The sequence below is a fragment of the Flavobacterium mesophilum genome, assembly GCF_039581405.1.
Taxonomy (GTDB): Bacteria; Bacteroidota; Bacteroidia; order Flavobacteriales; family Flavobacteriaceae; genus Flavobacterium.
Genome location: NZ_JBCPXZ010000001.1, coordinates 288358 through 346028, shown reverse-complemented (window position 1 = coordinate 346028; position 57671 = coordinate 288358). Strand labels below are relative to the sequence as shown.

39 protein-coding genes (1 of these 39 running past the window's edge) are annotated in these 57671 nt (G+C 35.0%); 16 read left to right on the top strand and 23 right to left on the bottom strand.

Annotation, left to right across the window (positions count from 1 at the left end; translation table 11 throughout):
• Window positions 1-35: 35 nt before the first annotated feature.
• The 5 genes from AAYQ19_RS01335 to AAYQ19_RS01315 all read left to right on the top strand — a co-directional run bounded on the left by AAYQ19_RS01335 (window position 36) and on the right by AAYQ19_RS01315 (window position 6655).
• Entirely contained in the window at window positions 36-1250 is a 1215-nt protein-coding gene (locus AAYQ19_RS01335; protein WP_343533054.1) for a hybrid sensor histidine kinase/response regulator, read from the top strand.
• 16 nt (window positions 1251-1266) lie between these two features.
• On the top strand, window positions 1267-4839 hold the full coding sequence (locus tag AAYQ19_RS01330; protein ID WP_343533052.1) for a response regulator: 3573 nt from the start codon (window positions 1267-1269) through the stop codon (window positions 4837-4839).
• Window positions 4840-4905: 66 nt separating this feature from the next.
• Window positions 4906-5271, top strand: coding sequence for a response regulator (locus tag AAYQ19_RS01325; RefSeq protein ID WP_343533050.1), 366 nt, complete (start codon window positions 4906-4908; stop codon window positions 5269-5271).
• Window positions 5272-5279: 8 nt separating this feature from the next.
• Window positions 5280-6089 (top strand): CheR family methyltransferase, encoded by an 810-nt coding sequence (locus AAYQ19_RS01320; RefSeq protein WP_343533048.1) that lies wholly within the window; start codon window positions 5280-5282, stop codon window positions 6087-6089.
• A complete protein-coding gene (locus AAYQ19_RS01315; protein ID WP_343533046.1) occupies window positions 6071-6655 on the top strand; it encodes a chemotaxis protein CheB in 585 nt (194 codons plus the stop codon). The genes AAYQ19_RS01320 and AAYQ19_RS01315 overlap by 19 nt, the downstream gene beginning before the upstream one ends.
• Window positions 6656-6660: 5 nt before the next feature.
• Here the strand turns inward: AAYQ19_RS01315 and AAYQ19_RS01310 are convergent, their stop codons facing one another.
• Complete coding sequence (locus AAYQ19_RS01310; protein WP_343533044.1) at window positions 6661-7437, bottom strand: porin family protein; 777 nt, start codon at window positions 7435-7437, stop codon at window positions 6661-6663.
• A gap of 16 nt (window positions 7438-7453) precedes the next feature.
• Window positions 7454-8575, bottom strand: coding sequence for a hypothetical protein (locus AAYQ19_RS01305; RefSeq protein WP_343533042.1), 1122 nt, complete (start codon window positions 8573-8575; stop codon window positions 7454-7456).
• Window positions 8576-8871: 296 nt separating this feature from the next.
• On the opposite strand from AAYQ19_RS01305, the gene AAYQ19_RS01300 reads away from it, so the two are divergent.
• From AAYQ19_RS01300 to AAYQ19_RS01280, 5 genes are all read left to right on the top strand, one after another.
• On the top strand, window positions 8872-9195 hold the full coding sequence (locus AAYQ19_RS01300; RefSeq protein WP_343533040.1) for a DUF6660 family protein: 324 nt from the start codon (window positions 8872-8874) through the stop codon (window positions 9193-9195).
• Window positions 9196-9304: 109 nt separating this feature from the next.
• Window positions 9305-12445 carry an efflux RND transporter permease subunit gene (locus AAYQ19_RS01295; protein ID WP_343533038.1) on the top strand — a complete coding sequence of 1047 codons (3141 nt, stop codon included), beginning with the start codon at window positions 9305-9307 and terminating at the stop codon, window positions 12443-12445.
• A 237-nt stretch (window positions 12446-12682) separates the two neighbouring features.
• The gene (locus AAYQ19_RS01290; RefSeq protein WP_343533036.1) at window positions 12683-13924 is read left to right on the top strand and encodes a TolC family protein; all 1242 of its coding nucleotides are present in this window, start codon (window positions 12683-12685) and stop codon (window positions 13922-13924) included.
• A 2-nt stretch (window positions 13925-13926) separates the two neighbouring features.
• The gene (locus AAYQ19_RS01285; protein WP_343533034.1) at window positions 13927-15195 is read left to right on the top strand and encodes an efflux RND transporter periplasmic adaptor subunit; all 1269 of its coding nucleotides are present in this window, start codon (window positions 13927-13929) and stop codon (window positions 15193-15195) included.
• A gap of 453 nt (window positions 15196-15648) precedes the next feature.
• On the top strand, window positions 15649-17649 hold the full coding sequence (locus tag AAYQ19_RS01280; protein ID WP_343533033.1) for a heavy metal translocating P-type ATPase: 2001 nt from the start codon (window positions 15649-15651) through the stop codon (window positions 17647-17649).
• A gap of 28 nt (window positions 17650-17677) precedes the next feature.
• On the opposite strand, the gene AAYQ19_RS01275 is transcribed toward AAYQ19_RS01280, so the two are convergent.
• The 16 genes from AAYQ19_RS01275 to AAYQ19_RS01200 all read right to left on the bottom strand — a co-directional run bounded on the left by AAYQ19_RS01275 (window position 17678) and on the right by AAYQ19_RS01200 (window position 39975).
• Window positions 17678-19285 (bottom strand): hypothetical protein, encoded by a 1608-nt coding sequence (locus AAYQ19_RS01275; protein ID WP_343533032.1) that lies wholly within the window; start codon window positions 19283-19285, stop codon window positions 17678-17680.
• Between the two features lie 116 nt (window positions 19286-19401).
• Window positions 19402-20667, bottom strand: a complete 1266-nt coding sequence (locus AAYQ19_RS01270) for a DUF6624 domain-containing protein (RefSeq protein ID WP_343533030.1) — start codon at window positions 20665-20667, stop codon at window positions 19402-19404.
• Between the two features lie 82 nt (window positions 20668-20749).
• Window positions 20750-21400 (bottom strand): VOC family protein, encoded by a 651-nt coding sequence (locus AAYQ19_RS01265; RefSeq protein WP_343533028.1) that lies wholly within the window; start codon window positions 21398-21400, stop codon window positions 20750-20752.
• Between the two features lie 266 nt (window positions 21401-21666).
• The gene (locus AAYQ19_RS01260; protein ID WP_343533026.1) at window positions 21667-23121 is read right to left on the bottom strand and encodes a sulfatase family protein; all 1455 of its coding nucleotides are present in this window, start codon (window positions 23119-23121) and stop codon (window positions 21667-21669) included.
• 173 nt (window positions 23122-23294) lie between these two features.
• Window positions 23295-24437 carry a cytochrome-c peroxidase gene (locus tag AAYQ19_RS01255; RefSeq protein WP_343533024.1) on the bottom strand — a complete coding sequence of 381 codons (1143 nt, stop codon included), beginning with the start codon at window positions 24435-24437 and terminating at the stop codon, window positions 23295-23297.
• A 76-nt stretch (window positions 24438-24513) separates the two neighbouring features.
• Complete coding sequence (locus AAYQ19_RS01250; RefSeq protein WP_343533022.1) at window positions 24514-25980, bottom strand: hypothetical protein; 1467 nt, start codon at window positions 25978-25980, stop codon at window positions 24514-24516.
• Entirely contained in the window at window positions 25967-27427 is a 1461-nt protein-coding gene (locus tag AAYQ19_RS01245) for a RagB/SusD family nutrient uptake outer membrane protein (RefSeq protein WP_343533020.1), read from the bottom strand. Before AAYQ19_RS01245 ends, AAYQ19_RS01250 begins: the two co-directional genes overlap by 14 nt.
• Before the next feature lie 4 nt (window positions 27428-27431).
• On the bottom strand, window positions 27432-30788 hold the full coding sequence (locus AAYQ19_RS01240) for a SusC/RagA family TonB-linked outer membrane protein (protein ID WP_343533018.1): 3357 nt from the start codon (window positions 30786-30788) through the stop codon (window positions 27432-27434).
• A gap of 10 nt (window positions 30789-30798) precedes the next feature.
• Window positions 30799-31899 carry a FecR family protein gene (locus tag AAYQ19_RS01235; RefSeq protein ID WP_343533016.1) on the bottom strand — a complete coding sequence of 367 codons (1101 nt, stop codon included), beginning with the start codon at window positions 31897-31899 and terminating at the stop codon, window positions 30799-30801.
• A gap of 67 nt (window positions 31900-31966) precedes the next feature.
• Window positions 31967-32566, bottom strand: coding sequence for an RNA polymerase sigma-70 factor (locus tag AAYQ19_RS01230; RefSeq protein WP_343533014.1), 600 nt, complete (start codon window positions 32564-32566; stop codon window positions 31967-31969).
• A gap of 435 nt (window positions 32567-33001) precedes the next feature.
• Entirely contained in the window at window positions 33002-34345 is a 1344-nt protein-coding gene (locus AAYQ19_RS01225; RefSeq protein ID WP_343533012.1) for a DUF3526 domain-containing protein, read from the bottom strand.
• Window positions 34346-34347: 2 nt separating this feature from the next.
• Complete coding sequence (locus AAYQ19_RS01220; protein WP_343533010.1) at window positions 34348-35799, bottom strand: ABC transporter permease; 1452 nt, start codon at window positions 35797-35799, stop codon at window positions 34348-34350.
• Between the two features lie 5 nt (window positions 35800-35804).
• Complete coding sequence (locus AAYQ19_RS01215; protein ID WP_343533008.1) at window positions 35805-38099, bottom strand: TonB-dependent siderophore receptor; 2295 nt, start codon at window positions 38097-38099, stop codon at window positions 35805-35807.
• Between the two features lie 29 nt (window positions 38100-38128).
• Complete coding sequence (locus AAYQ19_RS01210; RefSeq protein WP_343533006.1) at window positions 38129-38824, bottom strand: ABC transporter ATP-binding protein; 696 nt, start codon at window positions 38822-38824, stop codon at window positions 38129-38131.
• 237 nt (window positions 38825-39061) lie between these two features.
• The gene (locus AAYQ19_RS01205; protein ID WP_343533005.1) at window positions 39062-39412 is read right to left on the bottom strand and encodes a hypothetical protein; all 351 of its coding nucleotides are present in this window, start codon (window positions 39410-39412) and stop codon (window positions 39062-39064) included.
• A 128-nt stretch (window positions 39413-39540) separates the two neighbouring features.
• Window positions 39541-39975 (bottom strand): DUF1810 domain-containing protein, encoded by a 435-nt coding sequence (locus AAYQ19_RS01200; protein WP_343533003.1) that lies wholly within the window; start codon window positions 39973-39975, stop codon window positions 39541-39543.
• Between the two features lie 412 nt (window positions 39976-40387).
• On the opposite strand from AAYQ19_RS01200, the gene AAYQ19_RS01195 reads away from it, so the two are divergent.
• Window positions 40388-41137, top strand: coding sequence for a 4-hydroxy-tetrahydrodipicolinate reductase (locus AAYQ19_RS01195; RefSeq protein WP_343533001.1), 750 nt, complete (start codon window positions 40388-40390; stop codon window positions 41135-41137).
• Between the two features lie 165 nt (window positions 41138-41302).
• Here AAYQ19_RS01195 and AAYQ19_RS01190 read toward each other — a convergent pair whose 3' ends face one another.
• The 3 genes from AAYQ19_RS01190 to AAYQ19_RS01180 form a co-directional block, all read right to left on the bottom strand.
• On the bottom strand, window positions 41303-42049 hold the full coding sequence (locus AAYQ19_RS01190) for a succinate dehydrogenase/fumarate reductase iron-sulfur subunit (RefSeq protein WP_343532999.1): 747 nt from the start codon (window positions 42047-42049) through the stop codon (window positions 41303-41305).
• A gap of 212 nt (window positions 42050-42261) precedes the next feature.
• Window positions 42262-44169, bottom strand: a complete 1908-nt coding sequence (locus tag AAYQ19_RS01185) for a fumarate reductase/succinate dehydrogenase flavoprotein subunit (protein WP_343532997.1) — start codon at window positions 44167-44169, stop codon at window positions 42262-42264.
• A gap of 274 nt (window positions 44170-44443) precedes the next feature.
• Entirely contained in the window at window positions 44444-44806 is a 363-nt protein-coding gene (locus AAYQ19_RS01180; protein WP_343532995.1) for a winged helix-turn-helix transcriptional regulator, read from the bottom strand.
• Between the two features lie 116 nt (window positions 44807-44922).
• Here AAYQ19_RS01180 and AAYQ19_RS01175 point away from each other — a divergent pair, with 116 nt between their 5' ends.
• Window positions 44923-45534 carry an FMN-dependent NADH-azoreductase gene (locus AAYQ19_RS01175; RefSeq protein WP_343532993.1) on the top strand — a complete coding sequence of 204 codons (612 nt, stop codon included), beginning with the start codon at window positions 44923-44925 and terminating at the stop codon, window positions 45532-45534.
• Window positions 45535-45598: 64 nt separating this feature from the next.
• On the opposite strand, the gene AAYQ19_RS01170 is transcribed toward AAYQ19_RS01175, so the two are convergent.
• Together AAYQ19_RS01170 and AAYQ19_RS01165 are read right to left on the bottom strand one after the other, a co-directional pair.
• Window positions 45599-46879 carry an acetyl-CoA C-acetyltransferase gene (locus AAYQ19_RS01170; protein WP_343532991.1) on the bottom strand — a complete coding sequence of 427 codons (1281 nt, stop codon included), beginning with the start codon at window positions 46877-46879 and terminating at the stop codon, window positions 45599-45601.
• Between the two features lie 212 nt (window positions 46880-47091).
• Window positions 47092-51042 (bottom strand): hybrid sensor histidine kinase/response regulator transcription factor, encoded by a 3951-nt coding sequence (locus AAYQ19_RS01165; protein WP_343532989.1) that lies wholly within the window; start codon window positions 51040-51042, stop codon window positions 47092-47094.
• A 390-nt stretch (window positions 51043-51432) separates the two neighbouring features.
• Here AAYQ19_RS01165 and AAYQ19_RS01160 point away from each other — a divergent pair, with 390 nt between their 5' ends.
• The 4 genes from AAYQ19_RS01160 to AAYQ19_RS01145 form a co-directional block, all read left to right on the top strand.
• A complete protein-coding gene (locus tag AAYQ19_RS01160; RefSeq protein ID WP_343532987.1) occupies window positions 51433-54438 on the top strand; it encodes a SusC/RagA family TonB-linked outer membrane protein in 3006 nt (1001 codons plus the stop codon).
• 18 nt (window positions 54439-54456) lie between these two features.
• Window positions 54457-55980, top strand: coding sequence for a RagB/SusD family nutrient uptake outer membrane protein (locus tag AAYQ19_RS01155; protein WP_343532985.1), 1524 nt, complete (start codon window positions 54457-54459; stop codon window positions 55978-55980).
• Between the two features lie 84 nt (window positions 55981-56064).
• On the top strand, window positions 56065-57237 hold the full coding sequence (locus AAYQ19_RS01150) for a cellulase family glycosylhydrolase (protein ID WP_343532983.1): 1173 nt from the start codon (window positions 56065-56067) through the stop codon (window positions 57235-57237).
• Window positions 57238-57382: 145 nt separating this feature from the next.
• Window positions 57383-57671 carry the start of a glycoside hydrolase family 43 protein gene (locus AAYQ19_RS01145; protein WP_343532981.1) on the top strand. It continues 752 nt past the right edge of the window, so 289 of the gene's 1041 nt are visible here — the first part of the coding sequence; it begins with the start codon at window positions 57383-57385; its stop codon lies off the right edge, out of view.

Here is a 57671-nt window from a genome sequence, read left to right as displayed (position 1 = left end):
CATTTAATTCATAACTTTTTATTCCCCCGCAAAGAATGGTATTAATTGTAGACGATATAAAGGCAAATATCATTGCCTTAAAGAAAACTTTGGAGCTGCATAATATTGATGTCGATTCTGCCGAATCTGGGGAAGAAGCACTGAGGAAGATTTTAAAAACAAATTATTGCCTCATTATTATGGATGTCCAAATGCCGGGCCTTGATGGCTTTGAGGTAGTGAAAATCCTTTCGGGAAATAAACGAACAAAAGATATTCCGGTTATATTTCTTTCGGCTTTAAATATCGAGAAAAAATACATTTTTAAAGGCTACGAAACTGGCGCCGTGGAATATATCACAAAGCCTGTAGATACTGATTTGCTGATGCTGAAGGTAAAAACCTTCATCAAGATTTATGAACAGCAAAATGAATTAAAAGGCATCAAGGATCTTCTTTCCAAAGAAATAAAAATCAGAAAAGAAGCGCAGGACAATCTCGAAATCAAAATTGCTGAACGAACTAAAGAATTGGTTTTAAAAAACGAAGAATTGGAGCTGAAAAACCATGAATTGCAGCAATTTGCCTGGGTAGTTTCGCATGATTTGAACGAGCCAATTCGAAAGATTCAAATCTTTATTAAAATCATAAAAGATCTTTATTTAACTACCGATGCGAAAGCAATTGATTACGTAGATCGAACAATAAAATCGGCTGAAAGAATGCAGACTTTAATTACTGATCTTTTGGCATATTCTCGATTGTCAGCTCAAGTTAAACCTGAAACTACTGATTTAAATGTTGTTTTACAAGAAGTATTATCCGATTTTGATTATTTGATTGACCGAAAAAATGCAATAGTAAAAACTTCGGAACTTCCAACAATTGACAGTATTCCGAGCCAATTGCGTCAGGTTTTTCAAAATCTTATCGGGAATGCTATTAAGTTTTCGGGTGGAAATGAACCACCATTGATTGAAATTACTTCAGAATTAATAGTCGAAAAATCTTTTGATAGTCCTACTTCTCCAGATGGCAAGTTTTGCAGAATCACGGTAAAAGACAACGGAATTGGATTTGACGAAATTTACCTGGACCGCATATTCATCATTTTCCAAAGTCTGAATGACCGCCAAACTTATGAAGGAACAGGAATTGGATTGGCGATTGCCAAAAAAATCATCGAAAAACATAACGGATTAATCACTGCGAAAAGCAAGGTAGGCAAGGGTGCGAGTTTTATAATTGTACTTCCTTTAAAATACGAGTAAAATATAAATTATATCTATGAAGAATAACTTTAAAAGAAATCTGCTAATCAGTTCTTTAGTTTCATTGTTAGTGCTTACAATAAGTTCTGTGGCTTCATTTATCAGCATCAAAAGTTTGCTGAATAGCAATTTTTGGGTGAATCATACACAAGAAGTAATTTATAACTTAAATGAAGGTTCTGCAATCATTACAGAGGCGCAAACCAGTATGCGTGGCTATCTAATTACAGGTGATGAGCAATTTGTTGAAAGATATCGCGATTCTGAATCCAGATCGAATAGTTATTTTGAAAAAGTAGAAGAACAAACTATTGACAATCCTTCACAGCAAAAGCACTTGGAAGAATTAAAAGTTCTTCGCGAGAATTTTTTCAAATACCTAAATAATCAGATTGTTAAAAAACGTTTGAACAAGGAAATATTGGTTTTTGATTTGAATGAAGGCAGGCAAATGATGAATCAAATGCGTGCATTGATTAAAAAGATTGAAACTACGGAGCAAGGACTTTTAGCAGAACGAAACGCAAATTCAGAGCGTTATGGAACCTACAGTTTAGTCTTGATTATCGTTGCTTTTTTGATTGCACTTATTATTTCGATTGTTTTCTTGTTCCGAATTTTGAAAGATTACAATGAGCGTTCTGCCTTACAACAAGAATTGGAGAAAAAAGATTTTGAAACCGCTCAAAGAATCGAAGCCATCAGTACGATTGCCAATAATATTTCAAATGGAAACTATGACATTCGCGTAGACGATACAAAAGCTGATGCACTTGGAAGTGTAGGCGAATCGTTAAATACGATGGGGGTTAATCTTAAAAGTTCGTTTGATTTGCTGTCACAAAAAGAATGGCTTCAAACAGGTATTGCCGAATTAAATAATACCATGCTTGGCGATAAAGCATTGGAAAAATTGGCAAAAGATGTTATCGAATTTTTATGCAATTATACCAACAGCAGTGCAGGAGTACTATATGTGATTGATGGAGAGGAACTTTTAGCTGCTGGTGGTTACAGCTATATACCGAGCAAAAACAGAGAACGCATAAGAAAAGGAGATGGCCTTATTGGACAAGCAATTTCGTCTCGCCAAATTTTGGAATTAAAGACTTTAACTTCAGACGATATCCAAATTAATTATGCGTTAGGGCAAATTAAGCCAACGCATATTGTGGCTTTGCCTTTGTTGGATAATAAAATTGAAGGTGCAATTGAGTTAGCGAGCATTTATGGATTTTCTGAACTGCATTTGGAGTTTTTAAGACTTGTTGCTAGTAATATCGGAATTGCGATCAGATCGACTCAAAATAGACGACGCGTAATGGAGTTGCTTGAAGAAACAAAATCGCAATCTGAAGAATTGCAGCAACAACATACCGAATTAGAAGCGATTAATGCTGAATTAGAAGCGCAAACGGAGAAATTACAAGCTTCTGAAGAAGAATTAAGAGTACAGCAAGAAGAATTGGAACAAACCAATGAAGAATTGTCGGAAAGAAGTGTTTTATTGGAAGAAAAAAACAATGAAATTCAGAAAAAATCTGAAGCTTTAGAGCTTACTACGCGTTATAAATCTGAGTTTTTGGCCAATATGTCGCATGAATTGAGAACGCCTTTAAATTCAATTCTTCTTTTAAGCCGTTTACTGTCTGAGAACAACAATAAAAGTATGAACAATGAAGAAGTTGAGTTTGCAAAAGTGATTCAGAGTTCAGGAAACAGTTTGTTGGGCTTGATTGATGAAATTCTAGATTTATCAAAAATAGAAGCTGGAAAAATGGAATTGGAATTCCTAGATGTTTCTACGAAAGAAATAACAGATACGCTTTGGAATTTATTCAACTTGGTTGCCAAAGAAAAAGGAATCGAATTCGAGATTATTTCGAAAGAAGCACCAATTGTCATCAAAACAGACAAAATGCGTTTGGAACAAATTCTGAAAAACCTGATTTCAAATGCTATTAAATTTACAGAAAAAGGAAAAGTTAGTCTTGAAATAAAAGTCGATACAGATGATGAAAAAATCATTTGTTTCATTGTAAAAGATACCGGAATTGGTATTCCGTTGGAAAAACAGCCACTTGTTTTTGAAGCGTTCCAACAAGCTGACGGATCGACAAAACGCAAATATGGCGGTACCGGTTTAGGATTGTCAATCAGTCGAGAATTAGCAAAATTATTAAAAGGCGAAATTGTACTTCATAGTAAAGTCAACGAAGGTAGTTCGTTTACCTTATGTCTTCCCGTTTTTGGCTCTGCTTATAACAAAGTGAATGTAGAGAAAATTCCACCAACTGATTTTACAGAAATTGAGCCTGAGCAAGAACAAGTTGTTGCCACAAAAAAATATATTAGCCCAGTAATTCCTGATGAAATTGAAGATGATCGTAATGCGGTAAAAGAAGGCGACAAAGTAATTTTAATTATTGAAGATGATGTCAATTTTGCCAAATCACTCTTGACTTTTGCTCATAAAAAAGGATATAAAGCCGTAGTTGCGGTTCGAGGAGATCATGCTTTGAATTTTGCATTATTGTATAAGCCAGTCGGAATTTTGTTGGATATTGAACTTCCTGTAAAAAGTGGATGGGAAGTTTTAGAAGAACTGAAAAACAATTTAGAGACGAAACATATTCCCGTGCATATTATGTCTTCGCATAAATTGAAACAAGAAAGTTTGTTGAAAGGCGCAGTAGACTTTTTAGACAAACCTGTTGCTTTTGATAAGATTCCAGAAGTGTTTTTGAGAATCGAACATATCATCAATAAAGAAGCGCAAAAAGTTTTGATTATTGAAGACAATCCAAAACACGCAAAAGCATTGGCTTTTTTCTTAGAAACGTATAATATTAATTCGGAAATAAAAAGTGAAGTTTCTGAGGGAATCCAAGCGTTAAATAAAACAGAAGTAGATTGTGTAATTCTCGATATGGGAATTCCAGACAAACAAGCGTACCAAATTTTGGATGGTGTAAAGAAAAATCCAGGTTTGGAAAAATTGCCAGTAATTGTGTTTACAGGAAAAAGCTTGTCGCTTAAAGAAGAGGTGAAAATTAAAAAATATGCCGATTCTATTATCGTAAAAACAGCGCATTCGTATCAAAGAATGCTTGATGAGGTTTCGCTTTTCTTGCATTTAGTAGAAGATAAAAAAGAAGGGAAAAACAAGAATGAAGGCCATAAAAAGCTAAATTTACTGAACAACATTCTGCATGAGAAAAAAGTGTTGATTGTTGACGATGATGTGCGTAATATTTATTCATTAACAAAAGCTTTGGAAGTTTTTAAAATGAATATAATTACAGCTTTTGACGGGAAAGAAGCGATCAAGATTTTGAATGAAAACGCTGATACAGATATTGTTTTATTGGATATGATGATGCCAAATATGGACGGATACGAAACTGCCGAAAAGATAAGAGCAAATCCTAAATTCCTTAATTTGCCATTGATTGCTGTTACAGCAAAGGCAATGACGGGAGACAGAGAAAAATGCATCAAAGCAGGAGCATCAGATTATATTACAAAACCTGTAGATGTGGATCAATTATTATCGTTATTGCGTGTTTGGTTATATGACAAGGTTTAAAATTAACGATTTCAATAAAGACCTAACAGATTTTTAAAACCTGTTAGGTCTAATAAATAATATCAAATGAGCAAAAAAAGACTTTTGATTATAGATGATGATTCTAGAAATATTTTTGCGTTAGAGAACACTTTACGAGCCAAATCATTTGATTGTCTGTCTTGTTTAAGTGCTGAAGATGCTTTAAAAATTTTAGAATCAGACGAAAATATTGATGCTGTTTTAATTGATATGATGATGCCTGAAATGGACGGCTATGAAGCGATTCCGTTGATAAAAGCAATTCCATCTAGGAAATCTACTTTTGTCGTCGCGGTGACCGCTCAAGCAATGAATGGAGATAAAGAAAAATGTTTAGAAGCTGGGGCAGATGACTATATTTCAAAACCGGTTGATGTTGATAAGTTACTGCTTGTTTTGAGCAAAATTTGAATAAAAATATGATTGAGGATATTGAGCTAGAAACACTTATCAATGAGGTTTACGAATATTATGGATTTGATTTTGGAAGTTATTCGCGTGCTTCGCTGAAAAGACGGGTAAACCGAATTTTTCAGTTGGATGGATTTACAGATTTCACTGAATTTCTTTCAAAGGTTCGTTCAGATTCAGAATATTACAAGAGAATGGTTGATGAAATTACGGTAAATGTTACTGAGATGTTTCGCGATCCGTCATTTTATAATGTGCTCAGAAAAGAAATTCTGCCATTATTGGGTACAAAACCTTTTATCCGTTTATGGCACGCTGGCTGTTCTACAGGCGAAGAAGTATATTCTATGGCCATCATGCTCAAAGAAGCCGGACTTTTGCATAAATCCTTAATTTATGCAACCGACATTAATGCAACAGTTTTAGAAACTGCAAAAAAAGGAATTTTCCCGCTCAGAATGATGAAAGAATACTCTCAAAACTATCGTGATGCCGGCGGTCAGGAAGATTTTTCAAATTATTATACAGCCAATTACGGAATTGCAAAGTTTAATGAAGAGCTGGCAGAAAAAATGGTCTTTTCACAGCATAATCTCGTTTCAGATACTTCCTTCAATGAATTTGATATGATTTTGTGCCGTAATGTTTTGATTTATTTTGATGCTGATTTGCAAAAACGTGTCATCAATCTTTTTGATGAAAGTCTAGCCGTTCTCGGATTTTTGGCTTTAGGCACAAAAGAAACCATAAAATATTCTATAGCTCCAGGCAAGTACAAACAATTGGATAAAGATAAAATATGGAGGAAATTAAAATAATATCAGATTGTAAAGTGGTTATTATTGGCGGCTCTGCGGGAAGTTTGAACGCTTTGATGCAGATTTTGCCCGAATTGATAAAACTCAACGATTTTGCGCTTGTAATTGTGTTGCATCGAAAAAGTACCGATGATCAAACTTTAGAAGATTTAATAAGCCTGAAATCAAATATAGAAGTAAAACCAGTTGAGGACAAAGTGCCATTGTTACCCGGATTTATTTACATCGCGCCATCCAATTATCATTTATTGTTCGAAAAAGAAGAAATTCTGGCTTTAGATACATCAGAGAAAATTAATTACAGCCGTCCAAGTATTGATGTTTCTTTTGAATCGGCTGCAGAAATTTATGGATCTTCCTTAGTCGGAATTTTATTGTCAGGCTCAAATGCTGATGGAACCGAAGGCTTGAAAGCCATAAAAGCATCGGGCGGTATTATCGCGGTTCAAAATCCGCTTTCTGCCGAAATGCCTTTCATGCCTAATAATGCCATATTATATACTAGTCCTGATTTCATTTTGCATACGCAAGAAATCCTTCATTTTATTGCTTCGATAAATTCTTAAAGAATTTAATTTTTAGGTTTTGGAGCCTCTTCTTCTGGTAAAATTACACGATTTAGTTCTTCAGCTTCTTTGGCTCTTTTTTGCGCTGCTTTTCCTTTTCCAATAGGAATTCCTGCCGTAATATACCAAGATCTGTTGAATTGATTATTTGGACCGTCGCCTTTCATTACGGTAACTAAGCCGTAATAATATTGCACGGTAAAATTAAGTCCGTTTCCAACATTCAAATGATAGCCAAGACCTGCTGCAAGCCCAGCATCAATAACATGAATTTGATCGCGGATGTTCTTTTTGTAAACCACATCGTTGTCATCAATTTCATTTTTAAATTCATCAAAAGCTTTAGCCAACAGTCCAAATTGAGGTCCGGCTTTTACATAAATATTATTTTTGAATTGATACTTGATTAGAATGGGAACATTGAAATAACGAATTTCACGATTCACACTTCCGCCTACAAAAGTATTGTCAAGGGTTTCGTTGTTTAAAGAATAAACCGGAATGCTTTGCGCTCCCATAGGCGATTTTACAATAACTCCAGTATTGATCATCCATGCTGGATTTTTTCTTGATCGAAGATCAAAATAAAAACCAAGATTAAAACCTGGATTTGTTGCAGAAGATTCCATATTTGAAATCGTAGAGAAATTCACACCTCCCTCTAATCCAAATTCTAAAAACTCTGAGTTGAGCTTATCTCCAAAAATCAAGGAAATCAATACTTGAGATTGCGCCGATGTAATACAAAAGAAAGTGATGACGATGAATAAACTTTTTTTCATATAAAAAGGGGATGAATTATAGTCCAAAACGGTACTGCAAACTAGCTAAAACTTGAGTACGAGTACCTAAGAAACCACATTCTGCGCGAAACATAAAATGTTTGTTGTATTGATATTGCGAACCGATGATAAAGTTCCACATGTCTTTTGGTCTTTTTTGAAGCGAATACTGTACAGATGAATCTGCACCTCTCGCTAGAGCATTATCAAGAGTTCCTAAAATATTACCAGCACTTTCTAAAGCACGATTTGCTGTATTATGTTTTGCAATATTAGACGGTTGTTTTTGCTCAGCTGGAGTCAAACCGTCCCACCAATTGTCAACTTTTGTTTGGTTTTCTTGTACTTTTGCTAAACCGGCGTCAACCTTAGCTTGCGCATCATCTAAATTGATGAAATCAGAAAGTGGAAGATCTCCATTTGTGTCGCCCGCAATATGAACTCTAAATCCACCAACCCAAACGGCAATATTTTCATCTTGTTTGTTAAATTTAAACGTCTTTCCTAATCTTGGGCCAAATACATAAGAAAATGCAGGTTTGTCTAGCGAGCTAATGTCTGTCCATGCCATGTTCATATCTAGCGCAAGCCAGCCTCCTCCAATACCAATTGTAGGCGTCATACCTAGACCAAATGTGGTAGCATCAAAATTTGCTTGCGTATGGAATGAAGTAATTTGCGACCAGTTGTTGTCTGCATCAGGAATCCAAATTTCGGCATTTATTTTAGTTGCTGTATTTGCTTTTCCAAAAATTCCGTAAATATTTAAAAAGGGAAGAAGCCAAATGTCTGGTCTGATGGTTAAAGCAGTAGCTTCTACTGATGATTTATCAAATCTTACAATTTCATCTAGATTGTATTTTGGGCCGTTGTTAAATCCCACTTCAAGGTTATTGATTACAATTTCAGATTCTTGCCAAAACCAGTTTACAGATAAACCTGCTGAGTAAGGGAGTTTATATCCTTTTTGTGCTACTTTTTCACCCCAAATAGGAAGTGCATATGGATATTCTTCTGTTTTAAGACTGTCTTTAAGCTTTTCGTTACTTTTTCCGACAACTTTATCGGTATAAACTTGCCCGAAAATCTGCATGCTAAATAATAGTAAAAAGGCTGATATTAGTGTATTACATTTCATTGATTAGAGTGTTTTAAAATTAATTAAACTGCGAAAAATAAATATGTACTAATGTGTATGGAAATCTTTTTATCTTATCTGCTTATAGTGTAGGTTTTTGTAATTAAGAATTGGGCTTAAATAGATGTTAATTTATGTTAAAGTTAACGAAATTTTCTTACCACAAACAATATTTTTCCAGAAAGTGTTAATTAAGCTAAAAATAATTTTATCGTTAGTCATTCAGCGTTGATTTTTTTACATTTGTCACTATCAGTAATTTATCTTGTTTGAAAAATAAATAGTACTTTTATAGTATGAAATGGATTGCAGTATTTTTGTCAATATACTTGATGGCACTTTCAAATTTGCCTTGCGCAGATATGGAAGTGAATAGTGCTTTGCATAAGACTGCTCAGTTTTCATCTGAAGCAAATCATTCTCATGATAAGGATAACGATTTGTGCTCTCCATTTTGTGCGTGCAATTGTTGTGGCGCGCAGGTTTTAAGTTACTTATCTGCTACCGTTTTTGAATTCCCTAAAACGTACCATCAAATTTCAATTCCGTTACCAAGTTATAATTCTGTTTTTATTTCCGATTTCTACGGAAGTATTTGGCAACCCCCTCAAATAGCATAATGATTATGCCTGTTCGATAAAAGATCGAAAACAGGCGAGAGAGTTGTGGACTTTCCACACATTTACAGACAATTTAATTGTCTAATTTCTCACGTCATTATAGATTCAAATGTTAGATAAAATCATTCAGTTTAGTATACGAAACAAATTCGTCATACTATTATTTACCCTTGTGCTTATTGCCTGGGGAAGCTATTCGCTTAAAAAATTACCGTTGGACGCATTGCCGGATGTAACCAACAATCAAGTTCAGATTATTACCACTGCACCAACATTAGCAAGTCAGGAAGTCGAACAATTAATTACGTATCCACTAGAGAGAGCCGTTAAAACAGTTCCAAATGTGATAGAACTTCGTAGTATTTCCCGTTTCGGGTTATCAGTTGTAACCGTTGTTTTCGAAGATGATGTTGATATTTATTGGGCACGTGAACAGATATTCCAACGCTTAAAAGAAGCCGAAGAAAACATTCCAGATTACGTAAACACGCCAGAATTAGCTCCGATTTCAACCGGCTTGGGAGAAATTTACCAGTATGATGTTTATGCTAAAAAAGGCTACGAAAATAAATATACGGCAGTTGAATTGCGAACCATTCAAGATTGGATTATTATTCCCCAATTACAAGGCGTTCGCGGTGTTGCCGAGGTAAGCGCTTGGGGAGGAAAATTAAAGCAATATGAAATCGCAGTAAACCCCAATATGCTCAATAGTTTGGGTGTAACCATTACCGAAATTTTTGACGCTTTAGCAAAAAACAATCAAAATACAGGAGGAGCTTACATTGAAAAAGATCAATATACCTATTTCATTCGTGGAGTCGGAATGGCAAAAGGCGTAAAAGATCTTGAAAATGTTGTGGTGAAAAACCGAAACGGTTCGCCAGTCTTGGTTCGGAATGTAGCGCAAGTTCGCGAAGGCGTTGCATTGCGTTACGGAGCATCAACAAAAGATGGTAAAGGAGAAATCGTTTCTGGAATGGTTTTAATGCTGAAAGGAGAAAACTCTAGCGCAGTTGTAAATCGCGTACATGAAAAAATGGCTCAGATTAATAAAAGTCTTCCAGAAGGTGTTGTTGCCGAAGCTTTTATCGATAGAGGAAAATTGGTTGACAATTCTATTAAAACCGTCGCTAAGAATTTACTAGAAGGCGCTCTAATCGTGATTTTTGTTTTGATTTTATTCTTAGGAAATCTTCGTGCAGGATTAATAGTAGCTTCGGTTATTCCCTTAGCAATGTTGTTTGCTGTTATTCTGATGAATGCCTTTGGCGTAAGCGGCAATTTAATGAGTCTTGGCGCCATAGATTTCGGAATTATAGTCGACGGCGCCGTCATAATTGTCGAGGCTACGATGCATCATCTGCAGAAATTCAAGAATAAAAAAGAATTAACGCAGCAAGAAATGGATGAAGAAGTCTATAACTCGGCTTCAAAAATCAGAAATAGCGCTGCTTTTGGTGAAATTATCATCTTAATCGTATATCTGCCAATTCTAGCTTTAATCGGAACCGAAGGAAAAATGTTTAAGCCAATGGCCATGACGGTTGGTTTTGCGATTATCGGTGCCTTTATTCTTTCGTTGACGTATATTCCAATGATGAGTGCTTTGTTTCTTTCGAAGAAAACTGAACACAAAGAAAATTTCAGCGATCGAATGATTACTTGGCTGGAAAGTCATTATACGCCTTTATTGAAAAAAGCTTTAGAATTTAAAAGAGTCGTGCTTTCTATTGCAGTTGGATTATTCGCTTTAGCATTTTTTATTTTCCAAAATATGGGAGGCGAATTTATCCCAACAATTGAAGAAGGCGATTTGGCAATAAATGCGACAATCATGACGGGAAGTTCGCTTACGCAGATGGTTGAAACCACAACGAAATATGAACAAATTTTGAAAGCTAAATTTCCAGAAATTAAAACGATCGTAACCAAAATAGGGAGCGGTGAAATCCCAACTGATCCGATGCCTATTGAAAGTGGCGATTTGATTATTGTTCTAAAAGATAAAAAAGAATGGAAAGGGAAGTATCATAATTGGGAAGAAATTGCCAATGCGATGAAAAAGGAAATGGAAATTATTCCGGGCGCGAATATTGAAATCTCTCAGCCCATCCAAATGCGTTTTAACGAATTAATGACAGGAAGCCGATCGGATATTGCCATTAAGATATTTGGCGATGATTTGGAAATTCTAGACGCCAAAGCAACAGAATTAATTTCGAAAATAAAAGGAATCGAAGGAATCGGAGATTTAAAAGCCGATAAAGTAACAGGTTTGCCACAAATCACAATAAAATACGATTATGATAAAATTGCCCTTTACGGATTGAATATTTCAGATATCAACCAAATCATTCGTTCTTCTTTTGCGGGTGAAGTTGCCGGAAAGATTTACGACGAAAGCAAAAGATTTGATGTTGTGGTAAGAATGGACGAAAATAATCGTGGCGATATAACCGATGTGAGCAATTTGTTTATTCCACTTCCAAATGGTCAGCAAGTACCGCTTTCTCAAGTTGCTTCAGTCGAATACGAACAAGGTCCTGTGCAGGTCATCCGCGAAGACGGAAAACGAAGAATTACTGTTGGTTTAAATGTTCGCGGAAGAGATATTAAAAGTGTTGTCGAAGAAATTCAGGCAAAACTGGATAAAAGTTTTAAACTTCCTGCGGGCTATTACGTAACGTACGGCGGACAATTCGAAAACTTGATTGAAGCTTCACAAAGACTTTCTGTTGCGTTGCCAATTGCTTTGGGACTGATTTTAGTTTTACTGTATTTCACTTTCAAAAGTGTCAAACAAGCATTGTTGATTTTTACAGCAATTCCGTTATCAGCTATCGGAGGCGTTTTTGCGCTTTCGCTGAGAGGAATGCCGTTTAGTATTTCGGCAGGAATTGGTTTTATCGCCTTATTCGGAATTGCAGTTTTAAACGGAATTGTACTGATTTCGTATTTCAACCAATTAAAATCAGAAGGTATTTCAGATGCATTCCAGAGAATTATTATCGGAACTAAAACTCGTTTGCGACCAGTTTTGATGACCGCAGCTGTAGCTTCATTAGGATTTATGCCAATGGCGTTATCAACAAGTGGAGGAGCGGAAGTTCAGAAACCACTAGCAACCGTAGTAATCGGTGGGTTAATCTCAGCGACTTTATTGACCTTAATCGTTTTGCCGATTTTGTATTTACTATTGGAGCGTGGGTTTAACCGCAAGGGGAAATTAGTAAATGAGAAAATATGATAATTAGATAATTTATTACTGCGTGTAAAAAATAATTTCTCTCGCTCCCGATAGCTATCGGGACAGCAGATATGGCAGATTAATTTTAAAGAAAAAATCTGCTTAATCTGCTTAATCTGCGAGAGGCAAAAAGATTTTTCACGCAGATTTAAAAAGATTAAAGCAGATTTAATATGATTTTATAAATAATAATCTGCGTTCATCAGCTTAAATCAGCGTGAAACATAAAATATAAAAATGACAAATTCAATGTATAAAAATCAATCGAAAAAGCTTTGCTCCCGATGGCTATCGGGATTGCGTTTAAGTGCATTTCTATTAGTAAGCACTGCAACATTTGCCCAACAATCCATCAGCCTAGAAAAAGCAATAGAATTGGCCAAATCAAACAACATCGACTTAAAAATTGCCGATAAAGAGATCGAAAAACAAACCGTTCTTAAAAAAGCCGCTTTTCAGCCAGATCCGCTGCAGGTGCAATATCAAGGCGGTCAGTTCAATAGTGCCGATTATGATCATAATGTTTCGGTACAACAGTTTTTTCCGTTAGGAAATATTACAAAAGCCAACCGACAATTGCAGGAAGAATTAGCAAAATTGGCTGAAAAACGAAAAGCATTGTCTTCCTATGAAATTGAAAAGGCTGTAACATTGGCGTATTATCAATATTTGTATGGCGTTTCGATTCAGAAACTCAATTCAGAATTGAATGAGATTTATACGAAGTTTCTAAAGAATGCCGAATTGCGTTTCAAAACTGGAGAAAGCGGTAACATTGAAGTCATTAGTGCCAAAGCTAAAGTAAAAGAAATTGAAACGCAGAAAGCGCAGTTAGAATATGATTTGGCGATTTATCAGAAACAATTGCAATTTTTCATTCAGACGGATGAAAATATTGTTCCTGATTCAAACACCGCTTTACAATACACTTTGATAGAAAATCAGCAAAATACAAAAGCTGAAACATTAATGACCGATTTTTACAATCAGCAAATCTCGGTTTATCAAAAAGAAGTGGGGACTTTTAAAGCGTTACGCACACCGAAAGTTGGTTTAGGCTATTTTGCTCAAACCATAAACACCGAATCTTTGTTTCAAGGTTTTACAGCAGGATTGCAGATTCCGTTGTTTGGAGGTGTAAATACTACTAAAGCCAAAGCGGCCGAAATCAGTATTTCGCAGTCGCAATTAGCTTTAGATAAAAACAAAATGATCTTGAATTTGCAAAGAGAAGAATTGAAAAATAACTTCGAAAAACAGCAAAAGAATTTAGCATATTTCCAAAATGAAGGATCACAATATGCGAATCAAATCATTGAAACTGCTCAGAAAAGTTATGCTAATGGCGATATGAGTTATTGGTCGTATATCAGCTTTTTAAATCAGGCAATTGATATTAAAAAACAATTTGCAGAGGCAACGCATAGCTACAATCAAAGTGCAATCGAACTTCAATTTCCAACCATCAAAAACAATTAAAAATGAAAAATATATCGATTAATTTAACCGCAAAGGACGCAAGGGAATTTACGCAAAGAACGCAAAGTTTAATTTTCTTGCGTGCCTTGCGCTTTGTCTTTGCGTGCCTTGCGGTTATTGCTGTAACAAGCTGTAATGAAAAGAAAACCGAAGAACCGCAGGAAGAAGAAAAAGAAACTACAGAAGTTGCTTTAACGGCTTCTCAGTACAAAACCGTCGGAATTGAAACGGGAATCGTAGAAGATCGAAATCTGAATAAAATCATCAAAGCAAATGGTTATACAACCGTTCCTCCGCAAAATTCTGCTGAGGTTTCGACTTTAATTGGCGGAACTGTAAAAGACATTTTTGTTTTGGAAGGAACATTCGTAAACAAAGGAAAAGTTTTGGCAACGATTCAAAATCTGGAAGTGATCGGAATGCAAGAAGATTACCAATCCGCTGTTGCGAACGTGGAATATTTGCAATTGGAATACAATCGTCAAAAAACATTGAGTGATGAAAATGTGAATCCGAGAAAGACTTTTCAGGAAGTAAAAGCCAAATTAGCTACTGAAAGAGCTCGCGCACAGGCGGCAAAAAATAAGTTGGATGCTTTACATGTAAACACAAAAGGAACAACATCGGTTGTGCCAATTGTTTCGCCAATAAATGGTTTTGTGGGGAAAATCAATATTGCGAAAGGCGCTTTTGCCAATACAGGAGTTTCGCTTTTTGAAGTGGTTGACAACAGTCAGATGCATTTGGATTTGAATGTCTATGAGAAAGATTTAGGTTCTATTTCGATTGGTCAGGTTATTGATTTTGTATTAACAAATCAATCCAATAAATCGATTAAAGGAAAGATTTTCGGAATCAATAAATCTTTTTCTAACGAAAGTAAAACCGTTGCCGTTCACGCTAAAATCGATCCTGCCGATGCAAAAGGTCTGATTCCTGGAATGTATGTTTCGGCAAATATCAATATTGTGAATGCCACAGTTCCGGCATTGCCAAAAGATGCGGTTGTCAAAAATGCGGATAAATTTTATGTTTTCATTCAAGAAGAAAATCATGTTGAAGAAAAACACGAACACAAAGAAGGTGAAAAAGAAGAAACTCACGAAGAAGAAATTCATTTTAAAGCAATTGAAGTAATTCCAGGAACAACTGATTTAGGTTTTACCGAAGTTAAGTTTGTAAATGATGTTCCGGCTAATGCTAAAATTGTCACGAAAGGCGCGTTTTATCTGCTTTCAGCAATGAAGGGCGGAGGAGAGCATACACACTAGTTTTTTTTAAGGTACTGAGGTTCTAAGATACTAAGGTGCTGCGTTTTTTTATTGAAGTCAAATATGCTCGCAATCCCGATAGCTATCGGGAGCGAAGCGCGAAGTTTTTGAATTGCCTCCAGCTTCAGCTCGAGGTATTTAATAGAAGAATTTAAATGGCTTTAGCCAAACTTGCGATTTTAGGCTAAAGCCATTTACACTAGATTCAAATAACCTCCAGCTTCAGCTGGAGACAATTGAAAGAGAAATTTTAGCAGATTTAATTTAAGATTATCTGCATAAAGCTTAAATCTTTTTTATCCCGATAACTATCGGGAGCGTGAAACAAAAAAAACTTACCGTCTTTGCGTCTTTGTGGTAAAAAAACGATGCAAATTGCTTAAATTTAGGACATTATTTTAAACAAAGTTTCATCGAACTTGAAACATGAAACTTGTAACCTGAAACTCAAAAATGATACATCAAGATAAAGAAGTAAAAAGTACAAAAAATAAAACCAAACCTTCCTGTTGTTGCTCTCATGATGAACCCGTGCATTCTGATAATGACGGACACGATCACGAAGGACATGACCACGAACACAATGCTGAAGGAAGCCTTTTTAAACTGTTCCTGCCATCCATTATATCTTTTATTTTACTGATAATCGGAATTGGTTTTGATAATTATTTTCCGCAAGACTGGTTCACAGGATATGTTAGAATTGTTTGGTATGTCATTGCTTATCTTCCAGTTGGACTTCCAGTTCTTAGAGAAGCTTATGAAAGCATTATGAAAGGAGATATTTTCTCTGAGTTTTTCCTTATGTGTATTGCGACAATTGGAGCGTTTGCGATAGGCGAATATCCAGAAGGTGTTGCAGTAATGCTGTTTTATACGATTGGAGAAACCTTTCAAGGAATGGCAGTTAACCGAGCAAAATCGAGTATTAAAAGTCTGCTCGATCAACGCCCTGATGAGGTACATGTTTTAGAAAACAATGTTGCTGTGAAAGTTAAGGCCAAAGACGTTCAGATTGGAGCTATTATTCAGCTAAAAGCAGGGGAAAAATTAGGTTTGGATGGAGAATTATTATCTGATTCGGCTTCGTTTAATACCGCAGCTTTAACAGGAGAAAGTAAACCCGACACCAAAAAGAAAGGTGAAACTGTTTTGGCCGGAATGATAAACGGAAATACAATTGCTGAAGTAAAAGTCACGACCGCTTACAACGATAGTAAATTATCTAAAATTCTGGAGTTAGTTCAAAATGCCACAACTAAAAAAGCGCCGGCAGAATTGTTCATTAGAAAGTTTGCTAAAATTTATACGCCAATTGTAGTGTATTTGGCCATTGCAATTTGTTTGCTTCCAATGTTTTTTGTGAATAATTATGTGTTCAGTGACTGGCTGTATCGAGCTTTGGTTTTCTTAGTTATTTCTTGTCCATGCGCGTTGGTAATCAGTATTCCTTTGGGATATTTCGGAGGAATTGGTGCGGCAAGTAAAAACGGAATTTTGTTTAAAGGAAGTAATTTTCTTGATAGCATTTCGACGATTCAGAATGTTGTGGTTGACAAAACGGGAACGATGACCGAAGGCGTTTTTAAAGTCCAGGAGGTTATCATAAAACCTGAATTTGATAAAACTGAAATTTCAAAATTGATCAATGTTTTAGAAAACAAAAGTTCACATCCTGTTGCAACAGCAATCCACAATTATGTCGGACCAATTGATTCTTCTGTGGAATTGAAAGATATTGAGGAAGTTTCAGGCTACGGATTAAAAGCAATTTATAATGGAAAAGAACTTCATGTAGGGAATTTTAAATTGTTAGATAAATTCAATATTTCATACGATATTGATCCATCTTCAATAGTTTATACGACAATTGCGATTGCTTTTGATGGAAAATTTGCAGGTTATTTGACTATTGCCGACGAAATTAAAGAAGATGCCAAAGAAACGGTTTCGAAACTAAAATCTTTAGGCGTAAAATTAACGATGCTAAGCGGTGATAAATCGAATGTTGTTCAATTTGTTGCTGATAAACTCGGAATTACAAGGTCTTTTGGCGATTTGCTTCCAGAAGATAAAGTCAATAAAGTCAACGAAATAAAAGCTAAAAACGAAACGGTTGCTTTTGTTGGCGATGGTGTAAACGACGCTCCTGTAATTGCTTTGAGTACAGTTGGAATTGCAATGGGAGGTTTAGGAAGCGATGCCACAATCGAAACTGCTGATATTGTAATTCAAGATGATAAACCAAGTAAAATTGCAATGGCAATTAACATTGGTAAACAAACTAAAAAAATTGTTTGGCAGAATATTACATTGGCATTTGTCGTAAAAGCTTTTGTGTTAATTCTAGGCGCCGGCGGACTTGCAACGATGTGGGAAGCTGTTTTTGCTGATGTTGGTGTGGCATTATTAGCAATTTTAAATGCCGTTAGAATTCAGAAAATGAAGTTTTAAAATATTATTTTAGGGATTGGAAGAAGATTTATTCTTCTTCCCATTCTTGATCTGCGAATAAAAGCAACTTATTTGCTCGAATATAATCGTATTGCTCTTTGGTAAGAAAAACAACTTGTGCATCTTGTCCGCCGGTATATAATTCGTAAAACTGCCCTTTTAGCTTATGTTCGGTTGCAATAGATTTTATAAAATCAAAAAAATCAGTGTCAATCCAATCATTATCTATTTTAAAAACTTTAGTATAATATTTATTGTCCATCTTGAATTTTAATGTCGTTTTTTTGCCTTTTTCAATATCAAATGAATTTGAAATTTGAGTTGGATTAAATTCATTGTTAGAGATTGTAGCAAATTCTTTAATTAATTCTGCATATGGATCTTCAAGGTTTCCTAACTCTGTATCAAACCAATAAATCAGGTTTGGGAAAGCAGAAAGTATTTGGTTGTAATTGCTGTTTTCTTGTTGGGAAACCTTTTCTTTCCCAAGATTAATTTGTTCTGGTGTTAAATTTGAAAACAAGCCAATTTTTGTATACGCTTCGATAGCTTTTTCAATTTCCGAAGTTGTAGGTTTGTTTTTGAAATCTTCCGAACTTGGTACCAAATAAGATTCCGGATTTTGAAATTCTTTTTCCTGTTCTTTAGTTAAAGCCATTATTCCAAAAGTCTTTTCCTCAGTTGTATCTTCGTTATAAGCTGTAATTTGATGAAGTCTGTACGGCGAATGTTGGTCAGTAAGGATTTTATTGAAAATTTTATAATATTCCTGAGAATCTATAAAACCTGAAGAATATTTATTTTTAGAAGGAGTGTACATACGGTAAAAGCTTTTTTGCTTGTATTTTCTCCCATTTGATTGTATTGAAACAATAAAATCGTAGAATTTATCATCTTCATCAGACATGATACTGTCAAGTGCAATTTGAAATTCAAAATTGGTAAAAGGAAGTTCTGGTAATATTGCCGCTGTTTTTTGATGAACAAGTTCCAAATACTTTTCAGGTTCGCTGGAATAATTTTTTGGATCAATGATAACAGCTTTAGAACAATACGAAAGCATTTCAATTGGGTTTTTAATTTTTTGATTGTCTATAGCAGTAATAAGATTTTGGTCTTGCATTTCGATAATTCCATTTTGTTTTAATTTATGGGCAAATTCCTTTAGTTTATCGGGAACCATATAATCTGCTTTGAAAGCTTTAAAGGTAATATCGTTAATAAATTGGAGTTTATAAGTATACGAATTGTTGTTTATTTCCTGCTGAAAATACTGTACTTGCTCTTTAGTAAGTAAATCACATTTTTTAAGTTTAAAAAGATAATCGGTAAGTTCTTGATTTTCCTTTTTTTGTTGTTCTTCATTCAGTTTTTTGGAGTCAAAAATATCATGCGAGCCTATCTCAGAAAAAAAATTACCGGTTATGCTTTTATATTCGCATTGAAATAATCCATACAAATATGAAGTGGTATTTTTTGTTTTTAATCGTGCTTGACTTTTTTCAAAATCTTTTATTTGTTTTTGTTCAATAAGATTATTGTCGATCAGTTTTTGCAAAATTGGATCTTTTGATTGTGCGTTTACAATGTGAGTTATTAAAACTGTAAAGAACAGAATTTGCTTAAGATTTATCATTTAATTTCTCAGTCGTATAAAATTTAAATTTCTTTTTTGTCAAATACTGGAATTTTCGATTGAAAATTAGTAAAAATAAATAGATTGTTTACATTAAGAAAACTTCTTTGGTAAACTTAATCCCAAAGATCTTTCCATCTAGCTTCAGAATAAAAAGAGACAAAATCTTTATTAGCTAAAAGCGTTTTTAAGTTTAAATCTCCTCTCAGTTTATTTAAACTTAAAAAATCAATTGAAATACTTCTGTACTGTTCCTCATGATTTTGATTGTAAATTTTAGCAAAAAGTTCGGCAGCTTCAAAGTTTTGGGCACTGGTCATTCCGCCTAAAATCATCGAAGCGTTGTTGTAATTATCGTATACTTTTTGAAAATCTTTTAATTCGTAAAATTTCTTTGCTTCATTAATAAGTTTTAAAGTATCATCTGTATCCTTTTTGTCTTTTTTTGAAGATTCTTCGGCTGTTGGAAGTGTATATTGAAAACCATAATTCAGAGCGTAAATTTTTAATGGAAGAAGCCCAAAAACAGCTCGTCTTTTATCGGTTTCATTTTCTTTTAAAATTGCTCTAAAGCTTGAAGCTTCGCCGTTGTGCGTCCAGTTAACTTGTGTTCCATAAAGTTGTTTATAATTGAGATTGCATTGCACACGGTCATACAAAAAAGCATAGTTTTCCATGTCCAATTCTTTTGTTCCTTTCAATTTATCCATTTCATGCAAAGCTGCTTTCTGAAACAAAATATCTTGATCGGCATGTTGCACAATAAGCCAGAAATTGTGTGCGCCATCTTTGCCAATTTGCGATATTTTAGGCCAACCGTATTTTTTTAGAATTTCTTTTGCGGCAGAAAGATTCTTAAAATCTAAGTCGTTAATTTTCTGCCGTAATTCATTTAATTGAGCAGGATCAGAAGTCTGAATTTTTGAATATCTTATTTTTTGATCTTCAATTCCCATTGCGTTAATTTGTTTTCGAAGTTCAGGAAGCTGCAATGTTTTTTCATATTCCTGCTCTCTCAAACGTGCTTTTTGTATTGTCAATTTCCAATCTTCTGGATATCTATTTCGGACAAAATCAAAATATGGATCGATCAATAATTGGTCAGCCTCGGTCCAGCCTTTATCCAATGACAAGTTTAAGTACCGAAATATTTTTGTTTTATTTTCGTCAAGCGAATACATTCCAGCGGCTTTGTATGCATTGAGAGCATCAGGCTGTTGAATTGAAAATGCTTTTTCGAGTTTTGGAATAGCATTTTTATAGTCTTTTTGAAGATGTAGCAGAGAAGCCTCCGCGATTAGGGTTTCATAATCGAGATTAATTTGTGCCTGAGTAGCAGAAAAATTGACGAATATTAGTGCAAGAAAGAAATAATGTTTCATGTCCTTTACAATTATATTGAAAGCATTTTTTGCAATGATGAAAGTACAAATTTATATTTTTATCTATTTGATATAAAGTATTTTAAAAATGTAATTCAATCAGGTTTTCATTGTTTTCTAGCGATATTTTCACAGGATTACTTTCCGAAGGAATCTGAGTTGGATACCAGTTTCTGGTTGGTTGAACCAGAATTAATAAACCTTCATGATCGCCAATTGCAGCAAATTTATCTGTATTTGTGTTTTGGGAAAAGAAATGAAGTCCGTGTTCTTCAATTAATTGGTTTCCTAATTGTAACGGACTTTCGGTAACAATTCCGATTTCGCTTATGCATAAAATAGAAGCAGCGTTAAATTCGCCAACTTGCTCGTTATTGAGATCATGTCTGGCAATGAATTCCAATAAATTTCCGTTTTGATCATAGAAATAAATAGAATGTGCATTCCAATTTTCGAAATTAGTCACTACACTAGTATCTTCTAAAACAATCAAATCAACTTTGTCTTTGCACCATTGAATGGCTTCTTCTAACTGATTTTCGGGAATGTTAAAAGCAAAATGATAAATGGAATTAAAGTGAGGATCTTCAACAAATTTTAAAATGGAGGTTCCAGCCTGAAATGTTATCGATTTTGAATCATTTTCAAGAACAAAAAGCCCAAAAAGGTTCTGATAAAATGCTTGCGCTTTTTGAATATCGTTTGTTTTGATTTCAATTTGATCTATTCTCATAACAGTATTTTTTATAAAAAGAGAAATCTTCTTTTGAGTTACAGTCAAATTTAATAAACGCCTATAATATCAAGACTAAAACGATAGTTTATGTTTCAATAAAAGAATAATAAATAATTATGAATTGATATAAAATGGCATTTTTAAATAGTGTATTAAAGTTACAAAAGGACGAATCCCATTTGTTGTAAGATTATCAAAAAATCTTTCATATTGAAATTGTCATTTTTAAATAAAAAAGCCCGATTTTAATCGGGCTTTGTGTTTTAGTAAGTTGCAGGTTTTCTAACATTTTTTCCAACCTTGTTATTCAAATCATCACCAAGATCTTCTCTCGCTGTATCGGCAATTTTCTGAATTTGGGCTACGATTTCAGGATATAATTGCTGTACATCGCGAACTTCTCCCGGGTCATGCGCTAAATCGTAAAGCGCCATTGGAAATTCTGCGGAAGCGCCTTCACCACGATAACCGTCTTTTCCTTGCAGTTTTTTATTGTAAGTAGTGCCTTTATGTGGAAAAACCAGTTTCCAATGTTTGTATCGAATGGCTTCTAAATTATTGCCTCCATTTGCGAAATAGTAATAGAAAACGTCTCTTGGTGCAGAAGTTGTTTTTCCTGTTAATAAAGGAAGAAAATTCAAACCGTCAATTTGGTTTTTAGGCAAAGTTGATCCTGTAATTGAAGCAATTGTAGGCAGTAAATCCATATTGGTCATAAGTGAACTGTTTACGGTTCCTGCATTTATTTTGCCCGGCCAACGGATTAAAAATGGAACTCGCGTACCACCTTCCCAAGTAGTCGATTTTCCTTCTCTAAATCCACCTGAAGAACCTGCATTGTCACCAAAAACAAGCCATGGACCGTTATCGCTGGTCAGAATTAAAACGGTGTTTTTTGCAATTCCTTCGTTGTCCAAAGTTTTCATTATTTCGCCAATCGACCAATCCAATTCCATTATAACATCACCAAAAAGGCCTAAATCGCTTTTGCCTTTAAATTTGTCTGAAACGGCCAAAGGCGCGTGTGGCAAAGGATGTGTGAGATATAAAAAGAAAGGGTTTGATTTGTTTTTTTTGATAAAACCAACAGCTTTTTCTGTAAAAAGAGTCGTTAGTTTTGAAGCATCTTTTATGTTTTCAATCGTGTCAATAATAGTCGTATTGCTGATCAATGGAAGCGGAGGGAAGCTCGAACGCATGTCTTTAGCATCCGTAACTTTCGAATAGCCATCATAATCAATTGGCCAAACATCATGCGAATATGGGATTCCGAAAAATTCGTCAAAACCATAATTTGTGGGCCAATAAGGCAATTCGTTGCCTAAATGCCATTTTCCATAATTGGCAGTTTTGTAGCCGTTTTTCTTTAAAAGCGTTGCAATAGTTTCTTCATCCGGATTTAAAGCGCGTTTTGCCCCTGGAAGCAATACGCCCGACATTCCAATTCGATTAGGATAACAACCAGTTAATAATGCCGCTCTCGATGCGGTACAAATTGCTTGTCCGGCATTAAAATTGGTAAATCGCATTCCTTCTTGTGCAATTTGATTGAAATGGGGCGTGGCGACACCTGTCATTCCGTAGGGTTCAGTGTCTCCGTATCCCATATCATCCATGTTGATGATGATGATATTTGGTTTGGAATTTGGTTTTTTGCTTTGTGCAATACTCACAGAAGTAATTGCAGAAAGCAGGATTAAGAAGAAACTTCTTTTCATGATTTCTGGTTTTTTGGATAATAAATAGTTTAAAGGCGTGTAAGTGTAAGTTTGGTTGACTGCAAATATATTTCTAAAGTTGGTAATAAAAATAAAAAAGCCTGTTTCATTTATCGAAACAGGCTAGAAAATTTGTGAACTTTAGGGCACATTCACGAACTTTTACATTTTAATTATTTTGGCATTTCTGGAATTATAATTCTCCGTGTTGGTGTACTTAAAGTCTCAATAAAAGCTAATAAATCATTGATTTCTTCTTTGGTTAAATCTAACTTTTTCAGCATTGGATCAACTTTTGGAATGAGAGAATCTCGAGCTGTTCCCAGATATTTTTTTTGGACCGGAGAAGGATTTCCCAAATTATACAATTCGACAACATCCAATAAACTAGGAAAATGCCCGTGATGCATCCATGGTTTTGTGTTCGCTACTTCACGAAGCGTTGGCGTTCTAAATTTGCCAATATCTTTTACATCTTTTGTCACATTATAACGTCCAAAATCCTCATTTTTTGTTCCGAATAAGGTCTGTCCGTCATTATGAAATTGATTATCGCTGAAATAAGGTGTATTATGACAATTAATACATTGTGCTTTTGTTCTAAACAAATGCAAGCCTTTCACTTGTGCATCTGTATAAGCATCTGGTTTTCCGCTTACAAATTGGTCAAATTTGCTTTTCGGACTATTAATGGATCTTTCGAATGTGGCAATAGCATATTGAATGCGTTCTAAAGTCACGTTTTTATCTCCAAAAGCTGAAATAAATAAGGAATTATAGCCTTTGATTTTAGCAATTTTATCAACCGCAATGGTCAATTTTTCATTCATTTCCAAAGGATCTTGAACAGGAAATTGTGCCTGATCTTCTAAACTTTTGGCTCTTCCATCCCAAAATAAAGATGTGGCATACGCCGAGTTTAAAATCGTCATCGAATTGCGTTTTCCAGTTTGACGATCATGACCAAAAGAACGCGTTAAATTATCTGTCCATCCTAATTCTGGATTGTGGCAAGAAGCGCACGCAATTTGCCCACTGCGAGACAATCTGGGATCAAAAAACAAAATTTTGCCCAAGCTTTCTTTTTCTTGAGAATACGGATTATAAGATGGATAAGAGACAGCGGGAAGAACTCCAATATCTTGAAATTTAGTCTTATCGATATTTTCATGTAATTCGGCCTTAGGCCATTTTGAAGCATCTCCACTGGAGTACAATTTTCGCAATTCCTGAATATCGATGTACTCAGGGTTTTCCACGCTTTTATAAGCCGTCAAGCTCAAGAGGAATAGGAGAGGGATTAGTAGTTTTTTCAATTTTATTTTTGTTTTTTTTTTATTTGTTTCAAGTTTCAAGTTCTGCAACAACGTGAAACTTGAAACATCATCGAGACTAAAGATCAACTTCCTTCGGACAATCAATACTCAACGTCGCTGGTTTTGGATATGTTTTGTTATTGTACATTCTGTATTGTGTAGAAACCGTTCCGCCGAAAAGTTTGTTGTTGGTAAGCTTTAATTCAAAAGAAATTTCAAATAGACCAGTGCTGATTTCTTTATACGTTCCTTCGCCTGAAATAGCAATTTGATAGGTATTGTCTTTATCTTTTCCGATAGTTAGATTCTGTGGAATTACCAAAACGGTTCCTTGCGTTTTGCTATTTCCGTTTTCAGGGAAAAATTCTAAAGCTGAGGTAATATTGAATCCGGGAGAGACCGACGCAGAACCGCTTTCGTTAGAAAACCATCTTTTCAAACCAAAAGAATTTACCGTATTGGTACCGCTAGCTACATTAAATCCAATTTTGAACGCATCGTGATACACATCATCATTTGGATTTGTAGTTCCTTTATCGCTGTAAAGTATTGCATTTGGGTGGTCTTTTGTTACTACGACAGGAAAAGTCAAAGCGTTGAAAGTTTGCCATGCACAAGTACCGCTTTTGTCAAACCAATGTTCGCCATAGGTCAAATAAAAAGCATTTGTTGGATCGGTAAATTTTGAAGCTGGATTCGATTGATTGTCTCTCGTTGTTTTAATAGGTTTTTCAATTGTCAAGCTAGTATTTCCTGTCGCTCGGTAATTGCTGGTGCTTACTAAGTCGATTTTGCTCTGAAAAAGAACGTCATCATTCTGTAAATCTTCCAAAAGCGTAAAGTGATAAGTCACGGATTTTTTGTTAAGTTCAAAAGCATCATGCGTCAAAGAGTACTCAAAACCGTTTTGAAATTCAAATATTTCAAGATTCTCTAATTCAGAAGGGAAATAGCCATTCGGAAAATTGACAACAAAGTCAAATTTTTCTCCAACTTCACCTTTAATCGAAAATGTATTTACAGGAAACGTATAATTAGTTGAAATTGCGGCCAATTCAACTTTGAAAGTATCGTCTACATGTTCTGTATTTAAATTTCCTATGTGGATAGAGGGATCAGAAACTGTTTCTAGTTTCAGGGTGATATCTTGATTTTCGGTCCATCGTTTATTAAATGAAATGGAAATAGTATCAGTCAATTTTGCACCTTGAAATTTTAATTCATTTATCGGATTTATGATAAAATCGCTAGTGTTTCCTGTTGACGAAACAGCAGAAAAATTTACAGATACAGCATCTTTTAAGGAACGCGCTGTTAAAGCGACGGGTACTTTTAAAGTTCGGATCGCACTGTTGGTATATGTGGATTGCGGTACAAGATTACCGTTTACAACGGGATATTCTAAAGGCGTATTATCGCTTTTTACCAAAAAATTAAATCGTACATAAGGATCAATATCAGAACCCAATTTATAATCGTCTTTTGAACAAGAAGCAGTCAGCGAAGCTATAATTAAAATAGCAAATGTCTTAATAAGATTCATTTTGTTTTAAGTTAGGGTTAAGATCAGTATTGTAGGTTGGTATTGGTAATACAAATTTTAAAGAAGGATATTTTATGCTGCAGTTGGTCGAAATACAACCATCATTTCGTGAAATATCTTTATGATTTCGAACCAAATCAAAGAAAAGATGTCCTTCAAAACAAAGTTCTTTTCTGCGCTCCAAAAGAATTTCTTCTTTAAGATTAGAAGTATTTGTTGCTAAAGTTGCATTGGCACGAGCACGAATGGTGTTTAAATCAGCCAAAGCAAGATCAGATCGGTTGTTTCCTAAAGCCGCTTCGGCACGTATTAAATACATTTCGCTTAATCGAAAAGCTACGTAGCCAGGATTATCTTGAAATTTCTTAGTAAAGCTGTAATTTACGTTCGTTAATACTCCATTTACCAAAGTAGAAAGTGGTCTTTCAAGAAACAATTGTTTTCTTAAATCAGTACTTTCGTATAAATTAACAAGATCGTTTGAAGCCACATATTTCTGAAAACTTGTCGCCGATGTATAGCCAAAACTTTGTGACATTGATCCTCCAACGATTCCTTCAGAATCTTTATGAACTGAAAATTCCAATAAGATTTCTGATACAGGAAGATCTGTTTTTTCCCATTCTGCAACCAAATTTTCCTTTGACATCAGCGTTACTCCAGAATTGGTGATAACATCATTTGCCATTTGATAAGCGTTTGCCCAATCATTTTTTTGAAAATATACTCTCGCTAGCAATGCTTTTGCACTGTTTCTATTAAAAAACGAATACGAAGGACCGAAAAGGAGCGAACTGTCTGAATACTTCTCGATTGCCGTTTTCAAATCGACTATGATTAAATCGTAGGTACGTTTTGCAGTTTCTCGAGCTGGATATTGTATTCCAGATTTTATTGAATTTGTATTGTAAATGATTCCTAGGTGAGAAGCATCTGTTGTGTAATTGTAATCTTGACTGTAAACCAACGATACAAGAAAATGCGCATACGCCCTGATAGTTGTAGCTTCTGCAAGAATTTGATTTTTTTCGGCTTCTGTTGCATCTTTTAGTGCAGGAGTATATTCTAAAATTAGATTGGCTTGATTGATAATGTCGTAAGAGTCATCGTAAAAAGACTTAAAATCGCTTGTTAAGGCTATGTCGTCAAAAGAATATACTTTTTGCGTATTTGTAGAAGGATCAATTATTCCACGATTTGAACCCGAAGAAATAGGCGTAAATTTTAAATTACCACCTTGCAAATCAGCATAAACAGCAAAACGCTCGCCTCTTAAATTGGCTTCCACTTCAGTATAAAGACCACTTAGCGCAGTTAAAACGCCTTGTTTATTTTGCAAAAGCTCATCTATAGAAGTTTGTGTTCCAGGTTCCTGTTCCAAAAAATCACTACAACTTTGTAATGATAAAAACAGGAAAAATAGTGTAATGTATTTTGAGTATTTCATTTTCTTAAAATTTAGCTTTAACCCCCAGTGAAATTGTTCTGGCTTGTGGATAAGTGTAACTGTATTCTCGTATTCCGTTCATTCCTTTCGGACTCTTTTCTTTGTACCAATACGCTACATTCGATGCATCTACAAACACATGAAGAGCGCTCAAGAATTTGTTTTTTAAAGGAACATTGTAGCTCAAATTAATATTGCTGATTCGTACATAAGTAGCATCATACAAATATTTGGTCAGGTTGGGAATGATAGGAGAAAGTGTTACAGCAGATTGCGAAACATTATCACCTGGATTTCTCCAATAATCGTATGCATTTACAGAAAGATTTCTGTTTGATGTATTGTTATATTGATCGATCAGAAGATTTGAAGCTAAAAAATCTCCTCCAATCTGAAAATCTCCTCTTACAGATAAAGTAAGATTGTTATAAAAGGTAAAAGTGTTATAAAAACCTCCGTAAGCATCAGCTTGCTTGTCTCCAATTGGTTCCCAGTCAGCAATCGTATAAAGTCCGTTATAGGTTTTGGCATCGTAAACTTTGCCATTTTTTTCAACTAAATCTCTACCTGTTGCTGGATCAACTCCAACCCATTTTACACCCCAAATTGTAGTAGTGCTATAGCCAATTTTTTGTGCCAAAGCCAAATTTGCTTGAGAATAGTCGCTTCCTAAACCTTTTAAATCAGTTACTTTGCTGTCTATAGTAGAGATATTGAATGCTGTTGTCCACTTAAAGGCATTGCTTTTTACCCATTTTATTCTGGTAGTAAGTTCAAAACCTTTGTTGTACATGTCTGAAGCGTTTAATTGCATCGAATTATAACCTGTTTCAGTTGGAATATCTCTTGTTGTAATCAAATCGGTTTTGTTGTCGTAATAATATTCTACTGTCAATTCGATTCGATTAAAAATATTAAAGTCAAATCCGACATTGAATTTTGTATTCTTTTCCCAGCTTAAGTTGCCGTTTGGAGCCTCTCCTGTAGTAGCACCAATACTGCCGTTATAATTATTATTGCTTACATTGTAAAGGCCTTTTGATCGGTACGAACCAATTCTGGAGTTTCCTGTAGTACCAAAACTGGTTTTAAACTTCAAGAAATCAATCCATGTATTTGACGCAAGAAAATCTTCGTTGCTTGTAATCCAGCTAATACCCGCACCGCCATTGTAAGCCACATTTGTATCATCTCCAAAAACAGAACTTTCATCACGACGAAAATTTGCCAACAGATAATAACGTTTTTTATAGTTATAATTTACCTGAGATAAAAGCGAAACTCTAGAGTTGTAACTGATTTCGCTTCTATAAGTCTGGCCGGCTTTGGATTCATCTACATCTGGTGTTGCCGGATTATCATCGCGTATAGCATCAGTAACATTATTAATTCGATTTGGATTAACAAATCCAACTCCTGATTTATAATTGAAATCGGTTTTGTCTTCACTCAGTTCAAAACCTACGATACCATCTACAGTATGACTTTCGTTTAATTGTTTGTTGAACAAAGCTTGTCCCTGCCAATTCCATTTTGTTGAATTTCTTTGGTTGATCAAACGACGTCCCCAACCTGGATAAAGCGTATTGTTAAGCGTAAAAGAACCATTAAACTGACCGCTTTCATTTTCGGCAGAAAAGTAACGATCCTGGTCTTTGTCCGTATAATCGAGACCAAAAAGCGTCGAAAATTTGATGAATTTGTTTAATTCATAAGATAAATTCAAACTTCCTAAAATTCCATAGGTCTGTGTTTCATTTTTATTTTGTGCAATCGCAGCTAGAGGATTTCCACGCGTTTGACCGCTAACACCCAAATCAGCAAAAGAACCATCTGCATTATAAGGCGCATTGGTTGGCAAATAAGCGAAGCCATAAAAGATATTCGGAGCGTCTTTTTCTACATAACTCGGATTAAGCATCAAGTTTGCCGACCATTTTCCAGAATTAAAGCCTAAATTAATGCCTGCATTTAATTGTTTAGTGCTATTTCCAATTTGTGGTTCGTCAATTTTTAAATAACTAATATTGGTGCGATACGAAAATTTTGAAGTTGCACCTGATACGTTGAAATTGTATTTGTTGTAAACGCCGGCTCTGTTTAATATTTCAAACCAATCTGTATTTACACCATTGTAGGCCACAGGAATATAACCAGATGTAGTGTTTTTCATGAACTCATTTCTAAGCTCAGTATATTGTTCTCCATTCAAATATTTGATTCGGTTGACAGCAGAAGAAATTCCGAGCTGGTTTGAAAAACCAAATTGCGCTTTTCCTTTTTTACCTTTTTTTGTAGTAATCAAAATTACTCCATTTGCTCCGTCGGCACCATAAATACCAACTGCCGCAGCATCTTTTAAAACGGAAATCGTTTCAATATTTTCAGGCGCAATTTTCATTAAAGGATTGGCCAGATTTTCAGCCGAATCACCAGAACCATCAAAGACACTGCTATCGATTGCATATTCCTCGCTCATCACGACACCGTCAATAATGATTAATGGCTGTGAAGATGTTCCTGTAATAGCTCCAGTTAAAGACGGTAATGTACCTTGACCGCGAATGTTGATTTTTACAGGACCACCAACACCAGTAGTATTTTCTACTAAAACTCCGGCAATTTGTCCTGTAATCATTTTATCAAAACTTTCAGAAGCTTGTTCTACCGCAATGTCTTTTGCGTTTAAAGTCGAAATACTTCCAACAATTTCTTCTTTTAATTTGGTTGTCCCATATGATGAAGTAATCACAATCGGATTTAGTTCATCAGTAGTTTCTTTAAGGTTAAAAATGAAATTATTCTTATTGTCAGCTTTCTGAGATTGCGTTTCCATTCCGAGAAAGCCAGCTTCAAGTACTATATTCGGAATATCATTTCCTTTTAACTGATATGCAAATTTTCCGTTTGAATCTGTTATAGCGCCCATTCCAGTACCTTTTATGCGTATTGTCGCGCCAGGAAGAGGCAGATTATCTTTTGCATTATAAACAATTCCAGTTATGAATCTTTCTGTTTCTTGAGGAGCATTTGGAAGAGCAGGAGCAGCGCTTGTCAACAAGACTTGTTTTTTCTGAATGTAAAATGAAATGTTTTTGTCTTTCAATAACTGTTTTAAAGTGGTTTCTAAAGTCGCATTGTTAACCTCTAAATCAGCTAATTGTTCAGCATCAATTTTTCTGGCATTGTAAATTATTCTAAAATCTGTTTGTTCTTCAATCGTTTTGATAATTAGGTTTATAGGTTTGTTTTTGGCATGTATAGTGATTAATTTGTTTTGAGAAAATCCTTTAAAACCAGATATGAAAAGGGCTAAGAAAAACAGAATTTTTCTTAAAACGGGCTGTATCGTAAATGTCATGTTTGTTTATTTATCGAGGATTGGTAATGGTAATGGTTTTTTGTTCAATAGAATAATTAAAAGGCGTGTCGCGTTTTAGAAGATCTAAAATATTCTCGACACTAGACTCACTGATTTTTATCGTTCCAGTAAAATTCTGTTTGGCCAAATCAGAATTTTGGTTGATAATTTCAACGTCATAAGTACGCTGAATAATTTTAGCGATGGTAGAAAACGGAGTGTCTTTAAAAGCAAGTTCACCTTTTGTCCAGGCAGCGTAAAAGGCTGGATCTACTTCTTTTATGACAATCTTTTTAGAATTATTTTGCCAAGTTGCCATTTGGTTTGGAACAAGCAAAATTGAATTTGTAGGATCAACCGCTTCAGACATTTTAATGCTCCCTTCAAGCAATGTACTGTTAACGGTAGGGTTTTCAGAATAAGCACTCACATTAAACTTAGTTCCAAGAACTTCAATATTTGCCTGATTGGCGTGTACGATAAAAGGGGGTGTTTTGTCTTTGGCAACTTCAAAAAATGCTTCACCGGTCAAATAAACATTTCTATTTCCGTTAATGCCAAATTGTTCCGGATAACGAAGTGTTGTTCCTGAATTTAAACTAACGACAGTACCATCTGAAAGTGTAAGTTTGAAACGTTTCCCGTACGGAATTTTAAGCGTATTGTAATTAACTTCTTGATCTTGAACTTTGCCAAAATAAATGATTTGGTTCGGAAATTTTTTAGCAATTAAAACGCCTTTATCATTTAAAAGATCAATCTGTTTTTTTTCACTAAAATACTCCAAACGGCCGTCGCCGAGAGCTAGAGTAATTTCTTTAGAAGTTTCAGATTTATTTTTAAGCAAAGAAAAAGTTGTGGCGAAGGCCATAAAAACCAAAATCGCAGCTGCATATTGCATATACTGACCGATTCGTTTTTTTGGCTGTAACTTTATAACTGGAACATCTTCAATAGATACTTCGGTAAGCGTGCTTAAAACCCAAGCTTTTTTTGCCGTTAAAAATTCTCTTTTGTTTTCTTCTGATGCTTCAATCCATTCAAAAAGTGCCTGAACTTCTTGCTCTGAAGCTTCATTAGAAAGGTATTTATGTAATATTTCCGATGTCATAATTGCGTTTTAAAACTTCTCGCTACTATAAGTACACCTCAGAATTAAAATACCCTATCTTTTGTTTTTAATTATTATAAATAAAGATAAAAATTAAGAACATATAATCTGATAATTTCGTTTTTAAAATCTTTAAAGCCTTTGTCATATGGGCTTCGACAGCTTTTAATGTTACTCCCATTTCTTCAGCGATTTCTGCATTTTTTTTGTTTTCAAAGCGTTTTTTTATAAAAACTTCTCTAGTTTTTGGAGGCAGATCGCCAATGGATTCTTGAATTATACGTTCTAATTCGGTTAATTCTAAAGTGTCAAACTGAATCGAATTTAAAACTTCGATATCCAGTTCTCTTTCTTTTTGATTCAATACATCATTTTTGAATTTGTCTTTCACCTTATTATGGCGAATCAAATTCAAGCATTTTGATTTAGCATAAGTAAACAAGAAAGCTTGAATTCCGTTGATAGATTCAATGTTCTCTCTATTTTGCCACAAATGCAATAATGCTTCCTGAGCCAAATTTTCGGCTTCATCCTCATCGTAAATAAACTGAAAATTGAAAGACTGAATTCTTCTGAAATATTTATCATAGAAATACTTAAACGCAGTTTCATCTCCTTCCTTAAAGGATAGGAAAAGATTTAATTCGAAACTGGCATTTTTGTTCATTAAACGGAATTTACTTTGGAAAGCAATATTAATTGAATTTGCTAAGAAAGCGGCAAATATAAAAGTTTATTTATATTAATTCTAAATAAAATTCAAATAAAGGTAGATTGAAAAAAAATTATTCAGAATTGGTTTATTTAACTGCAATCCCGATAGCTATCGGGAGCGAAGATTTTATCTATTCGCGAGTTGTAAAAACGCAAAGTTCACAAAGCTTAGTGTGGAAAAAGCTTTGCGAACTTTAGATAAAACATAGCCCAAGGTTTCAACCTTGGGAATATGTGTTAAAATTTCAATTAATGAATTGTGTAAAATGATTGCGTTAAAATTATTTTGAAAATTCGTTGCGACCCAAGGTTAAAACCTTGGGCTATGTTAAAAAAACTTTGCGAACATTACGTAATTCCTTGCTCCCGATAGCTATCGGAATTGCGGTTAAATTATACGTTTAAAATTATACCATCCAATACAAATCAACAAAACATTGAAAAGCAACAGTGGCAAAAATGCTTTTAAAAAGCTAATTTCTGTCATATCATTAAACGTTTCTACTTTAAAATCTTCCCATTTTTGTTTATTAACCGGTGCATTATCAAAAATCTTTGGATAAAAATAAAGACGCAGTTTTTCATGAAACTTTGTTGTTTCTTTTAAGAATAAAAGTTGATTCCGTAAATCCGATTTTGCGATTTCGTTTAATTGGATTTGCGTGTGCAAAGTCGGAATAAATTGTGCGATCGCTTCGCTTGCATTATTTCGCTGTTCCAGTTTTGTTTCCAATTCTCTTGATTGAACCGCCGATTCGTCGTCGCCCATTTGTTGCATTGCGTAATACCAAAGCCAGCTGAATTCTCCTTGTGGCAAAAGATAGTTTTTGAATTGCGGATAATGTTCGTAGAATTTATTTAATGTCGTTTGCTTGTCCATATCCCACTTTTCATGATATGCATTTCGCTGTTTTAACGTCAAGTCTAAAGCTTCTGGAACCTTATATTTGTTGATGATATAAGTGTTTATTGCGGCCGGAAGAATGATAATCAAAAACAACCAAATTGTCAGCAAAATGACTGCATTGAAATTTGAACTTTTTTGGAGCGAAACAATAAAAAAGCAAACCGAAAACCAAAATAAGATATACAAAACTGCAATTCCATAAAATACCGCAAATGATTTATCGACAGGAATCTGCAGAAAAATAATCGCAATTATAAGTATCAAAGTCAAAAGAGCAATCAAACTCAGAATTCGGACATAAAACAATTTTAAAATATAAAAAAACGTGTTTGAGCTTTGCGTAGCGACAATTTTCCAGGTTCCTGACTCTTTTTCTTCGGAAATTAGATTATACGAAAAGGCAATAATCAAAAGAGGAAAGAGGTATAAAAGGACAAAGCTAAAATCGATATTTCCCGCCAGAAGATTGCTCGGATTATTGAGTTCCGAATCATATTTCTGCCCTTCTAATCCACGAATAGTAACACTTTGAATCGACGGATTGACATCGCGTTGCCCAATGGCTAAACTGTTTATTGGCAGGGTTTTGTTGACCAATGAAAATTTGACGTAATAGAGCAGAAGCCCAATTTCATCTTTATGAAAAGAAGCATTTCTGGCAATGTGCTCTTTTTGATAAACAGTTGTTTCTGCAATATTCTTTTGCCGTTTTTCTTGAAATTGATGTCCAATTAAAAGACTTATGAAACCAATAATCAGTAAAAAAAGCAATCCAAATTTGGTTCCTTTTGAGCGTATAAAATTTTTAAATAAAAGTTGTAACATAATTAGATTGCTTTAAGGTTTTTAGCAGCAAAACGAATAAGGACAAAGAGAATAATTATCCACAGCGTAATGGAAATTATAGAAAGAATTTCGGTTTTTAGAATGTCTGAAATTCCTTTTGGCTCATAATGAAATTCTTCCACATCGGCCCAATGTTCTTTGCTTATGGTAAGCGGTTTTTCATTCGGCGCTGGCTTTTTATTGCTGATGTATTTAATTTGCAACGCATTCATTTTCTGCGCCATATCGTAGCGGTAAATTTCAGCTTGTTTTTGGAAATCGATATACGAATCATAATCCGTATTTGACAATCCCATGGACAAATTCTTCATAGCGATATACGGATTCAGAAATGAAACTGCTTTTGAAAAACTGTTTTGTTTGTCATAAATTTTTAAAAGCTTTTCTAAATGATCATTGTAAATTTTAGAGCTTATGCGTTCGCCTTCGGTCATAATAAATCCCGAATAATTGAACGGCAGTTTTTGTACCGAATCTACCTTGTAAGTTCTTAACAACGAATCTTTTATCGATTTATAATGAACGTCATTTGGATTATGGCTGTCGCCTTGTTTCAAAATATCTTGTTCGATATCACTATTAAATTGGACTTTTGACGGAGCTTCATACAAATAAGCGCCAATTGCCTGCGTAGTTCTTGGTAAAATAATGGTCAGAATCAGCCAAATTCCAATCAAGGAAACCAATGCTTTTTTTGATGTTTTGCTTGACGCTGAAACCAAAACGGCAATTACGCAAAAGAACATTAGATAAATAAAATGAAACAGAATAAACAAGATCATTTTGAAAGTCTCATCTGCTGAAATCGTAAAGTTTTGTAGCAAAAGCCAAACGAAAACCAGAACAAGAATTGTTGGAATAAAAAGTAACATGATAACGCTTGCAATTCCGAGAATTTTTCCAAATAAAAGCTGTTTCCAACTGATTCCTTGGCTTAAAAGTAATTTTAAAGTTCCATTTTCTCTTTCGAAAGCTATGGCGTTAAATCCTATGAAAAATATTAAAAGCGGTAATAAAATCTGTAAAACCATTCCAATGCTGATTTCTCCAAAGCGAAGCATGCTGTTTGAAAATCCGGCTTCAGAGAAATTTACTGTGTTTTGTTTGTGTGCCTCAAGGAAAATAGCATTTCCGAAAAACGGTTCCATTCCAAATTCAAAAACACTTAAGGATGTACTTTTTCTAAACGCAAAATTTCCGTAATGCGCCATTCGATGTGGATTTTTATCTGGATTTTTCAACCAGTCTTCACGTGATTCGTGTTGGTATTTTTCGCTTGTTTCGTTTTGGCTGTTATAATTGTCCCAACCCGAAAAAGTAGCGTACAAAAGCAATATTCCAATAAAAAGTGTTATGATATATACAGCCGAATTTTTAAAAACTGAATTTCTAAAATGTTTGGCTATAAGGATTTCTGTATGTAATAATTTCATATAAATTAAAATTTATAAGTTACGGTAAGACTTGCATTTCTAGGGCTTCCCGGAAATAATCGCAAATAATTCTGTGCGCCTAACCAATACGTTTTATTCAATAAATTGTTTGCATTTACCGCAGTTTGAACGTTACTTTTACTTGGTTTATAAAACAAGGTAGCATCAAAAATGGTAAAATCAGGAAGTGTAAAATCTCTTGTAAACCAAGGAATTTTGCTGCTTTGATATTGAACTCCAAAACCAATTCCGAGATCTTTTAAACCGGAATCTGAAGCAAAGTTGTAGCGTGTCCATAAATTAGCGCTGTTTTTTGGTGTATTTTGTTTTCTAGCGCCAATTAAAGCGGGATTGCTGTCTTCCATAATTTTTGCATCGATGAAACTATATGAAGCATTAATTTGCCAATCTGAAGTAATATATCCAGATAAATCGCATTCAAAACCACGGCTTCTTTCGGCCCCACGAGTGACCAATAAATCTGGATTTGCAGGATCATTGGCATTCATTAAAATATTACGCTGATTGATCTCGTAAATCGCCGTATTAAAAGTCATTGAATTATTAAAAAAAGTAGTTTTGATTCCCGCTTCTTTCAAATCACTTTCAAGTGGATCGAATAAACTTCCGCCGGGTAATGAACCCGTTTGTGGCATTAAAGTCACCGTATTCGATTGCGGTTGATAACCTTCTAAATAAGTCGTATAAACGTTTATGGCGCTGTTCACGGCATATGTAATTCCAATTCTTGGCAACAAAGCCGACTTTTTGACGGTCAATTCGTTACTGGTTTCATAATTGGTAATATCTTTAAACCATTCGTTTCTCAATCCCAATAAAAAAGTAAATTTTTCCCATTGAATCTGATCCTGAATATAAATTGCATTTGTAGTCGTTAAAGCTGATGGAAGCGCTGTTCTAACGTTTAAAGTGTAATCTTCTGGACTTGTAAGCAAATATTTAGGATTATTTAAATTGAAGTAATTCACATTTGGTTTCGGCAAAACAACGCCGTCAATCGTCACGGTTTGATAATTTGAAGCGTTTGCAGGAACAAAAGAACCAGCTACAGTTCCGTCTTTCAGTAAATAACCTCTTGCAGCGTTTTGTCCACCGCCTTTGTTTTTGTTCCAACTACTTAAATCATATCCAGCTAATAGTTTATGTTTTAATTTTCCAGTTTTCAAGTCGAAATTGAAATAAGCACTTAAATTGTCAATATCCCAATTCTGCTGGCGTTGTACAAATTGCATCATCGCCAAACTGGTTACAGGCTGGTTGTTCATATCGACGGCAAAAGCATTTGTAGTTCGATGTTCTTGAAGATCTTCTGTCCAAGTTTGTTTCATATAAGTGGCATTAAATCCAATTTTTGAATTGAATTTATGCGCAAAATTGGTTGTCAGAATCATTTCTTTTGATTTGAAGAAATCACTCGGCGCACCTAGATTTAAGCTTATTGGTGTTTTTGTTAAACTCGTTTGACCAGCAACAGCGCCAAAAATAGGTTGGCCTCGGTCAAGTATTCCCGTCATGTTGCTTAAAATCAGCTCAGTATTGATAGCCGTTTTCTCATTAGGAATATAACTAAAAGAAGGAGAAATCAGGAATGATTTGTTGTTTACCAAGTCACGAAATGACTTTGCCTGCTGATATGCGCCGTTAACACGATATAAAAGTGTTTTAGATTCATTTAACGGTCCCGTAAAATCTAAAGTTCCGCGTAAAGTACTAAAACTCCCAACACTCATACTGATTTCTTTTCGATCAATTGCAAGAGGTTTTTTTGTTACCAAATTGATGCTTCCACCTGGATCAACAGATGAAAACGTGGCACTCGACGGGCCTTTGATAACTTCGACGCGTTCAATATTGCTTGTTAAAGGTTGTAAAAAATAATATTGACGTGTTCGCATGCCGTTGATGATTTGGCCTTCTTCATTTTGGCTGATACCGCGAATCGTATATTGATTGTAATAACTCGTCGGAATTACGCCACTAGCCATTTTTACAGCATCTGCAAGATAAAAAGCGGCTTTATCTGCAACTAATTCCTTCGTTATTGTTGAAATAGATTGCGGAATATCTTTGTTGAGCGTGGCTGTTTTTGTTGCTGCAAAAGAATAATCACTGTTGTATTTTTTGGTCGAACGACCAACAATTTCTACAGTTTGTAGTTCATTATTTTTCATTTTGATCGAATCCTGAGCAATGCTGTCTGTACTTTTTTTGTTGGCATTCTGAGATTGTGAAGTATATGAGACAGCTACTAGAAATAGAAAAGAAAATAGATTTTTCATTTTTATAGAAGATGGAAAAGTAATTCCCTTTAAACGGTTTGTAAATACAGATCTTCAAGTTCGTTGGCCGAAATTTTATCGGCTTCGATTACTGTCACTAAATTTCCTTGTTTCATTATTCCAATGTGCGACGCGACTTCTCTGGCTCTGAAAATATCATGCGTTGCCATTAAAATAGCGGTTCCATCAGCAGAAAGTTCCTTTAAAATTTGAGAGAATTCATTTGACGCTTTGGGATCTAATCCACTTGTAGGTTCATCGAGCAACAATACTTTGGCCTTTTTTGCAATCGCAATCGCAATTCCAACTTTTTGACGCATTCCTTTAGAATATCCACCTAAATTTTGATTATGTGCCGTAGTCTGCAATCCGGCTTTGTTTAAGAAATAGGTCAGTTCACCTTTTGAATACTTGAAACCAGCTAGAGAAGAAAAGAATTTAAGGTTTTCTAGACCTGTCAAATTTGGGTAAAGCATTACGGTTTCAGGAATATAAGCGACATGTTTTTTCGTTTCCTGATTATTTTCAATCACTGAAATATTGTTGATTTCCAATTCTCCCGATGTTGGTTCAATAAAGCCTAAAAACAAATTGATTGTTGTGGTTTTTCCGGCTCCGTTTTGACCTAAAAGAGCAAAGATTTCTCCCTCGTTTATAGTTAAGTTTAAGGAATTTAAGGCAGTATGATCGCCGTATTTTTTAGTCAAATTTGTTGCTGTAAGCATAGTTTTATTTGTTTGAAAGATTTTGATTTTTTTAATAGATATAGCAAAATCAGGCTTTTGCGAGCGTGCAAAAGCTAATTTTGTAATTAGAAACGAAGTGGATTTACTGAAGTAAATAGAAAAGCGAATTGGATCTGTTTTTGAAAACAAATCAATTTTAACCTAAAAGAAATACGCTTGCTTTTTATTAATCTTGAAGAAAAATAAAATGCAGTTTTAGTCTATAAACATTGTAAATTAAAGAAGTGTGGGAGGTGCACGAAGTGCAAAAAGACTTCCTTTGAAAAATGTTGAAGCAGTCTTTGAATAAAAGAAATGCGAAGAAGCTTCAACTGTTATTTTGTGAAATGAAAGCGCTTCAAAATTATTAGGAATGAAGCTACTGAATGCAAAATGACAAATAGGACAGTGGTTCTCAACAGAATGACTATGAGTTATTTCTTTTTGTCCAGGTTTGTGTTTGTGTACGCAGTGTTTTTCAGAAAACTGCTTGACAACGTGCTCATACGAGTGAATGGTCTGGAACAGCATCGCGAACAATACTGCAAAAGACATCAAGAAATTTACAACTACTATTTTCTTTTTCATTCAGTGGTATTTCTGAGCAATTCTTAAGTCATTAGAAATGAAAAGAATAAACGCAACAGTGTTGCAAATATAATTATCTTATTTGAAAAGCCCTAAAATTAGACTGTTTTTGTCAAAAAAATGAAAAACTAAAGATTGCTGTATAACAATTGCAACGTATGAAAATCTGAAGATCCATCAAAATATTTATGCAACGCTTCTTGAAAAACCGGTTCTGTATTTTGAACGCTTGCGAATAAAGTCAAGCACGACTGGAGTCTTTCGTCATCTGGATTTCCAAATATTTCTGTTGCAGTTTTTTCTTCTGTTTTGATTAATTCAGATGTAATTTCGATCAGATGTTTTCCTAAAATCGGATGTTCCAAAAAAGCGATTGCTTCATCTGCGTTTTTGATTTCATAGAATTTTGACGTATCGCACGATCCTGATCCTTTTATCTGTGGAAATACAAACCACATCCAAGGGGATTCTTTTTTACCTTTTTTGATTTCTGCAAGTGCAGATAGGTATAGCTTGTTTTGTGCGTCTAAAAAACGCATTAATTCGTTGTTGTTGTAGGACATTCTGTACTGATTTTATTTGGGGCAATCAGGCCATAAAACTAGTCAAAAATTGTTTAGTTGTATGCGCAAGCCTCTTTTTTTTGAAGCTATTTTTAAAGAAATGCGAAACTAAAAATTTAAGCTTCGTTTTAGCTAAATAAACTGATTATGATTTCGGATAAAAAGCAGAAAAAGTAAAAAAATTGCAAAATCAGAATTTCAGTGGATTTTTATTTTAGCACTAATATTCTGATTAACGGCTTTTTTAATTGTTATAAAAATCATTTTTTGCTGGTATTCCTGTTGCAAAATTTTTATTTTAGCAAAAGACCATGATTGTTGCAATTGCTAAAAATCATTTTTACGTCGGTATTTGTTTCAGAAATACCAATTTCTTCTAACGGGTATTTTCTCCCATTAAAAAATAAAAAATATGAAAATAGGATTAATCGGATTCGGAAAGACTGGAAAATCAGTGGCTTCAATATTGTTGGAAAACAAGAAATTTTCTTTAGAATGGGTTTTAAGACAAAGCAAAGTCTTGCAACATCGATCTGTTCCTGAATTTTTTGGTGTTGAATCAGACGAACCCGGATTAATTTATTCAAGTTTGGAGACTAATGCGGCCGAATTATTAGAAAAGCACCCAGTAGATGTTATTATCGATTTTTCGTCAAGCGAAGGAATTTATACTTATGGAAAATCTGCCGCCGACCGAAACGTCAAAATCATCTCTGCAATTTCGCATTATAAAGATAAAGAAGTGAAATTTTTAAAAGACTTGGCGAAGAAAACGACAGTTTTTTGGTCGCCAAATATTACATTAGGCGTTAATTATTTATTATTTGCTGCTAAATTTCTGAAGAAAATTGCACCTTGGGTGGATATAGAAGTCAATGAAGAGCATTTCAAAACAAAGCAAGGGACTTCGGGAACAGCAGTAAAAATTGCTGAGGCTTTAGATGTAGAAAAAGAAAGCATAAATTCGGTTAGGGCGGGAGGAATCGTCGGAAAACATGAAGTCATTTTTGGTTTTCCATATCAAACCGTTCGATTGATTCACGAATCGATTTCGAGAGAAGCGTTTGGTAACGGAGTTATTTTTGTAGCCGAGAATTTAAAAGAAAAAGAAAAAGGTTTCTATAATTTTGAAGATATTTTGGCGCCTTATTTTGCGGTTTAAATGCGTAATTAATTAATCAAAAGTACTGTTTGTCATTTCGACTGAAAGGAGAAATCGCACAAGAAACTCCGCAAAGTTTATCTTCAATCTTTGTCGATTCACTAGTGCGATTTCTCCTTTCAGTTGAAATGACATAAATGTTTATTACTTAAGTTGTTTTTTACTTTACTTTCTAAGAATAACCGCTTTAGTATATTCATAATTCATTTTTGCGATTGAAAGTATTGAAATTCCTTGCGGACATTCGATTTCGCAAGCACGTGTATCGGAACAATTCCCAAAACCTTCTGCATCCATCTGTTTTACCATAGATAAAACTCTTTTAGAAGCCTCAATTTTTCCTTGTGGAAGCAAAGCCAAATGTGTGATTTTGGCACCAACAAATAAAGCAGCACTCGCATTTATACAGGTTGCAACACATGCGCCACATCCAATACAAGCCGCAGCATCAAACGAAGCTTCAGCAGTTTCATAGGATATTGGAATGCTGTTGGCCTCCGGCGCCTGACCTGTCGCCGCGCCAATATAACCACCAGAGGCAATTATAGAGTCAAATGAAGAACGATTAATTTTTAAATCACGAAGAACCGGAAAAGCTTTTGCTCTAAAAGGCTCAATATAAATGGTATCACCGTCTTTAAAACTACGCATATGAAGCTGGCAAGTAGTAGTGTTTTTTAATGGACCATGCGCTCGTCCGTCGATCATTACACCACATTGCCCGCAAATTCCTTCTCTGCAATCATGATCAAATTCGATTACGCGTTCTCTTTTTTGGATTAAAGATTCATTCAAAAGATCCAACATCTCCAAAAATGACATATGTTCCGAAACATTGTCTATTTCATAATCGACCATTTCTCCTTTTGAAGCAGAATCAAATTGACGCCAAATTTTAAGATAAAGTTTCATGGTTTTGGGTTTATAGTGGATGGTTTCAGGTTTCAAGTTTTAAGTTTCAGGTTTCAAGTTTGTCAAGCTGAGCGAAGTCGAAACCCCTTTTATACCCTTCGACTTCGCTCAGGGTGACAATTTTTATAAAGTTTCAGATTTTTAAGTTTCATCTTTCATCTTTCATCGTTCATCTTGCTTCTAGCTTCTTTCTCTATCGCACAATTAACAATTTACTTATAGCTTCTCACCGCAAGTTCAACGGATTCAAAAGTCAAAGGTTCTTTATGGAGTTCTGGCGGTTGTTGTTTTCCTTTCCATTCCCAGGCCGAAACGTAGCAAAATTCAGCATCGTTACGGACAGCTTCGCCATCGGCGGTTTGATATTCTTCTCTAAAATGTGCGCCACAAGATTCTTCGCGTTGCAATGCATCATGGCACATTAATTCGGCTAATTCTAAATAATCAGCGATTCGGCCGGCTTTTTCTAATTCGCTGTTGAGTGTATCATCGCCTGTAATTAAAAGATCTTTCTCAAATGAGGCTTTTAGTGTTTGAATATCTTCGAGTGCCTCTTCCAGATTTTTTCTGCTTCTTGATAGTCCACATTTTTCATAAAGCAGTTTTCCGATTGTTTTATGAAAATAATCAGCGCTAAGCGTTCCTTTTGTATTTAAAAACGTATCTAGTTGATTACGGACTGATTTTTCGGCTTCTTCAAAAGCGGGATGTGAAATATTATTTTTAGAGGCATTTAATTCTCCAGAAAGGTAATTCGGAATCGTATAAGGCGCAATAAAATAGCCGTCTACGCACGCCTGTAAGAGTGAATTTGCACCAAGACGATTTGCACCATGATCTGCAAAATTAGCTTCTCCAAGAGCAAATAAACCCGGAATTGTAGTCATTAATTCGTAATCAACCCAAAGTCCGCCCATCGTAAAATGCGCCGAAGGAGAAATCAACATGGGTTCTTGATAAGCATTAATGCCTGTTATTTTTTCATACATCGCAAAAAGATTGCTGTATTTGGCTTCAATAGCGTCTTTTCCTTGCGCTTTTATAGCATCTGCAAAATCAAGATAAATGGCATTTTTCATTGGGCCAACGCCATGTCCGGCGTCAATTCTTTCTTTGGCCGCTCGGGATGAAATATCTCTTGGGGCCAAATTTCCAAACGAAGGATATTTTCGTTCCAAATAATAATCTCGTTCTTCTTCAGGAATAACATTTGGATTTCGATCGTCTTTGGCTGTTTTTGGAACCCAAATTCGGCCATCATTTCGAAGCGATTCCGACATTAGCGTGAGTTTTGATTGATTCTCCCCATGCTGTGGTAAAGAAGTAGGATGAAACTGAATCCAGCTCACGCCCGCCATAAAAGCGCCTTTTTTATGAGCGCGCCAAATAGCCGAAGAGTTACAGCCCATAGCTAATGTAGAAAGATAATATACTTTTCCGTAACCTCCAGAAGCCAATACAACAGCATCAGCGGCATGACGTTCAAGAACTCCGGTTTCTAGATTTCGTGCAATAATTCCTTTGGCTTTTCCGTCAATGACTACTAATTCGAGCATTTCATGACGGGTATATAATTTGATTTTTCCTAATGCAGTTTGACGTTCCAAGGCTTGATAAGCACCTAGCAAGAGCTGTTGTCCGGTTTGTCCGCGTGCGTAAAATGTTCGTGAAACCTGAACGCCACCAAAAGATCGATTATTGAGATAACCCGCATATTCTCTGGCAAAAGGAACGCCTTGAGCCACAGCGTGATCGATTAAAGCGGCAGAACATTCGGCAAGGCGATATACATTAGCTTCACGTGATCTAAAATCGCCACCTTTAATCGTATCATAAAACATTCTGAAAGTACTGTCGCCGTCATTTTTGTAGTTTTTGGCTGCGTTAACACCGCCTTGAGCCGCTACAGAATGCGCTCTTCTGGCAGAATCCTGAAAACAAAATGATTTGATGTTATAGCCTTGTTCGGCTAAAGAAGCGGCGCAGGAAGCACCCGCAAGTCCTGTTCCTACTACTATAATGTTTAATTTTTTTCTGTTGGCTGGATTGACAAGTTTAGCTTTTGCCTTGTAGTTGTTCCATTTGTCAGCAAGAGGTCCTTCAGGTATTTTTGATTCCATTCTTTTCAGTTGTTTAAAATGAATTGAGACAAAATTTTAAAGAAATCGAAATTGTAAGGGCACTCTAATTTACTATAAATTATTAATTTACGTGTTAATAAATGAAGATTTTTGATTTATTATAGGTCACAGATAATGCGGATTGAACGGATTTACACTGATAAAATTTGTTGTTTGATAAAATGAATTAAAAAATTTAAGTTTTGCATCACCAGCTTGAACAAAAAATCAGTGTTAATCGGCATAATCTGCGTTATCTGCGAGCCATTTTTATTTATTTCCCGATGATTTCTCTTCTATGAAGTTCTCCCCATTCTTTTAAAGCCATAATGACATTTCCTAAAGATCGGCTATGTTCTGTTCTTCTGTATTCAACAGTAGGAGGAAAGGTGTCATAAACCGTTCGTACGACAAGTTTATTTACTTCTAAGTCTTTAAGCTCTTTAGAAAGCATTTTGTCTGTAATTCCATCAATATCTTTAGAAATCTCTTTAAATCGTTTTGGACGATCTCCCAAAGCAATTAAAATTGGCAACTTCCATCTTCCGTTTAAAACCTCCAAAGCATCTCTTACGGGTAATAAGGACGCTATACAAGCTTCTTTTGAGCATTCAGTATCATCTGTTTTATTTAGCATTTGCTTGTGTATTACGTTACTATATCAAAGGATAGCGCTATCCTTTAGGATAGTACTATAAAATGTATAGCAAATGTAAATAAGTTTGTATTGAAAACAAATTAATAATAAAAACAATGAGCCAGAAAATTTTAAAAATAATAACGAGTACAAACGGAGAAAATTCATTTAGTACCAAATTATCTGATGCAGTTATTGAAAAACTGACAGCGTCGCATCCAGAAAGTCAAGTGCAAACCTTAGATTTGACGAAAACGCCTTTGCCATATTTGACAAATTCACATATTAGTGCCGTTTATGCGCCTGTAGAAACGCATACAGCAGAGCAGACCGCAGCAATAAAATATTCAGATGATGCCATAAAAAGCTTGCTAGAATCTGATATTATTGTGATTGGTGTTCCATTATATAATTTCGGAATTCCTGCAGTTTTAAAAGGATGGATCGATCAAATTGCAAGAGCTGGAAAAACGTTTAGTTATGGTGCCGAAGGACCAAAAGGTTTGGTAACCAATAAAAAAGTGTATTTGTCAATCGCTTCTGGAGCAGTTTTTTCAGAAGGACCAATGAAAAGCTATGATTTTTCAGAATCGTATTTACGAACTGTATTTGGCTTTTTAGGAATGACAGATGTTACCACTTTTAGAGTAGAAGGAACTGCAATTCCCGATTTTGCAGCAAATGCGTTGCCAAAAGCATTGACTTCTGTTGAAGAATTTGCTTTTTAATCACAAAAAAAATCTTTGTCAAAGTTTCAAACTTTGACAAAGATAATTATGCTTGAGGATATTCTTATTTCTCAATAATCATTGTTACGCCTTGTCCACCAGCGGCGCAAATGGATATAAAACCTTTTCCAGAACCTTTTTCGTTCAATAATTTAGCCATTACGCCAATTATTCGGCCTCCGGTTGCAGCAAAAGGGTGTGCGGCTGCCAAACTGCTTCCTTTTACATTTAATTTTTCTCTATCAATTGCTCCAAGTGTTTTCTTTAAGCCAATTTCAGCACTTAATTCCGGGCTTTCCCAAATTTTTAAGGTTGCTAAAGTCTGAGCAGCAAATGCTTCGTGAATTTCATAATAATCAAAATCCTGAAGATTTAAGCCTGCTTTTTCCAACATTCTTGAAGCAGCAAATAAAGGCGCTAAAAGTAGATTTTGTTGTTTTTTCACGTACTCAATTGCGGCAATTTCTGCAAAAGTGATGTAAGCCAAAATAGGAAGTCCGTTTTCCTTTGCCCATTCTTCGCTGGCTAAAAGAACGCAAGAGGCTCCGTCTGTCAAAGGTGTTGAATTTCCGGCTGTCAGCGTTCCGTTTATTTTGTCAAATGCGGGTTTTAGTTTGGCTAGTTTTTCAATCGTACTGTCTCTTCTTAAATTATTGTCTTTTTCAAGTCCGTTGAAAGGTGTAATCATATCATCGAAAAAGCCTTCATCGTATGCTTTTGCCATTTTCGAATGACTATTCAGCGCAAATTGATCTTGATCTTCTCTCGAAATTTTATAATATTTGGCCGTAATTTCAGTATGTCCGCCCATCGAAAGTCCGGTTTGAGATTCTTCGTTTTGAGGAACTAAAGGTGCTAAATCTTTTGGGCGAATTTTTAAAAAACTTTTGATTCTTCCACCTAATGATTTTGCTTGTCGGGCTTCTAATAAAATCTTTCTCAAGTTTTCACTCACCGACATCGGAATATCACTGATGGAATCAACACCGCCAGCAATTCCACAATCAATTTGTCCGAGTGCAATTTTATTGGCAATATAAACAGCGCTTTCAATTCCGGTGTCGCAAGCTTGTTGTAAATCACAAGCCGGCGTAGCAGGGTCAAGAGCGGTTTTCATCACACATTCTCGCATCAAATTATTGTCGTAACTGTGCTTGACAACAGCGCCACCAGCTACTTCTCCCAATAATTTCCCCGTCAGATGGTATTTATCGATCAGTCCGTTTAAGGCTGCCGTCATCATATCTTGGTTTCCTACGTTTGAATAAGCCGTATTTGCTCGCGCAAACGGGATTCGGTTATAGCCGACAATGGCAACTTTTCTAATTGTTGTGGTATGGTTCATAACTGGATTTTTGTTTCAATTTTCCACACTAAAGATAAACATAGTTAGCCAAAAGTCGAAAGTCAAAAGTCAAAAGTTTTTCAGTGATTGATTTATTGCCCACAGATGTGACGGATAAAACAGATGGACACAGATTTTTTATTTACGCTAATTATAAAAAGAACCATTGTAAATCCGTTTAATCCGCCCAATCCGTGGCCAATTCATCATTTTTATTTATTCGCGGTAATATAATCAGACGGCGACATGGAGAAATGTTTTTGAAAGTTTCTTCCAAAACTGGTTTGTGATTTATAACCCACCATTTCCGCGATTTCGTACATTTTGTAATTTTCGTTTAAAAGCAATTCTGCTGCTCTCTTTAAACGGACAATGTTGATCAGCTCATTCGGACTCAAATTAGATAAATCTTTGATTTTTCGGTACAAAGTTGATCGGCTCATGTTCATGATTTCAGCCAAAGATTCTACGCTTAAATCAGGATCGGTGATGTTTTTTAGGATTTCGTCATCGAGTTTTTTCAGGAATTTCTCATCCGTTTTATTATGTGCAATGCTTTTAATATGCGAAAGCGGAGAACTTGCATAATAATTCATAATCTGCTTTCTGTTTTCGATCAAATTATGCGCTTGAACTTTCAAATAATCCATTGAAAAAGGTTTTGCCACATAAGCATCAGCACCGACTTCTAGTCCATCAATTTGTGATTTCAGCGAATTTTTCGCTGTCAATAAAATAACTGGAATATGACTCGTTTCAAGATTGGTTTTAATTTCTTTACACATTGTAATTCCATCCATTATTGGCATTGAAACATCACTGATTACAAGCTGAATATTTTGATTATGAATTACTTTTAAGGCATCTTCGCCATTTTCGGCCTTTAAAATGCTATAGTTTGAAGCCAATTCTGAAGTTATAAAACTTAAAAGATCCAGATTGTCTTCAACAACTAAAATCTGTGGTTTTTCTTGTTTTGTTTCCAATTCCGTTTTTTCCGTTTCAGCCTGATTCAATTCTTTTTCCGTATCAGTATAAAGCATAAATTCTTCTTCCTGATGCAAAGGAACGATCAATTCAAAAATGTTTAATTTTTGATCCGCAATGAGTTGCAGATTTCCGTTGTGAAGTTGTGCAAGCGAATGTGCGAGCGAAAGCCCAATTCCGGTTCCCGAAGTATTATCCATATTGTCCACTCTGAAAAACGGCTCAAAAATTTTGTCTTTCAGTTGAAACGGAATCAAATTGCCGTCATTTTTTACTACTAAAGTCAATTTTTTGTCGTCTCTATAAAGTGTCAACGAAACTTTATCTTTTGAATATTTAATAGCATTGCTAATCAAATTGCTCAATATTTTTTTGAAAGCTTCTTTGTCAACAAATGCAAAAATGTCTTTTTCGCCCAATTCCAATTCAAAATCAATGCCTCGTTCTTCAATTAAAGGCGTAAATCGTAAATGCAGATTTCGGACAATGGATGAAATATTCGCTTCCACGAAAGTCAATTTCAATCCACCAATTTCTGATTTTCTGAAATCCAACAATTCATTTACTAATTTTAATAATCTCGACGTGTTTTTCTTCATTATCGACAGATTCTGAGGGACTTCGGTCGATTGGTATTCCATCGCTAAAAGTTTTTCTAGAGGGCCTTTTATCAACGTCAAAGGCGTTCTGATTTCGTGTGCTACATTGGTGAAAAAATCAATTTTTGCCTGATAGATTTCTTTTTCTTTTTCGTCGTTTAAATGCTTGATTTTACGATTATTTTTGATTTGTGTCAGATTTTGAGAATAACGAATGATGTAGTAAAACGATCCGCAAATCAATAGAAAATAGAAAAAGTATGCATAAGAACTTGCCCAAAATGGAGGAAGAATCACAATTTTCAATTCGACTTCTTTGCTCCAAACGCCAAAACTATTCAACGATTTCACTTTGAAAACATAATCGCCTGGCGCCAATTCTGTAAAGAAGACTTTATTGTTTCTGCCCAAATAAACCCAATCATTATTGACGTTTTCCAATTTGTACCAATATTCGGTAAGCTCTGGCGCAGTATAGTTTAAAGAAGCAAATTCCAGATTGAAAGACGATTGATCGTTATTTAATTCTAATTCATCCAAATGCGAAATAGATTGTTTTATCGGCGAATCCGTTTCGTTTGCATCAATATCTTTATTGTTGATTTGAAGATTGGTAATAAAAATGGAAGGCGTGTATTTGTTTTTGATGAAATTTTTCGGGTTGAAACTGATCATTCCATTTAAATTTCCAAAATACATATCGCCGTTAGCATCTTTAAAAGCCGAACTATAATTGAACTGATCGCTCAACAATCCATTGGCAGTGGTGTAAATTTTAATGCTTTTGTGATCGGGCCCAAATTTCATCAAGCCTTTAGAAGTCGTCATCCATAAATTGTGTGCGTCATCTTCTAAAATAGAATAAACAACATTACTCGGAAGTCCATTTTTTGTGGTGAATTTGGTAAATGTTCGTGTTTTCTTGTCGAATAAATTCAGTCCGTTTTCAGTCGCAAACCATAAATTTTTATGGCTGTCCTCAAAAATAGAATTGATGGTATTGTTGCTTATTCCACCAGCATTTTTATAATCATATATAAAGACTTCTTTTTTATGCGTTTTCGAATTGTAAAAGAAAAGTCCGTCGCGATAACTTCCTGCCCAGAAATTTCCATCGCTATCTTCTTTGAAATTGGTGTAATGCGTCGTTTCAGGAAATGTTTTTAGAATTTCAAAATTATCATTTTGTTCATTATAAGAATAAAGTCCCATTGTGGTAATGACGATCAATTCATTCTTTTTTGTTTCGGCAAAAGAAAAAATGAAATTACTGTGTAAACCCGTAGAAGGATCATTGGCACTATAATGTTTGATAACCGCTCCAGAATTCCGATCTAGAACATCCAAACCATGCTCAAAAGTTCCTACCCAAATTTTGTTTTTTCGAGGCATTAAAGCGTGAATATTGTAATAGGAAACACTGCTTTTGCTTCCGTTTGGCAAATAAGCTGTGAATTGCTGTGTTTTTGGATTAAAACGATTCAAACCAGCATCTTCAGTTCCAATCCATAAATCGCCCGAATCATCTTTATGAATTTCTCTTACAGCGCTTCCGCTAATGGAGTTTTGGCCTTTCTGCGGAAAATATTTTTTGAATTGTGTATATTGTTTTTGATGGTAATTGATGCCACCAAAATAGGTCCCAATCCAAATTCCGTTTTCTTTGTCAATCGTAATCGAGTAGGCCGCGTTATCTGAAATCGCATACGGGTCGTTGTAGTTTTTACGAAGATTGACATTCTTTTTAGTTCTAAAATCATAAACATAAACACCAGATTCGCTGGCAATCCACAATTCATTAGTTCCTCGTTTCCTGAATTGACGAACAAAAACAGGCTCTTTCGAAGAAAATTCCAAAGCCGTTGTTGTTTTGTTTTTTCGGTCATAAACCAAAACGCCGTGGTCTTGCGTACCTATAAGAATGGTATTCTTATCAAAAGCATAAATTGCCGTAATTCTAAAATTTGATTTATTTGCTGGCGGATTTAAAGCAATATTCTCAAACGAAAGACTTTCTTCAGAATAATGGTATAATTTATTTAAAGAAGAAGCCCAAATTTCGCCGTTTTCATCTTTTGAAATAGAAGTCGTTATAAAATACTTATTTGGATTAAAGGTTTTGGTTTCTTTATTAGAAGGTGAGTATTTATAGAGAATATTTCCCGAAACAAACCAGATATTTCCCTTTTTATCGTGATTGATGTCGTTAATTCTGTCGTTTATGGCTTCATTTAAAACCGTAAACTGATCTGTTTTTTTATTGTATTGGTACAAACCTTTATCAGTTCCTACCCAAATAACGCCGTTAAAAGCATGAATGGACTGAATATAATTACTTCCAAGACTACGAATTGGGTCAGATTGGCTTCGATATGTCTTAAAACGATAGCCGTCAAATCTGTTCAAGCCATCTTTTGTGCCAAACCACATAAAACCATCTTCGTCTTGCGTCGAAGCGATAACCGTGTTGTTTGAGAGTCCTTCTTCAACCCTAAAATGCTTAAAATAATATTCTTGAGCCTGAATAAAATTTATTGAAAAAATAAATAAAAATTTAAAAAGAAAGAATTTACGCATTGTTGTGTTTTTTTATAAAAAAATAAATTTCTTCAAATCGTGTCAATATTCTACCAAATGTTGCAAGCCTCGTATTTTCTGACCTTTTTTCTACAATTTGAATCATTTGAGAGAGATATTGACACAAATGAAGCATTTTATTTTGAATTAAAATCATCTACTTTGAATTTTCAAATAAATCATATTGATAATTTTTAGGCTGAAAAAATATAGCATCAATAATATTTTGTTTGAAAAATAATATCAAATATAATTTTGAAACCAAATGAACACATTATTATCAATGAGCAGAATGAATTGCTTTTTTGCTCGAATCAGAGATGATTAAAATTCGAAGTATTTAATTGTAAAACCAACCAAGAAATGAAAACTATCTAAAATGAAAAATCAATGAAAACAAAGTTCACTCAAATTTTAAAGCAGAGATATTACCTCTTGTTTTTCTTTAGTTTATTATTACAGCAAACCTATGCACAGCAAATTTCGATTTCAGGAAAAGTTTCTGCGGCATCGGGAGAATCAATTCCGTTTGCGAATGTTGTAATCAAAGGCACAACAAATGGAGCAGTTACTGATTTTGACGGAAGCTACAAAATTAGCGCAAGCGGTAACCAAACCTTAATTTTCAGCTCACAAGGCTACAAAACAACAGAAATTGCTATTAACAACCGAACTTCTATAAATGTTATATTAGAAGAAGATGCGATGAAACTAGACGAAATTGTCGTAGTAGGGTATGGCTCACAACAGAAAAAAGACCTTACAGGAGCAGTTGCATTAGTTAAACCAGATGAAATTCAAAAAAGACAAATTACAACAGTTGCAGACGGATTACAAGGTTTGGTAACTGGGGTTAAAGTGCGCGGTGGCGGACGTCCAGGACAAGAAGCTAGTGTTGAAATTCGTGGTTTAAAAAATCTTCAAAATACAAATCCATTATATGTTATTGATGGATTGGTAACATCAGCAAACAGAGATTTTAACCCAAATGATATCGAAAGTATTCAAGTTTTGAAAGATGCATCGGCAGCTGCGATTTATGGTTCACGTGCTGCAAATGGTGTAATTATCATCACAACTAAAAAAGGTAAAAAAGGACCGCTTCAAGTTGAAGTTTCAGCAAAAACGAGTTTCCAAGTGATGCCTCGTTATGATTTAATGGGAACGGAAGAGTTTGCAAAATACAACAATATGGCGTATGACAATGCTGGATTTACGAGACAAAACTTAAACATGTCAGTAAATACAGATTGGCAAGATGCTGTTTTCAAAACAGGAATGATGCAGGATTATAATGCGAGTTTTTCAGGAGGAAATGAAAACTCAACATTCTTTATGTCTGGAAATTATTTTGGAAATGAAGGAACTGTTGTTGGAACTGATTTTGACAGAATTTCATTCCGTGTAAATTCAAGCGGTACAAAAGGAATTTTCAGCATTGGAGAAAACTTGGCAATCAGTAATTCAAAAACAGATGAAATGTCTGGAAACCCAATCATTGATGTGTACAGAATGACGCCAACAATTCCATTGTATGATCCAGCTAACCCAGGTGGTTACGGTTACGGAAAACAAGGTGTTGCAGATACTTTTGGAACAAACCCTCTTGCAATCGCTGATTTTGCGAATACAACAAATGAAAATTTCAGAATTAGAGGAAATATTTGGTCTGAATTGAAATTTGCACCATGGTTGAAATACCGTTTCAATTTTGGATATGAAACTAGTTTCGACTCTTATAAATTCATGAGAAAAGTTGGGAACTGGTCTTTAAATCAGCCAATAGATCAGTCATATACAGATCAAAACAAAGGAAGATCAGAAACATTGTTGTTTGAAAACACGCTGACTTTCAAAAAAGCATTTGGCAAACATGATATTACTTTCTTAGTGGGTCAAACGTACCAAAAAGACAACTACAACCAAATTTACGGAACAAAGAGAAATCTTCCAATGAATTCAGGAACTGGTGAATATTATGAAGTTCTAAATCAAGGAGATTCGCCAGTAGTTGGAGGTTTCATTAATGAAGCGGCTTTGGCTTCTTACTTAGGAAGATTAGAGTACAATTATGATAATCGTTATTTATTCAATGCCGTTTTAAGACGTGACGGATCTTCAAGATTCAGCGATGCAAACAAATGGGGGAATTTCCCATCGCTTTCTGCTGGATGGAGAGTTAGCAACGAATCGTTCTTCAAATCAGAATTTATTAAGGATTTGAAATTAAGAGCTAGTTACGGAGAGTTAGGTTCAGGAAACATTGGAAATTACGAATATAAAAGTTTCGTAAACAACTTTGGACAGATCGTAATGGGTAACGAACAAAAATTATATCCATCTGCAACTCAAGTAAAATTATCAAACTCAGAATTACGTTGGGAAAAATTAAAACAAACGAACGTTGGTTTAGATCTAGGTGTTTTAAACAATGATTTACGTCTTACAGCAGATTATTTTATCGCTCGCACAGAAGATGTATTATTCGGTTTCCCAATTTTATTAACTACAGGAAATGATGGAGGAAATCCAATTTCTAATGCTGCAACTGTTGAAAACAAAGGTTTTGAATTTGAATTGGCTTACAGCAAAAAAATCAATGAATTCTCGTTTAATGCTTCTGTGAATTTCACGAAAGTAAACAACAAACTGGTTTCTTTAGGTAACGGACAAAACGAAAACTTCTCTGGAAATACGGTTACAAGAGCTGGTATGCCGGTAGGAATGTGGTACGTTTTGGAAACAGATGGTTTGTTCCAAAATCAACAAGAAATTGACAATTATAAAACTGCAGGCGGAAAAGTAATTATGCCAAATGCTGTTCCGGGTGATATTCGTTTTAAAGATAATAATGGAGATGGACAAATCACGAATGAAGATAAAGCGGTTGTGGGAAGTCCTTGGCCAGAATTTGAAATGGGATTCAATGCAGGAGCAGATTATAAAGGTTTTGATTTTTCTATGAACTGGATCGGTTCACATGGAGCTACTGTTTATGACGGATTTAGAAGTGTGGTGGATCGTTTTGACGACAATAGTAACTACAGAACAGGAATTCAGCCTTGGACGCCAGAAAACCCAAATACAGATTTTCCTAGAATTACAAAAGGTTCAACTTTAAACTCAAGAGGCGACAGTGATCGTTTCTTAGAAAGCGGTGATTTTATCAGATTGAAATATATCGGATTTGGATATACTATCCCGCAAAGTGTTTTAGCAAAATCTGGAATTACAAGAGCGAGATTAACGCTTTCTGCACAAAACATTATCACAATTACGAAATACCAAGGATTGGATCCTGAGTTTACAAACGGTAATATTTTTGAAAGAGGTGTTGACAACGGTGCTTTCCCGAATCTTAAGACATATTCTTTTGGTGTAGAGTTTAGCTTTTAATTTTAAAAAAATAGCATAATGAAAAAAATAATAATTATAACAGCAGCTTTTTTAGGTCTTGTTTTTACAGCATGTGAAAACGATCTTGACCTAAATAGCCCAAATGATATTACAGTAGATCAATATTGGAAAACTGAAAGTGATGCACAAGCTGGAGTAAATTCAATTTATGCCATGTTTTACAAAGATGGTCTTTGGGCAAGATGGATTTATTTCCGTTTGGATTTGACTTCTGATGAAGGATATAGCGTAAGTCCTTGGACAGAATTGGCAGATTGGACAAGATTCAATTACATCAATTATAATTTCTGGGAAGGAAACGCTGTAACATGGAGAGATACTTACAAAGCAATTTTTAGATGTAATCAAGTTTTGGCGAATGTTCCAAATATTACTTTCCAAAATGAAGACACAAAAAAGAGAATTATTGCTCAAGCTAAATTTTTAAGAGCCTTGCATTACTATTATGCAGCAGTGATTTGGGAAGATATTCCATTGGTTTTAGATCCGTCTACGCCAGCCGACTTGCCACAACAAAAAAAGGTAACTGAAATTTGGGCACAAGTTGAAAAAGATTTAACTGAAGCATACGCAGATTTACCAAGAGATTGGTCAGGTGCTGATATTGGAAGACCAGACAAAGGAGCTGCACAAGCTTTTCTTGCAAAAGTATACATGCAACAACACAAATGGGCTGAAGCAAAAACAGCTTTAGAGTATTTGATTTCTGGTGCTGGTGCAAAATACAGCTTGCAAGCAAATTACAGAGACAACTTTACTGATTTACATGAAAACAATAGCGAATCTGTTTTTGAAATCCAATTTGGAGATCAAAGAAAAGGAGGAACTGGAGAAGATCAAAACGCTGCAGTTTCGAGCAACCGTTGTCAGTTTTTCGCACCAAGAGGAATTGGATGGTCTGACGGGCAAGCACGTTTCTGGTTAGTAAATGCTTTCAAAGAAGAAAAAAATAAAGACGGAAATCTTGATATTCGTTTAAGATGGACTTTGTACTATCCTGATTTGTTGGCTGATTTTGGAGACAAAACATACAACAGAAATTGGGAATGGAACAATAACGAAGCATGGTTCAGAAAAGGAAGCCGTGATTATTATAGAGATAATGAAGATTACTATTCTCAAGTAAATTACAGATTAGTTCGTTATGGAGATATTTTATTGCGTTACGCAGAAGTTTTGAACGAATTAGGAAATACAGCTCAGGCATATCAGTATGTTGATATGGTAAGAGCGCGTGCAAACATGAATACGTTAGCTGTTGCACATCCTGAAATTGGAAATAATCACGATTTGTTCTTGGAAAGATTGAAAATGGAGAGAGTTTTAGAACTAGCGGGAGAAAGTGTTCGCTGGGAAGATCTAAAACGTTGGGGAGATTTGAATACTCAAGCTTCTGTTGATAAAATTGCGCTTCGTGATCCAGATTTCAAAAACTTCAAAGTGGGTAAAAATCATAGAATGCCAATTCCTCAAACGGATGTTGATAATAATCCAAATCTAGATCAAAACTCAGGATATTAAAATCATTTTTTAAGAGGGTCAGATGTTTTCTGTCTGACTCTCTTATCATAAAACGAACGATTGTTCATATTTAAAAAATTTGTAATGAAAAAAGTAAAATTGTGTCTGACATTTATGTTGGCAGGACTTGTATTGCTTAGCTGCAATAACAAAAAAAGCAACGCTGAAGAAAGTAAAAGTGAAACCGCTTCAGTCGAAAAAAGAGAAATCTGGACAAAAGATCAGGCCAATAAATGGTACGCAGAACAGCCTTGGTTAGTAGGGGCAAATTATTCTCCTAGCACAGCTATAAATCAGTTAGAGATGTGGCAGGAAGATACTTTCGATCCAAAGAGAATTGATCAGGAATTGGGCTGGGCTGAAGGTCTTGGCATGAATGTAATGCGTGTTTATTTACACGATTTATTGCACCAACAAGATGCAGAGGGTCTTTACAAAAGAATGGACACTTTTTTAGGAATTGCTGATAAACATCACATCAAAATACTTTTCGTTTTGTTTGATTCATGCTGGGATCCGTTTCCTGTATTAGGAAAACAGCGTGCTCCAAAACCGCATACACACAACTCAGGATGGGTTCAGGCGCCAGGCCAAAAAGCACTTCAGGACAAAACGCAATATCCTCGTTTAGAGAAATATGTAAAAGAAACGGTAGCAAAATTCAAAGATGACAAACGTGTTTTAGGTTGGGACGTTTGGAACGAACCAGATAACATGACTGGACCATCTTATGAAAAAGTAGAAATTAAAAATAAAGCAGAATTGATTTTGCCTCTTTTGAAAGATGTTTTTGCATGGGCAAGAGAAAGTAATCCGTCACAGCCGTTAACTTCCGGAGTTTGGGTTGGCGATTGGAGCGATGAAGCTAAAATGGCGCCAATGCATAAAATGCAAATTGAACAGTCAGATGTAATTTCTTTCCACAATTACAATACGCCACAGGATTTCGAAAAAGTGATTAAACAATTGCAACGTTACGGAAAACCATTAATCTGTACAGAATATATGGCAAGACCTAACGGAAGTACTTTCGCAGGATTTTTGCCAATCGCCAGAAAATATAATATCGGTATGATCAACTGGGGTTTTGTTGATGGAAAAACACAAACGAAATATGCGTGGGATAGCTGGACAAAAACATACACTGCAGAACCAAAACTATGGTTTCACGAAGTATTGCACACAGACGGAACAGCATACATTCAAGCTGAAACTGATTTGATCAAAAAAATGACAGCTGAAGCGAATAAAAAGTAGATAATTTATTGGCCACTCCCGATAACTATCGGGATTCACAGATTAAACGGATTTTCACTGTATAATTAAATCATTTAATAGAAATAAAAATCAGTGAAAACCTGTTTAATCCGTTTAATCCGTGGGCTAAAAAAACTTAAGCGAAATGAGAAAAAATACAATAAAACAGCTTTTTTTAGCAAGTATATTGTGGTGTGGTTTTTCTGCGAACGCGCAACAACCGGATCCTCCCGGACAAGTAAAAGGAAATGAAAAACCTAAAAACGAAGCCTATCTTTTCGCGCACATGACGCACAAGGATTACGGTAGATTGTATTATTCAGTTAGTTTGGATGGACTTCATTGGGAAAATCTAAACGATGGAAAACGCGTTTTTGAAGAATACAAAGGTCATCCCGATATCTGTAAAGGTCCTGATGGAAAATATTACATCG

Bases quoted from the DNA above. Each gene is read 5' to 3' on its own strand.
- AAYQ19_RS01240 (WP_343533018.1), bottom strand. From the start codon at position 30,788: ATGACATTTACGATACAGCCCGTTTTAAGAAAAATTCTGTTTTTCTTA.
- AAYQ19_RS01180 (WP_343532995.1), bottom strand. From the start codon at position 44,806: ATGCTAAATAAAACAGATGATACTGAATGCTCAAAAGAAGCTTGTATA.
- AAYQ19_RS01165 (WP_343532989.1), bottom strand. From the start codon at position 51,042: ATGCGTAAATTCTTTCTTTTTAAATTTTTATTTATTTTTTCAATAAAT.
- AAYQ19_RS01280 (WP_343533033.1), top strand. From the start codon at position 15,649: ATGATACATCAAGATAAAGAAGTAAAAAGTACAAAAAATAAAACCAAA.
- AAYQ19_RS01300 (WP_343533040.1), top strand. From the start codon at position 8,872: ATGAAATGGATTGCAGTATTTTTGTCAATATACTTGATGGCACTTTCA.
- AAYQ19_RS01190 (WP_343532999.1), bottom strand. From the start codon at position 42,049: ATGAAACTTTATCTTAAAATTTGGCGTCAATTTGATTCTGCTTCAAAA.
- AAYQ19_RS01305 (WP_343533042.1), bottom strand. From the start codon at position 8,575: ATGAAATGTAATACACTAATATCAGCCTTTTTACTATTATTTAGCATG.
- AAYQ19_RS01210 (WP_343533006.1), bottom strand. From the start codon at position 38,824: ATGCTTACAGCAACAAATTTGACTAAAAAATACGGCGATCATACTGCC.
- AAYQ19_RS01330 (WP_343533052.1), top strand. From the start codon at position 1,267: ATGAAGAATAACTTTAAAAGAAATCTGCTAATCAGTTCTTTAGTTTCA.
- AAYQ19_RS01335 (WP_343533054.1), top strand. From the start codon at position 36: ATGGTATTAATTGTAGACGATATAAAGGCAAATATCATTGCCTTAAAG.
- AAYQ19_RS01275 (WP_343533032.1), bottom strand. From the start codon at position 19,285: ATGATAAATCTTAAGCAAATTCTGTTCTTTACAGTTTTAATAACTCAC.
- AAYQ19_RS01260 (WP_343533026.1), bottom strand. From the start codon at position 23,121: ATGAAAAGAAGTTTCTTCTTAATCCTGCTTTCTGCAATTACTTCTGTG.
- AAYQ19_RS01200 (WP_343533003.1), bottom strand. From the start codon at position 39,975: ATGTCCTACAACAACAACGAATTAATGCGTTTTTTAGACGCACAAAAC.
- AAYQ19_RS01265 (WP_343533028.1), bottom strand. From the start codon at position 21,400: ATGAGAATAGATCAAATTGAAATCAAAACAAACGATATTCAAAAAGCG.
- AAYQ19_RS01160 (WP_343532987.1), top strand. From the start codon at position 51,433: ATGAAAACAAAGTTCACTCAAATTTTAAAGCAGAGATATTACCTCTTG.
- AAYQ19_RS01295 (WP_343533038.1), top strand. From the start codon at position 9,305: ATGTTAGATAAAATCATTCAGTTTAGTATACGAAACAAATTCGTCATA.
- AAYQ19_RS01185 (WP_343532997.1), bottom strand. From the start codon at position 44,169: ATGGAATCAAAAATACCTGAAGGACCTCTTGCTGACAAATGGAACAAC.
- AAYQ19_RS01215 (WP_343533008.1), bottom strand. From the start codon at position 38,099: ATGAAAAATCTATTTTCTTTTCTATTTCTAGTAGCTGTCTCATATACT.
- AAYQ19_RS01205 (WP_343533005.1), bottom strand. From the start codon at position 39,412: ATGAAAAAGAAAATAGTAGTTGTAAATTTCTTGATGTCTTTTGCAGTA.
- AAYQ19_RS01320 (WP_343533048.1), top strand. From the start codon at position 5,280: ATGATTGAGGATATTGAGCTAGAAACACTTATCAATGAGGTTTACGAA.
- AAYQ19_RS01250 (WP_343533022.1), bottom strand. From the start codon at position 25,980: ATGAATCTTATTAAGACATTTGCTATTTTAATTATAGCTTCGCTGACT.
- AAYQ19_RS01175 (WP_343532993.1), top strand. From the start codon at position 44,923: ATGAGCCAGAAAATTTTAAAAATAATAACGAGTACAAACGGAGAAAAT.
- AAYQ19_RS01310 (WP_343533044.1), bottom strand. From the start codon at position 7,437: ATGAAAAAAAGTTTATTCATCGTCATCACTTTCTTTTGTATTACATCG.
- AAYQ19_RS01285 (WP_343533034.1), top strand. From the start codon at position 13,927: ATGAAAAATATATCGATTAATTTAACCGCAAAGGACGCAAGGGAATTT.
- AAYQ19_RS01230 (WP_343533014.1), bottom strand. From the start codon at position 32,566: ATGAACAAAAATGCCAGTTTCGAATTAAATCTTTTCCTATCCTTTAAG.
- AAYQ19_RS01270 (WP_343533030.1), bottom strand. From the start codon at position 20,667: ATGAAACATTATTTCTTTCTTGCACTAATATTCGTCAATTTTTCTGCT.
- AAYQ19_RS01220 (WP_343533010.1), bottom strand. From the start codon at position 35,799: ATGAAATTATTACATACAGAAATCCTTATAGCCAAACATTTTAGAAAT.
- AAYQ19_RS01225 (WP_343533012.1), bottom strand. From the start codon at position 34,345: ATGTTACAACTTTTATTTAAAAATTTTATACGCTCAAAAGGAACCAAA.
- AAYQ19_RS01290 (WP_343533036.1), top strand. From the start codon at position 12,683: ATGACAAATTCAATGTATAAAAATCAATCGAAAAAGCTTTGCTCCCGA.
- AAYQ19_RS01325 (WP_343533050.1), top strand. From the start codon at position 4,906: ATGAGCAAAAAAAGACTTTTGATTATAGATGATGATTCTAGAAATATT.
- AAYQ19_RS01155 (WP_343532985.1), top strand. From the start codon at position 54,457: ATGAAAAAAATAATAATTATAACAGCAGCTTTTTTAGGTCTTGTTTTT.
- AAYQ19_RS01150 (WP_343532983.1), top strand. From the start codon at position 56,065: ATGAAAAAAGTAAAATTGTGTCTGACATTTATGTTGGCAGGACTTGTA.
- AAYQ19_RS01195 (WP_343533001.1), top strand. From the start codon at position 40,388: ATGAAAATAGGATTAATCGGATTCGGAAAGACTGGAAAATCAGTGGCT.
- AAYQ19_RS01170 (WP_343532991.1), bottom strand. From the start codon at position 46,879: ATGAACCATACCACAACAATTAGAAAAGTTGCCATTGTCGGCTATAAC.
- AAYQ19_RS01245 (WP_343533020.1), bottom strand. From the start codon at position 27,427: ATGAAATACTCAAAATACATTACACTATTTTTCCTGTTTTTATCATTA.
- AAYQ19_RS01315 (WP_343533046.1), top strand. From the start codon at position 6,071: ATGGAGGAAATTAAAATAATATCAGATTGTAAAGTGGTTATTATTGGC.
- AAYQ19_RS01235 (WP_343533016.1), bottom strand. From the start codon at position 31,899: ATGACATCGGAAATATTACATAAATACCTTTCTAATGAAGCTTCAGAG.